Annotated in this window: 54 protein-coding genes, 1 tRNA gene, 2 pseudogenes and 2 other annotated features (2 of these 59 only partly in view); of the genes and pseudogenes, 22 read left to right on the top strand and 35 right to left on the bottom strand. The window is 70.1% G+C overall.

Annotation, left to right across the window (positions count from 1 at the left end; translation table 11 throughout):
- Positions 1-872 carry the 5' portion of a DMT family transporter gene (locus tag DA075_RS07700; protein WP_099952701.1) on the bottom strand. 76 nt of this gene lie to the left of the window's left edge, so the window shows 872 of its 948 coding nt (coding positions 1-872); its start codon is at positions 870-872; its stop codon lies off the left edge, out of view.
- Between the two features lie 173 nt (positions 873-1,045).
- Between DA075_RS07700 and DA075_RS07695 the strand changes: the two genes are divergently transcribed.
- The 5 genes from DA075_RS07695 to DA075_RS07675 all read left to right on the top strand — a co-directional run bounded on the left by DA075_RS07695 (position 1,046) and on the right by DA075_RS07675 (position 5,361).
- The gene (locus tag DA075_RS07695) at positions 1,046-1,807 is read left to right on the top strand and encodes an N-formylglutamate amidohydrolase (protein ID WP_099952700.1); all 762 of its coding nucleotides are present in this window, start codon (positions 1,046-1,048) and stop codon (positions 1,805-1,807) included.
- A gap of 58 nt (positions 1,808-1,865) precedes the next feature.
- On the top strand, positions 1,866-2,171 hold the full coding sequence (locus DA075_RS07690; protein WP_099952699.1) for a DUF1244 domain-containing protein: 306 nt from the start codon (positions 1,866-1,868) through the stop codon (positions 2,169-2,171).
- Between the two features lie 367 nt (positions 2,172-2,538).
- Positions 2,539-2,796 (top strand): DUF2312 domain-containing protein, encoded by a 258-nt coding sequence (locus DA075_RS07685; RefSeq protein WP_236012505.1) that lies wholly within the window; start codon positions 2,539-2,541, stop codon positions 2,794-2,796.
- 198 nt (positions 2,797-2,994) lie between these two features.
- Positions 2,995-4,176, top strand: a complete 1,182-nt coding sequence (locus DA075_RS07680; protein ID WP_099952698.1) for a DUF3095 domain-containing protein — start codon at positions 2,995-2,997, stop codon at positions 4,174-4,176.
- A gap of 177 nt (positions 4,177-4,353) precedes the next feature.
- Positions 4,354-5,361 (top strand): hypothetical protein, encoded by a 1,008-nt coding sequence (locus tag DA075_RS07675; RefSeq protein ID WP_099952697.1) that lies wholly within the window; start codon positions 4,354-4,356, stop codon positions 5,359-5,361.
- A 30-nt stretch (positions 5,362-5,391) separates the two neighbouring features.
- Here DA075_RS07675 and DA075_RS07670 read toward each other — a convergent pair whose 3' ends face one another.
- Positions 5,392-6,444, bottom strand: coding sequence for a YncE family protein (locus DA075_RS07670; RefSeq protein WP_099952696.1), 1,053 nt, complete (start codon positions 6,442-6,444; stop codon positions 5,392-5,394).
- A 174-nt stretch (positions 6,445-6,618) separates the two neighbouring features.
- Here DA075_RS07670 and DA075_RS07665 point away from each other — a divergent pair, with 174 nt between their 5' ends.
- A complete protein-coding gene (locus DA075_RS07665) occupies positions 6,619-7,905 on the top strand; it encodes an OprO/OprP family phosphate-selective porin (protein ID WP_099952695.1) in 1,287 nt (428 codons plus the stop codon).
- 102 nt (positions 7,906-8,007) lie between these two features.
- On the top strand, positions 8,008-8,985 hold the full coding sequence (locus DA075_RS07660; protein WP_099956480.1) for a phosphoribosylaminoimidazolesuccinocarboxamide synthase: 978 nt from the start codon (positions 8,008-8,010) through the stop codon (positions 8,983-8,985).
- A gap of 443 nt (positions 8,986-9,428) precedes the next feature.
- Here DA075_RS07660 and DA075_RS07655 read toward each other — a convergent pair whose 3' ends face one another.
- From DA075_RS07655 to DA075_RS07645, 3 genes are all read right to left on the bottom strand, one after another.
- Complete coding sequence (locus DA075_RS07655; RefSeq protein WP_244936530.1) at positions 9,429-9,755, bottom strand: phage holin family protein; 327 nt, start codon at positions 9,753-9,755, stop codon at positions 9,429-9,431.
- Positions 9,756-9,916: 161 nt separating this feature from the next.
- Positions 9,917-10,396: a nuclear transport factor 2 family protein gene (locus DA075_RS07650; RefSeq protein WP_099952694.1), complete on the bottom strand. Its 480-nt coding sequence runs from the start codon at positions 10,394-10,396 to the stop codon at positions 9,917-9,919.
- A 148-nt stretch (positions 10,397-10,544) separates the two neighbouring features.
- Complete coding sequence (locus DA075_RS07645) at positions 10,545-10,841, bottom strand: hypothetical protein (RefSeq protein ID WP_099952693.1); 297 nt, start codon at positions 10,839-10,841, stop codon at positions 10,545-10,547.
- Positions 10,842-11,055: 214 nt separating this feature from the next.
- Here DA075_RS07645 and DA075_RS07640 point away from each other — a divergent pair, with 214 nt between their 5' ends.
- A complete protein-coding gene (locus tag DA075_RS07640) occupies positions 11,056-11,679 on the top strand; it encodes an acyl-homoserine-lactone synthase (RefSeq protein ID WP_099952692.1) in 624 nt (207 codons plus the stop codon).
- Between the two features lie 67 nt (positions 11,680-11,746).
- Entirely contained in the window at positions 11,747-12,097 is a 351-nt protein-coding gene (locus tag DA075_RS07635; protein WP_099952691.1) for a hypothetical protein, read from the top strand.
- 3 nt (positions 12,098-12,100) lie between these two features.
- On the opposite strand, the gene DA075_RS07630 is transcribed toward DA075_RS07635, so the two are convergent.
- A complete protein-coding gene (locus tag DA075_RS07630; protein WP_099952690.1) occupies positions 12,101-12,838 on the bottom strand; it encodes an ArsR/SmtB family transcription factor in 738 nt (245 codons plus the stop codon).
- Positions 12,839-13,563: 725 nt separating this feature from the next.
- On the opposite strand from DA075_RS07630, the gene DA075_RS07625 reads away from it, so the two are divergent.
- Positions 13,564-14,280, top strand: coding sequence for a cell wall hydrolase (locus tag DA075_RS07625; protein ID WP_099952689.1), 717 nt, complete (start codon positions 13,564-13,566; stop codon positions 14,278-14,280).
- Between the two features lie 40 nt (positions 14,281-14,320).
- Here the strand turns inward: DA075_RS07625 and DA075_RS07620 are convergent, their stop codons facing one another.
- A complete protein-coding gene (locus DA075_RS07620; protein WP_099952688.1) occupies positions 14,321-15,121 on the bottom strand; it encodes an ABC transporter permease in 801 nt (266 codons plus the stop codon).
- Positions 15,122-15,131: 10 nt separating this feature from the next.
- Entirely contained in the window at positions 15,132-15,722 is a 591-nt protein-coding gene (locus DA075_RS07615; protein WP_099952687.1) for an ABC transporter ATP-binding protein, read from the bottom strand.
- Positions 15,723-15,896: 174 nt separating this feature from the next.
- Here DA075_RS07615 and DA075_RS07610 point away from each other — a divergent pair, with 174 nt between their 5' ends.
- Positions 15,897-17,288 (top strand): MFS transporter, encoded by a 1,392-nt coding sequence (locus tag DA075_RS07610; protein ID WP_099956478.1) that lies wholly within the window; start codon positions 15,897-15,899, stop codon positions 17,286-17,288.
- Between the two features lie 238 nt (positions 17,289-17,526).
- Here DA075_RS07610 and DA075_RS07605 read toward each other — a convergent pair whose 3' ends face one another.
- The gene (locus tag DA075_RS07605; RefSeq protein WP_099952686.1) at positions 17,527-18,012 is read right to left on the bottom strand and encodes a hypothetical protein; all 486 of its coding nucleotides are present in this window, start codon (positions 18,010-18,012) and stop codon (positions 17,527-17,529) included.
- Positions 18,013-18,251: 239 nt separating this feature from the next.
- Here DA075_RS07605 and DA075_RS07600 point away from each other — a divergent pair, with 239 nt between their 5' ends.
- Complete coding sequence (locus DA075_RS07600) at positions 18,252-19,166, top strand: manganese catalase family protein (RefSeq protein ID WP_099952685.1); 915 nt, start codon at positions 18,252-18,254, stop codon at positions 19,164-19,166.
- Between the two features lie 18 nt (positions 19,167-19,184).
- Here the strand turns inward: DA075_RS07600 and DA075_RS07595 are convergent, their stop codons facing one another.
- The 9 genes from DA075_RS07595 to DA075_RS36470 all read right to left on the bottom strand — a co-directional run bounded on the left by DA075_RS07595 (position 19,185) and on the right by DA075_RS36470 (position 25,839).
- On the bottom strand, positions 19,185-20,564 hold the full coding sequence (locus DA075_RS07595) for a leucine-rich repeat-containing protein kinase family protein (protein ID WP_099952684.1): 1,380 nt from the start codon (positions 20,562-20,564) through the stop codon (positions 19,185-19,187).
- Positions 20,565-20,719: 155 nt separating this feature from the next.
- Entirely contained in the window at positions 20,720-20,989 is a 270-nt protein-coding gene (locus tag DA075_RS07590) for a hypothetical protein (RefSeq protein WP_099956477.1), read from the bottom strand.
- 117 nt (positions 20,990-21,106) lie between these two features.
- Positions 21,107-21,283: a hypothetical protein gene (locus DA075_RS36475; RefSeq protein ID WP_164712242.1), complete on the bottom strand. Its 177-nt coding sequence runs from the start codon at positions 21,281-21,283 to the stop codon at positions 21,107-21,109.
- Between the two features lie 351 nt (positions 21,284-21,634).
- Complete coding sequence (locus tag DA075_RS07585) at positions 21,635-21,925, bottom strand: recombinase family protein (RefSeq protein ID WP_244936529.1); 291 nt, start codon at positions 21,923-21,925, stop codon at positions 21,635-21,637.
- 481 nt (positions 21,926-22,406) lie between these two features.
- The gene (locus DA075_RS07580) at positions 22,407-22,805 is read right to left on the bottom strand and encodes a (R)-mandelonitrile lyase (RefSeq protein ID WP_099952683.1); all 399 of its coding nucleotides are present in this window, start codon (positions 22,803-22,805) and stop codon (positions 22,407-22,409) included.
- A 33-nt stretch (positions 22,806-22,838) separates the two neighbouring features.
- On the bottom strand, positions 22,839-23,594 hold the full coding sequence (locus DA075_RS07575) for a glucose 1-dehydrogenase (protein ID WP_099956476.1): 756 nt from the start codon (positions 23,592-23,594) through the stop codon (positions 22,839-22,841).
- Between the two features lie 136 nt (positions 23,595-23,730).
- Positions 23,731-24,645, bottom strand: coding sequence for a LysR family transcriptional regulator (locus DA075_RS07570; RefSeq protein ID WP_099952682.1), 915 nt, complete (start codon positions 24,643-24,645; stop codon positions 23,731-23,733).
- 394 nt (positions 24,646-25,039) lie between these two features.
- The gene (locus DA075_RS07565) at positions 25,040-25,300 is read right to left on the bottom strand and encodes a hypothetical protein (protein ID WP_099952681.1); all 261 of its coding nucleotides are present in this window, start codon (positions 25,298-25,300) and stop codon (positions 25,040-25,042) included.
- Positions 25,301-25,698: 398 nt separating this feature from the next.
- Positions 25,699-25,839, bottom strand: a complete 141-nt coding sequence (locus DA075_RS36470) for a hypothetical protein (RefSeq protein ID WP_164712241.1) — start codon at positions 25,837-25,839, stop codon at positions 25,699-25,701.
- Positions 25,840-26,190: 351 nt separating this feature from the next.
- Between DA075_RS36470 and DA075_RS36465 the strand changes: the two genes are divergently transcribed.
- Positions 26,191-26,331 (top strand): hypothetical protein, encoded by a 141-nt coding sequence (locus DA075_RS36465; RefSeq protein ID WP_164712240.1) that lies wholly within the window; start codon positions 26,191-26,193, stop codon positions 26,329-26,331.
- A 173-nt stretch (positions 26,332-26,504) separates the two neighbouring features.
- Here DA075_RS36465 and DA075_RS07550 read toward each other — a convergent pair.
- The 3 genes and pseudogenes from DA075_RS07550 to DA075_RS07535 form a co-directional block, all read right to left on the bottom strand.
- Positions 26,505-27,733 (bottom strand): IS3 family transposase gene (locus DA075_RS07550; protein ID WP_099952597.1). Its coding sequence is split into 2 segments (ribosomal slippage): positions 26,505-27,439 and positions 27,439-27,733, totalling 1,230 coding nucleotides; the frame shifts between segments, so codons are not numbered across the junction.
- Positions 27,336-27,452, bottom strand: a sequence feature (AL1L pseudoknot). (Overlaps the previous gene by 117 nt.)
- A 47-nt stretch (positions 27,734-27,780) precedes the next feature.
- Positions 27,781-28,002 (bottom strand): DUF6894 family protein, encoded by a 222-nt coding sequence (locus tag DA075_RS07545; protein ID WP_244936528.1) that lies wholly within the window; start codon positions 28,000-28,002, stop codon positions 27,781-27,783.
- A 1,128-nt stretch (positions 28,003-29,130) separates the two neighbouring features.
- Positions 29,131-30,051, bottom strand: a pseudogene (locus DA075_RS07535) (ABC transporter substrate-binding protein); the annotation flags it as partial.
- Between the two features lie 49 nt (positions 30,052-30,100).
- Here DA075_RS07535 and DA075_RS07530 point away from each other — a divergent pair.
- From DA075_RS07530 to istB, 4 genes and pseudogenes are all read left to right on the top strand, one after another.
- Positions 30,101-31,329, top strand: a protein-coding gene (locus DA075_RS07530) for an IS3 family transposase (RefSeq protein WP_099952597.1) whose coding sequence is annotated in 2 segments (ribosomal slippage) — positions 30,101-30,395 and positions 30,395-31,329 — 1,230 coding nt in all. Because the reading frame shifts where the segments join, the coding sequence is not laid out codon by codon here.
- Positions 30,382-30,498, top strand: a sequence feature (AL1L pseudoknot). It overlaps the preceding gene by 117 nt.
- Positions 31,330-31,408: 79 nt before the next feature.
- Positions 31,409-31,723, top strand: a pseudogene (locus DA075_RS07525) (transposase); the annotation flags it as partial.
- 335 nt (positions 31,724-32,058) lie between these two features.
- Complete coding sequence (gene istA, locus DA075_RS07520; RefSeq protein WP_003602196.1) at positions 32,059-33,324, top strand: IS21-like element ISMex13 family transposase; 1,266 nt, start codon at positions 32,059-32,061, stop codon at positions 33,322-33,324.
- Positions 33,321-34,187 (top strand): IS21-like element ISMex13 family helper ATPase IstB, encoded by an 867-nt coding sequence (istB, locus tag DA075_RS07515; protein ID WP_043766344.1) that lies wholly within the window; start codon positions 33,321-33,323, stop codon positions 34,185-34,187. The genes istA and istB overlap by 4 nt, the downstream gene beginning before the upstream one ends.
- On the opposite strand, the gene DA075_RS07510 is transcribed toward istB, so the two are convergent.
- The gene (locus tag DA075_RS07510; RefSeq protein WP_099952679.1) at positions 34,172-35,263 is read right to left on the bottom strand and encodes a zinc-dependent alcohol dehydrogenase family protein; all 1,092 of its coding nucleotides are present in this window, start codon (positions 35,261-35,263) and stop codon (positions 34,172-34,174) included. The genes istB and DA075_RS07510 overlap by 16 nt on opposite strands.
- A 101-nt stretch (positions 35,264-35,364) precedes the next feature.
- Here DA075_RS07510 and DA075_RS07505 point away from each other — a divergent pair, with 101 nt between their 5' ends.
- Positions 35,365-36,219, top strand: a complete 855-nt coding sequence (locus tag DA075_RS07505) for a LysR family transcriptional regulator (protein ID WP_099952678.1) — start codon at positions 35,365-35,367, stop codon at positions 36,217-36,219.
- A gap of 296 nt (positions 36,220-36,515) precedes the next feature.
- Here DA075_RS07505 and DA075_RS07500 read toward each other — a convergent pair.
- The 5 genes from DA075_RS07500 to DA075_RS07470 form a co-directional block, all read right to left on the bottom strand.
- Positions 36,516-36,593, bottom strand: a tRNA-Pro gene (locus DA075_RS07500).
- A 1,367-nt stretch (positions 36,594-37,960) separates the two neighbouring features.
- Positions 37,961-39,373, bottom strand: coding sequence for a pyruvate kinase (gene pyk / locus DA075_RS07485; RefSeq protein WP_099952675.1), 1,413 nt, complete (start codon positions 39,371-39,373; stop codon positions 37,961-37,963).
- 52 nt (positions 39,374-39,425) lie between these two features.
- Complete coding sequence (locus DA075_RS07480; protein ID WP_099952674.1) at positions 39,426-40,685, bottom strand: glycerate kinase type-2 family protein; 1,260 nt, start codon at positions 40,683-40,685, stop codon at positions 39,426-39,428.
- Positions 40,686-40,695: 10 nt separating this feature from the next.
- Positions 40,696-41,775, bottom strand: coding sequence for a tartrate dehydrogenase (locus DA075_RS07475; protein WP_099952673.1), 1,080 nt, complete (start codon positions 41,773-41,775; stop codon positions 40,696-40,698).
- A gap of 41 nt (positions 41,776-41,816) precedes the next feature.
- Complete coding sequence (locus DA075_RS07470) at positions 41,817-43,115, bottom strand: MFS transporter (RefSeq protein WP_099952672.1); 1,299 nt, start codon at positions 43,113-43,115, stop codon at positions 41,817-41,819.
- Positions 43,116-43,280: 165 nt separating this feature from the next.
- On the opposite strand from DA075_RS07470, the gene DA075_RS07465 reads away from it, so the two are divergent.
- Positions 43,281-43,985 (top strand): GntR family transcriptional regulator, encoded by a 705-nt coding sequence (locus tag DA075_RS07465; protein WP_099952671.1) that lies wholly within the window; start codon positions 43,281-43,283, stop codon positions 43,983-43,985.
- Positions 43,986-44,699: 714 nt separating this feature from the next.
- Positions 44,700-46,217, top strand: a complete 1,518-nt coding sequence (locus DA075_RS07460) for a sensor domain-containing diguanylate cyclase (RefSeq protein ID WP_099952670.1) — start codon at positions 44,700-44,702, stop codon at positions 46,215-46,217.
- 91 nt (positions 46,218-46,308) lie between these two features.
- On the opposite strand, the gene DA075_RS07455 is transcribed toward DA075_RS07460, so the two are convergent.
- The 5 genes from DA075_RS07455 to DA075_RS07430 all read right to left on the bottom strand — a co-directional run bounded on the left by DA075_RS07455 (position 46,309) and on the right by DA075_RS07430 (position 51,511).
- Positions 46,309-46,629 (bottom strand): DMT family transporter, encoded by a 321-nt coding sequence (locus tag DA075_RS07455; RefSeq protein ID WP_099956474.1) that lies wholly within the window; start codon positions 46,627-46,629, stop codon positions 46,309-46,311.
- A 636-nt stretch (positions 46,630-47,265) separates the two neighbouring features.
- On the bottom strand, positions 47,266-47,886 hold the full coding sequence (locus DA075_RS07445; protein ID WP_232386072.1) for a TPM domain-containing protein: 621 nt from the start codon (positions 47,884-47,886) through the stop codon (positions 47,266-47,268).
- Positions 47,887-47,921: 35 nt separating this feature from the next.
- Positions 47,922-48,737, bottom strand: a complete 816-nt coding sequence (locus DA075_RS07440; RefSeq protein WP_099952667.1) for a TPM domain-containing protein — start codon at positions 48,735-48,737, stop codon at positions 47,922-47,924.
- Between the two features lie 4 nt (positions 48,738-48,741).
- Positions 48,742-49,347, bottom strand: coding sequence for a LemA family protein (locus DA075_RS07435; protein ID WP_099952666.1), 606 nt, complete (start codon positions 49,345-49,347; stop codon positions 48,742-48,744).
- A gap of 166 nt (positions 49,348-49,513) precedes the next feature.
- On the bottom strand, positions 49,514-51,511 hold the full coding sequence (locus DA075_RS07430; RefSeq protein WP_099952665.1) for a methyl-accepting chemotaxis protein: 1,998 nt from the start codon (positions 51,509-51,511) through the stop codon (positions 49,514-49,516).
- Between the two features lie 429 nt (positions 51,512-51,940).
- Between DA075_RS07430 and DA075_RS07425 the strand changes: the two genes are divergently transcribed.
- Positions 51,941-52,894, top strand: coding sequence for a hypothetical protein (locus tag DA075_RS07425; protein ID WP_244936527.1), 954 nt, complete (start codon positions 51,941-51,943; stop codon positions 52,892-52,894).
- 37 nt (positions 52,895-52,931) lie between these two features.
- On the opposite strand, the gene DA075_RS07420 is transcribed toward DA075_RS07425, so the two are convergent.
- The 3 genes from DA075_RS07420 to DA075_RS36460 form a co-directional block, all read right to left on the bottom strand.
- Positions 52,932-53,216 (bottom strand): hypothetical protein, encoded by a 285-nt coding sequence (locus DA075_RS07420; protein WP_099952664.1) that lies wholly within the window; start codon positions 53,214-53,216, stop codon positions 52,932-52,934.
- A 185-nt stretch (positions 53,217-53,401) separates the two neighbouring features.
- A complete protein-coding gene (locus DA075_RS07415) occupies positions 53,402-53,899 on the bottom strand; it encodes a peptide deformylase (protein WP_099952663.1) in 498 nt (165 codons plus the stop codon).
- A gap of 131 nt (positions 53,900-54,030) precedes the next feature.
- Positions 54,031-54,201 (bottom strand): hypothetical protein, encoded by a 171-nt coding sequence (locus tag DA075_RS36460; RefSeq protein WP_164712239.1) that lies wholly within the window; start codon positions 54,199-54,201, stop codon positions 54,031-54,033.
- A 229-nt stretch (positions 54,202-54,430) separates the two neighbouring features.
- On the opposite strand from DA075_RS36460, the gene DA075_RS07410 reads away from it, so the two are divergent.
- Positions 54,431-54,997, top strand: the 5' end (the start) of a protein-coding gene (locus DA075_RS07410) for a Do family serine endopeptidase (RefSeq protein WP_099952662.1). The gene runs 975 nt beyond the window's last position; 567 of the gene's 1,542 nt are visible here — the first part of the coding sequence; it begins with the start codon at positions 54,431-54,433; the stop codon falls past the right edge of the window.

Genomic DNA, 54,997 nt, shown 5'->3' with positions numbered 1-54,997 from the left:
AGGGGGCCGAGGGCCTCGCCGAGGAGGATCCAGGCCAGGATCGCGGCGGCCACGGCCTCCAGGAAGATCACCAGGGAGGAGAAGCCGGCGGGCAGGCGCCCGAGCGCCACCGCGAGCAGGCCCTGGCCGCCGGCATGGCTGACGAGGGCGAGGCCCAGGAGGCCGAGGGCGGCGCTGAGCGAGTGCGGCAGCACCGGGCGGGTCTCGAGCCATGCGACGGCGCCGAGCAGCACGACGGCCGTGATGCAGGAGGCCACGAAGGTGACGCGGGCGGCGCCCAGGCCTAACGCCCGGGCGCGCTCGACGGTCAGGAAGTAGAGCGCGAAGAAGATCGCGGTGACGACCCCGTCCCGGTCGCCGGCGAGGCGGGCCGGATCGACCTGGACCGACTGCCCGACCAGGGTGGCGCCGCCGACGAGGCAGACGAGGAGGCCGAGAAGCGTGCGCCCGGCGGGCCGGCGGCGCAGGCCGATCCAGGCGAACAGCACCACGAAGACCGGCGCCGTGGTGGCGAAGAAGGTGGCGTTGGCTACCGTGGTCCCCAGGATGGCGAGGTGCCAGAACAGCAGGTCGCCCGCGAAGACGAGACCGGCGAGGAGCACCGAGGGCGCGAGGGCGCGGCGCAGATGCGGCGCCCGGGCCTCCTCCCACCGCATCCAGCCGTAGAGCGCCGGCAGCGCCAGGGCGACGCGCCAGAACGCGCTGGCGAAGGGGCCGACCTCGGGGCTGACGAACCGCACCAGGACCGGCGACAGCCCCATCGCCAGGGCGCCGGCGACGAGGGCGGCAATGGCGGAACCGAGACTGGCCGGGCCGAGATCGGCTGCGGGACCGGCGGAGGCGACGAGGCCGGGCAGGGGGGTGCGGGACATCGAGGAGCCTTCGGGGCGGAGTGCGTCCGGTGCGGGGACTTCCCGGGAATCCCACTATGGCAAGTCGCGCCCGGCGTCACCGTGCGGAGCGGATGGAGCCGGCCCCGCCATTTGGGTATGGGGGAGGAAGCCGACGCGACCGCATCCCGACACTCAGCCTCACAAGACCCCCGATGACCGCCGTCCCCTCTCCCCACCCGCCCCAGCCCGTCGAGACGATCCCCGGCGATCCGGCCTGCGGATTGCTGCTCCTCTGCGACCACGCCTCGAACGCGGTGCCGCCGGACCTCGACAACCTCGGGGTCGCGGCGCCGCATTTCGAGCGGCACATCGCCTACGACATCGGGGCGGCGGCGGTGACGCGCGCGCTCGCCCGCCGGCTCGGGGCGCCGGCGCTGCTGACCACCTTCTCGCGCCTCATCATCGATCCCAATCGCGGCCGCACCGACCCGACCCTGGTGATGCGCCTCTCGGACGGGGCGATCGTGCCGGGCAATGCCCGGATCGGGCCGGAGGGGATCGCGGAGCGGCTGGCGCGCTTCTACGATCCCTACGACCAGGCGATCGACGCAGGCGTGGACGCCGCGTTTGCCGCAGGCGCGCCGCCCGCCATCGTGACCGTGCACAGCTTCACCCCGGCCTGGCGCGGGGTGGCGCGGCCCTGGCAGGTCGGCATCCTGTGGGACCGGGACGACCGCCTCGCCCGTCCGCTGATCGAAGGCCTGCGGGCGGATCCTGCCGGCTTCACCGTCGGCGACAACCAGCCCTATGGCGGCGGCCTGCCCGGCGACACGATCGACCGCCACGCCATGGCGCGGGGGCTGCCCAACGCCCTGATCGAGATCCGCCAGGACCTGATCGGCGATGCGGCCGGGGCGGAGGAGTGGGCCGCGCGATTCGCCGCGCTGCTGGGTCCGTTGGTCGCCCGCGCTTGACCGGGCGGACGACCGCTCCCCACCTCACGGTTCAGGATTTTTTGTAAGGGGATTCCCGATGGACGGCATCGACGAGACCACCCGCACCGAGCTCGAGGCCGCGGTCTTCCGCCGCCTGGTGTCGCACCTCCAGGGGCGCACCGACGTGCAGAACATAGACCTGATGAACCTCGCCGGCTTCTGCCGCAACTGCCTGTCGAACTGGCTCAAGGACGCGGCCGACCAGCGCGGCTTAGCCCTCACCAAGGACCAGAGCCGCGAGCACGTCTACGGCATGCCCTACGACGAGTGGAAGGCGCGCCACCAGAGCGAGGCGACCCCCGAGCAGGCGTCCGCCTTCGCGGCGCAGGCGGAGAAGCACTGAAGGACCGCCCGCGCGACCGCAGGCGGAGAAGCACTGAAGGACCGCCCGCGCGACCGCAGGCGGAGAAGCACTGAAGGACCGCCCGCGCGACCGCAGGCGGAGAGGCACTGAAGGACCGCCCGCGCGACCGTGGGCGGAGAAGCATTGAGGGATCCGCCTGCATCGACGGACGGCGAAGCGCTGACGGATCGCGGCGCCCCGAATCCGGCGGCGCAAGGACTCGGTAAGGTTGCGCATCTATCAAGATCCGGGAGGGCGAGCCGCGAAGGCCGCCATCCGTCAGTGGGTTGGGGTGCCTGATGGCCGCGTCCGCCCGCGGCGGCACGACAACCCATCGGCCAGGAGACCGTGAATGAACGCGCACAGCATGCCGGACGCCGACGTCGCCTCGTCGGGCGTCGCCGCCGAGGAGCTCAAGCAGTTCATCGAGCGCATCGAGCGCCTGGAGGAGGAGAAGGCCGGCCTCCAGGGCGACATCAAGGACGTGATGCTGGAGCTCAAGGGCCGCGGCTTCGACGTCAAGGCGGTGCGCACCATCCTGCGCCTGCGCAAGAAGGACCATTCGGAGCGCCAGGAGGAAGAGGCGATCCTGGAGCTGTACATGCAGGCGCTGGGGATGGCGTAGGACCGACACCGCTTCACCTCGTCGAACGAGGCGCGAGATCCCGTCTCCAGGCGATCCCGGGCAAGCCTGGGATCGATGCAAGGTGAAGGAGAGGGGACCGCGCTCTTCGTTCCGACGGACTGCCAGCACCCACCCGCCTCACCCCGCCACGCCTGAGCTCCGAGGAACCGGCACCGCATCGCCGAACGTTTGGGACGGATGGAGACGATCACCCCCGCGGAGCCCCCCGGCTTCCGCTACGCGGACCTGACCCCGGCGACCGACTTCCTCAGCATCCTCGACGACGCGCTCTACCGCGCCGTTCCGGAGGGGTGGTGGGTGGCGGTGACCGACGTGGTCGATTCGACGGGCGCCATCGCGGCGGGGCGCTACCGGGCGGTGAACTTCGTCGGCGCCGCGGTGATCGCGGCCCTGCGCAATGCCCTCGGGCGGCGCGACCTGCCCTTCGTGTTCGGGGGCGACGGGGCGAGCGTGCTGGTGGCGCCCGACGAGGAAGAGGCGGCGCGGGACGCCCTCGCCGCGACGGTGACGTGGTCCCGCGACGCGATGGGGCTCGCCTTGCGCGCCGCCCTGGTGCCGGTGGCGGCGATCCGTGCGGCCGGCCACGCGGTCGAGGTGGCCCGCTACGCGCCCTCGCCGGACGTCGCCTACGCGATGTTCATGGGCGGCGGCCTCGCCTTCGCGGAGCGCGCCCTCAAGCAGGGGCTCTACGCCGTCGCAGCGGCGCCCGCGGGCACGCAGCCGGACCTCACCGGGCTGACCTGCCGGTTCGAGCCGGCGAAGGCGCGCCACGGCCTGATCCTGTCGATCCTGGTGGTCGCGGCCGAGGGCGCCGACCGGGACGCCGCGCGGGCGGCGATCGCCGACGTGGTGCGGCTCGCCGCCGAGGCGCCGGCCCGCGGGCATCCCCTGCCGCCCGGCGGACCGGCCCTGCATTGGCCGCCGCCGGGCTTCGCCCACGAGGTCCGGGCGCGCGGTCCCCTGTGGGGCTCCCTCACTCTGCGCCGCCTTCACGTCCTCGGGGCGACGCTCGTCGCCCACCTGATCTTCCGCTTGCGGTTGCGCGTCGGCGGCTTCTCGCCGCCCCGCTACCTCGACGAGCTGGTGGCGAACGCCGATTTCCGGAAATACGACGACGGCCTGCGCATGACCGTCGATTGCGGGCCCGACCTCGCGGCACGGATCGAGGCGCGGCTGGAGGCGGCCGAGGCGGCGGGGCTGGTGCGGTTCGGCCTGCACCGCCAGGCCGCGGCGCTCACCACCTGCATCACCCCGGTCGCGGCGTTGCGCGACCACGTCCACTTCGTCGACGGCGAGGATGGGGGCTATGCCCGCGCCGCGCAGGCGATGAAGGCCAAGGACGCGGCGCGGCGCGGCTGAGGCGAATCCGGGCCCCGAATCGGCCCGCGCGCCGGTTTGAGGCGAGAGCGTGGCCTTGTACGGCGCGGGCAGGCGATCGGTCGCAGCCCACCCCTGCGTCAAGAGAAGGGACTTGGTGACCAGACTCACCGTATATCCCGCCTTTCCGAATCGACCTGGAACAGAGCCCCTTTGGAAATGAACGACGCGGTGTGGACGGCGGAGGCGACCGAGAAGGCGGTCGCGCTGTGGATCGAGGGACGTGACCCGGCGGAGATCGCCGGCGAGATCGGCACGACGGTCGCCGATGTGATCGGCCGCGTGGCGCAGGCCGCCCTGGCGCGGCAGCAGGCCAAGGCGGCGGAGAAGGCCGCGAAGCCTGCCGCCCCCGCCAAGGTCGAGCCGGTCGCCCGGGTCGAGCCCGCGAGGGCCGAACCGGCGCAGGTCGTTGCCAAGGTCGAGCCGGCCAAGATTGAGCCGGCCAAGGTCGAGGCGCCGAAGGCGCCGGCCCCCAGGATCCTGCCTTCCCGGATCCTGACCGCGGAGACCGCTCCCGTCGCCGCCAAGCCCGCTCCCGTGAAGGTGGCAACCAAGGCGGTTCCGGCCAAGCCCGCGCCCGCCAAGCCGGACCCCGCGCCGGTCGCCAGGATGGCCGAGAAGCCGGCCGAGAAGCCGGTCGCCAGGCCAGTGGTCGCGTCGCCCGCACCCCGCGCCGAGGCGCCGGTGATGAGCGCGCGCGCCCTCGAGGAGGCCACCCGGGCGTTCCTGGCCGCCAACTCGGCGCCGTCCCGCAAGGCGGCCCCCGCCGCGAAGGCCGCTCCGGCGGCCCGGCCGGCGGCACTTCAGCCCGCGGCGGCGCGGGCCGTCGAGGCGCCCGCCCGTCCGGTCGCCCCGATTGTCCAGGCGGTGGCGGTTCCCGAGCCGGAGATGTCCGTCCCCGCGCCGGTCGAGGCGGCCGAGGGCAGCGTCGTCGCGCTGCCGATGTCCCGCCGGGTGCCGGCGGCCGCGGCCGATGGCGGCGACGGGGTGCTGTTCCTGAAGGCCGGCCTGCTCGACTGCACCTTCCCGCTCTGGGCCGACGGCGACGGCACGGGGATCGAGTCGAAGCGCGTCTGCGGCTGCCGGGTGCTCACCGGCAAGCGCTGGTGCCGCACCCACTATGCCACGGTGTTCGAGCCGCCGAAGCGGCCGATGCGGGCGGCCTGATCCCGATCGGGGGCCTCCCGGCCCCCGGTGTCACCCGGGCAGCAGCACCATCACGTCCGGCTCGCGCCCGGTGGCGAGAGTGCCCTGGACGCGTCGCCCGTCGAGGTCGACGACCGCGATCCGGTCGTCCTCCAGGGCCGCGAAGGCGAGCGGACTCGACGGATGGCGGACGAGCGCCACCGGCGCGGCCCCGAGCGGGACGGTCGCCGTCTCCTTGAGCGCGGGATCGAGGAGCGACAGGCTCTTCTCGCCGTAGTTCGCCAGGATCAGGTCGCCCTCCGGCCCGCAATCGACCCGCACCACGTCGCCCCGGGTCGGGATGGTGCGGGTCACCGTCATCGCCTCGGTGGCGAGCGCCGTGAGGGTCGCGCTGCGGCGGTTGGCGACGTAGAGGGTCGCCTCGTCGGGGGAGAGCGCGTTGCCCTCCGGCCACAGCCCGGTCGCGGCGATGCGGGGCGACTCGGCCGGCGCGAAGGGCCTGACCCGGCTCACGGTGTTCGACAGGATGTTGGCGACGTACGCCGTCTCGCCGTCCCGCGACAGGGAGAAGAGGTGGCCCTTGATGCCACCGGTCCCCATTGCCCGGTCCGGCCGTTCGGCCCGCTCCGGCGCGTCGAAGCCGAGGAGCACGTCGCGATCCTCGCTCAGCACGAACAGCCGGTCCCTGGCGTCCAGGCGCAGCCCGTGCAGGCGCCGGAACGGCGCGCAGGCGATGGTGCGGGCGAGGCTCCGCGCGGCCAGATCGACGACGTAGACCGCATCGCCTCCCGGACCCGGCGTGGTCGAGGACTTGGCGCCGTAGAGGGCGACGTAGGCGCGGGCCCCGGCCCGGTCGACGGCGAATTCGTGCGGGTACTCTCCCGGCAGCTCGACCCGGCCGGTGCGCCGGCCGCTGGCGAGTTCGTAGAAGCTCAGTGCGTGGTCGCCCTTCTCCATCACCAGGAGGGTGTCGGAGCGGCCGGCTTGAGCGGTCCGGGCTTGGCTGTTCTGGGCTTGACCGGACTGGGCCTTGGCGACATGCGTCGTCAGCGCGAAGGCGGCGAGGCCGGACAGGCAGGTGCGGCGGTCGATGGCGGGGGGCATGCAGGGTCCTCGGTCGTCCCCGACACAACCCGGAGGTGACGCGACGGTTCGACATCGCGTCAGCGTGGCGGCGACGTCACACCGACCGGTGAACGGGGCCGGCCCTGCCAAAGGTCGCAGCATCGTCATGGAATAACAGGCAGCGTCGCGCGCCGCTGCCGCGAGGACCCGGACATGTCGCACCGCACCTGCACGCCTTCGCGCTCATCCTGGCCGCTCGCCGCCCTCCTGCTCGCATCCGTCAGCCTGCCCGCCGCCGCGATCGAGGGGCCGCCGGGCCCCTTCGGCGAACGCCTGACCATCGACGAGAAGGGCATCACCCTGAAGTTTCCCGACGATGCCGCGACCCTGCGGATCGGCGGGCGCCTGCAGCTCGATTTCGGCACCGGGCGGGTGCAGCAGCGCGGCTTCGGCACGGTGTTCGATACGCCGATCGCCGTGCGCCGCTCCTGGATCGAGAGCTACCTGACGCTGGGCAAGGAACTCGAACTCGCCTTCCAGTACGATTTCGCCGATCCGAGCCGGCCCATCCAGGACGCGGTCGTCGCCTACAAGGGCTTCAAGGACGTCATCGTCGCCATCGGCAACATGAAGGAGCCGTTCAGCCTCAACCAGCTGATCTCGGACAACAACACCCTGTTCACCGAGCGCTCGCTCGCCGACGCCTTCGCGCCGGCGCGCAATGTCGGCCTCGCCATCGGCACCCACGGCGAAAACTGGACCGCGGTGACGAGCGTGTTCGGCGGCAACATCAACAACGCCGCCATCGGCGACCAGGGCATCGCCTCGACCACCCGGGTCACCTACGCACCCTACCTGAGCAAGGACGGGTACGACGTCCTGCATGTCGGGCTCGCCGGCAGCTACCGCTCGCTGCCGAACGACGGCAGCGCGCTCACCCTGTCGAACCGCTCCGAGGCGTTCCTGTTCGCGCGGCAATTCGTCAATACCGGCAGCATCCGCGACGCGGCGAGCATCGGCCGCGTCGGCCTGGAGGCGGCCTGGCAGACCGGGCCGTTCCGGCTCCAGGCGGAGTACATCCTGACCGAGATCGGCCGCTTCGGCGGCGCGCCGTCCTTGAGCTTCCAGGGCGGCTACGTCCAGGCCGGCCTCCTCCTCAACGGCAAGGGCCGGCGCTACGTGATCGCGCCGAACTACGCCACCGAATACGCGGTGTTCGGCGGGGTGCAGGTCGAGGAGGCGCAGCGGGTCAGCCGCGGCGGCACCGGCGTGTTCGAACTGGGCCTGCGCTACAGCGCCATCGATCTCGAGGACCGCAGCATCCGCGGCGGCATCGAGCAGGACTTCACCGCCGGCATCAACTGGTACCCGGACCGCAACATCCGCTTCGTGTTCGACTACGTCCGCTCCCACACCTCGCCCTCGCCGGCGAGCCTGAACTTCAACCGCCGGACGATCGACGCGGATGCGTTCATCGGGCGGGCGCAGCTCTACTGGTAGAGGACCGCCCGCGCGCCGGCGGCTTGATCGCGGCCCGGCACCGGCGATAGGCAGGAGCGCAGCGCGCGAGGGTCCCAAGGGCGCGGATAGCGGAGTGTGATCATGCAGGCGGCCGAGCTCGCGCCCTTTTCCGACTACGTCCTGCCGGAGGCGACCCTGCCGGAACTGCCCGGGCATTACCGCGGCAAGGTGCGGGACAATTATGACCTCCCCGACGGCCGGCGCATCCTGATCACCAGCGACCGCTTAAGCGCCTTCGACCGGGAGCTGGCGGCGATCCCGCTCAAGGGCCAGGTCCTGACCCAGACCGCGCGCTACTGGTTCGAGAAGACGCGGGACATCTGCGACAACCACGTGCTCGCCTATCCCGACCCGAACGTGGTGGTGGGCCGGCGGCTCGCCATCCTGCCGGTCGAGATCGTGGTGCGCGGCTACCTCGCCGGCAGCACCGGGACCTCGATCCTGACCCTCTACAAGGCCGGCCAGCGCGAGATGTACGGCCACCGCCTGCCCGACGGGATGCGCCCGCACGAGGCACTGCCGCAACCGATCATCACCCCCACCACCAAGGCCGGCCACGGCGACCACGACGCGCCGCTCTCCGCGGCCGAGATTTTGGAGCGGGGGCTCCTGACGCAGGCGCAGTGGCGCACCCTGTCGGAGGCGGCCCTGGCGCTGTTCGCCCGCGGCCAGGCGATGGCGGCCGAGCGCGGCCTGATCCTCGCCGACACCAAGTACGAGTTCGGGACCGATGCCGACGGGCGGATCGTGCTCGCCGACGAGATCCACACCCCCGACAGCAGCCGCTACTGGTTCGCGCAGAACTATCCAGAGCATCTGGCGGCCGGCACCCTGCCGGAGAGCTTCGACAAGGACGTGGTCCGCAACTGGGTCGCGGCCCGCTGCGACCCCTACCGCGATCCCGTCCCGGAGATCCCGCCCGAGGTGGTCCTGCGCACCGCCGCCACCTATGTCAGCGCCTTCGAGACCATCACGGGCGAGCGTTTCGCCCTGCCGGACACGAGCGAGCCGCCGCTCGCCCGCATCCGCCGCAACATCGCGGCCTTCCTGGCGCAATAGGGCGACCTGCAAGACGGGGTGCGGCCGGGACATCCGTGCCGGCGCATCCCGACGCCCGGGCCCGCGGGACGCCGGCCCTGCCGGCGCGTCCCGCAAGATCGCGCCCTGCAAGATCGCGTCCTGCAAGATCGTTCCACTCGCCGCCGCATCGGCACGATTGTGCTTGTCGGACGCGGCGCGGCCCGGTATGACCCCGACCGAACAGAAAAAAGGCCGCCCTTGCGAGGCGGCCCGAAGTCTAGGGAGGAAACGCCCAAAGAGGGCTGCACCGCCGCGACGCCATCGCTGCGGTGCGAAAACGTTTTCTCATGCTGCACCGCACAGGGCAACCGGACGCCTCGCGTGACGGCCATGCTCGCCGCGCATGACCTCGGCTGGGTGCGCGATCCCCCTCTGGAAGGATGGATCCTGCCCTGCCGGCGGCCGCCGCGCCCCGCTTGAACCTACCGCCGCAGGTCCATCTTGCGCAGACCCCACAGCGTCAGCAGGACGGCCGCGAGCGCGAAGGGCGCCGCCCCGATCACCGCGGCGATCGCCTCCGAGCCGATCAGCGCCCCGAGGCCCTTCACCAGGGCCATCAGCAGCAGGAAGCCGCTGACGCAGGCGAGGAGCAGGATCGCGCCGCCCCACAGGGTCCAGCCCGAGACGACCCCGACGATCCGGTCGACCTCGTCGGAGAACAGCGTGATCTCCTTGACGGCCAGGCTGCTGGCGAGGCGGACGGCCTCGACCACCAGCCGGATCGTGCTCACCTGCCGGTCGGACCGCACCGCCCACGCTCCCGCTTCGCCGCAACCGAGGGTCGGTGCGGCGAGCGAAAACGCCCGAGCTTGGCCGTCGTTCCGGTTGATCTTGCCGGGCGATCTTGCCGGATGATCTTGCCGGATGATCTTGCCGGGCGGTCCCGGCCCCGGAGCCTCCCGTCCGGCGATCAGGCGGGCTTGAGCGGGCAGCTCTGCCGGGCGAGCAGCCGCCACTGTCCCCCGTCCTTGAGCCAGACCTGCATCACCGCGATGTAGGAGCGGCCGGTCTCGCCGCTGGGCAGGATGTCGGCGCCGTCCCAGACGTGGCGGACCATGGCGGTGTCGCCGACGACCTGGATCCACTGCTCGGAGAAGGTCAGCGACTTGTAGTTGGTCTTGCCGGCGAGGCTGGCGATGAACTGCGCCTTGGTCTCGATCTTGCGGCCGCTGGAATGGCCGTAGCTCATCTGCGGATGGGTGAGGGCGTCGAGCGCCTTGGCGTCGCCCTCCACGATCGCGACCCGCAGGGCCTCGAGCTGGCGGGCCACCGCCTCGCTCTCGTCCGCGGCCTGCGCCGTCCCCGTTCCGGCCGCCAGGGCCGGCATCGCCAGACCCGCCGTCAGGCCGGCCAGCAGGACCCGCCGCGAGCAATTCTCCGTCCCCACCATGAGCGTCCTCCCGTTCGCGCGGTCGACGGCAGGTTGATCCCGCCGGCGCCGCGCCGCCCGAGCTTAGCCCGGGGGCCGAAGCCTCGCTACCGATCCCTCGCCGGCGGGACGACCCGGACGAGGGCGCAGGATTCTGCCGAGAGCGGGATCAGCGGTACGACGGGGCGGCGTTGGATCCGCCCGCGGCGCCGCGGGCGGCATCGAGCTCTCCCTGGCAGGGTGGGCTGATGCTGGCATAGTTCCGGCGCAGGCAGGCCTCGATGCGCCGCGTGTTGGGCACGTCGCTCGCGCACAGCGTCATGGCGTCGGTCATGCAGGCCAGGCGCTGCCGCTCGGTCCCTTGCTGGCTCCCTTGGCCACTTCCTTGCGCACCCGCCCGCCCGACGGACCCCAGAAGCACGACGGCCGCCGCCAGGGCGACGGTGCGGGTCAACGGCATCGACATTCGACCTCTCCGGCTCTTTCCGGCGGGTCAACACAAAGCCTGGCCTTCCGGTTCGCGTAGCGACGGATTGCCGGGCCGGACGGGCGGCGGGCCGGCGCGGATCACGCCTCGTCGCGCCCCTTGCCCCGCCCAGGACGGCGTTCCTAGGGAATTCCCCAGTACGGTTGTGCTGTCAGAGCACGGAGAAAGGTTCCGAGACAAGGAGCCTGCGTCCATGATCCACGTCGTCACCGCCGCCAACCAGGATCGCTACGCCGCCGAGATGGAGGAGGTCTGGCGTCTGCGTCACCGGGTCTTCGTCGAGGAGAAGGGGTGGAATGCCCTGCGCCGCCCGGACGGGCGGGAGATCGACCAGTTCGACACCGCCCACGCCGCCCATTTCCTGGCGATCGAGAGCGGCCAGGTGATCGGCTACAGCCGGCTCCTGCCGACGACCCGGCCGCACCTGCTCTCGGACGTGCTGCCGGAATTGTGCGAGGGCGACCGGCCGTCCGGCCCGCAGATCTGGGAATGGACCCGCCAGGCGGTGGCGCCGAGCCACCGCACCCGGGGCAAGAACCACCCGGTCACCCTCGAGGTGATGACCGGCATCGTCGAGTGGGGCCTGGAGAACGGGGTGACGTGCTTCCTCGCCCAGATGCCGATCCTCTACCTGCTCCACGTCCTCCAGCTGCATTTCCGGGCGGTGCCGCTCGGCGTGCCGGCGGACATCGACGGGGAGCGGATCATCGCGGTGGAGGCCCGCTTCGACGGCCGCACCCTGCGCAAGCTGCAGGAGATCCGGGGCACCCGGGCCTCGGTCCTGGCCCCCACCGCGCCGACCTACCTGACGGCCTGACATGGCCGCCCCCGGAACAGCGCGCGACATCGCGCGAGAGACAGCACAAGAGACAGCGAGAGAGATCATGACCCACCGCACCCCGCCGACGATCGACGAGATGGCCGACATCCTGCCGCCCCTGGTCCGGGCGCTGACCGAGATCGTCGGCCTGATGGAGGGCCTGGTGGACGTGGCCTGCCACGCCACCAACGTCCAGGAGACCACCGCCGACACCCTGGCCGATCTCGGCGAGACCCTGACGGAATACGCGCACATCCTCATGCAGGAGGCGACGGAGCGCCGCCGCACCGGCCGCGGCAACGTTCCCCTCGACGGTCCCTTGGCGCCGCGGGGCGATCCCTCGGCGCCGCGGGGCGATCCCTCGGTGCCGCGGGACTCCCCTGCGGCGGCGGGCGAGGCCCTGCCGGCGGCGTGACGGTCACGCCGCGTCGTCGCAGGCGCAACCCTGCCCGTAGCCGAAGGCCTGCCGCAGGGCGAGGCGGCCGCCGGGCGTCACCGCGACAGCCCGGCTGCCCTCGCTCCGGCGCAGCCAGCCCCGGTCGAGACAGGTCGTCAGCAGGGCCGCCCCGAGGGCGCCGGCGATGTGGGGCCGGCGCTCGCTCCAGTCGAGGCAGGGGCGGCAGAACACCCGCCGGCGAGGGTGACGTGTCTGGGACGCCGCGGCGAGATCGACCCCGATCCCGCGCAGGAAAGTCTCGCCCGCCGGCGTGAGGGCGCCGCCATCCTCGCCGAGCTCGACCGCGCCGCGCGCCACGAGGGATTCCGCCATCGCGACGGCGAGGCGGCCGGCGAGGTGATCGTAGCAGGTCCGGGCCTCGCGCAGGGCGGCGTCCCGGGGGCCGACGGGGCGCACCGAGGGCGGCCGGGCAGGGGCCGTCGTGCCGGCCGCCACCACCATCACGCCCTCCAGCATCCGCGCCACCGCCGGGGAGGCGAGGCGGTGGTAGCGGTGGCGGCCCTGGCGCGCGACCGTCAGGAGGCCGGCCTCCGCGAGCTGCGCGAGGTGGCCGCTCGCGGTCTGCGGCGTGACGCCGGCAGCGCGGGCGAGTTCCGCCGCGGTGAGGGCGCGGCCGTCCATCAGCACCGTCAGCATGCCGGCACGGGCCGGATCGCCCACCAGGGCGGCGATGCGGGCAAAGGCGGCGACGGTCACCATAATGGCCTCCTTGGGTCGACTCCTTGGGCGGGCTCCTCCCGGCTCTCCCTTGTAGAGCACGGCGGGACCGGACGCTTCGGCCGCGGCCGAAGCATGGTGTCGGCCGCTTCGGCCGCGGCCGAAGCACGGGGCCCGGCCGGCGGGCGAGGATCGTTCCGTCCCCACCGGAACCGTCCGCCATGCTGCCGCTGATTCGCCGCCTCCTCGCTCTCGGCCGCCCAGGCGCCCCCGGGGGCGGCCCGCCCGGCGAGGGCCGCCTGGCGCGACACCTGCGTCAGCGCCGCGATCACGCGAGGTTGTCCGATCTCGACGACAGGTTGCTACGCGACATGGGATTGCGGCGCGAGGTGTCGCCGGCCGGTCTCGACTTCGTGCCCCTGTCGTCGGTAGATCCGGGCGGCCGGGCAAGGCCCGCGAGACCCGCACGGGACTGCGGGAGCCGGGGCGATTCCGCGCCCGCCTCGTCGTCTCGCCACGGCCGCGCTGCCCTCGACTGGCCATGATCGGGCCGTGATCGCGCCGCCGTTCCGGGGTCCGTGGCGCAGCGTTGCGACCGTGAGCCGGCGGTGTTTCCCGTTTGCATCACGTCGCTTGTATCTGACTGCCACGCTGGATGATTGGTTTACGAACCGTATCCGTGCCCCGCCTTCGCCACATTCCGCCCCGAGCTTGACCGCGAGCGCGGCCATACCGGCCGTGCCCGGCAATGCACGAGAGGGGCCTGCATGACGCGGAACCGGACTTTCCCCATCACCGCCGCGCTGGCGGTTCTCGCCACGGCGCCGCATCTCGGCGCCTGCAGCCTGATGCCGGCCGGGGTCGACACGACGGGAAGCCTTCCGGACCGCAAGCAGCTCGCCGCCGTCACCAGCGCCGACCGGGACTGCCTCGCCCGCGCCATGTACTTCGAGTCCAACCGCTCGAGCGAGGAGGGCCTGCTCGCGGTCGGCACCGTGGTGATGAACCGGCTGGAAGCCCCGGCCTACCCGAACTCGATCTGCGGCGTCGTCGGCCAGAAGCGCCAGTTCGCCGCCGGCGTCCTGCACAAGCCGATGCGCGACAAGGAACGCGACAAGGCCGAGCGGATCGCCGACGCGATCCTCGCCGGCGAGCGCCACGAGAAGGTCGGCGGCGCGATGTTCTTCCACACCGCCGGCTACACCTTCTCCTACCGCAACATGCATTACGTGGCTTTGGCCGGCGGCAACGCCTTCTACGAGAAGCGCCCCTGGTACGACCGCGAGGGCGCGACGCCGCGCCGGGCCCCGACCGCCGCGACCCAGCTCGCCCAGCTCCAGTCCGGCTCGGCCGGCAGCGCCCGCTGGACCTCGCACCCGGTCCGGGTCGCACGCAACACCCAGCAGACCCCGCTCGCCGAGCTCGGCCCCGCCCGCAACATCTGCCGCGTCGCCGCCGCCGAGACCGGCCGCAGCCCGGGCTGATACCGCCCCGCCGCGGGCCTGGAACACGACCGCCCGGCCCTCACGCCAGCCGGTCGAGCCGCAGGCGATGGCGCGCATCGGTGAGCCGGCGCGACGCGGCGAGGACCGCCCCCGTCACCCCGAGGCCGCTCGCTCCCGCCAGCAGGAACAGGATCAGGATCTGTGACGCGGCCGCCCCCTGCGGGTCCTGCCCGGCGAGGATCTGGCCGGTCATCATCCCCGGCAGGGTGATCAGCCCCGCCGCCGCCATCTGGTTGAGCACCGGGATCAGCCCGGCCCGGATCGCGCTGCGGGTGAGCGGCGCCAGCGCCTCGTCCCGCGTGGCGCCCAAAGCCAGGCGCGCCTCGAGTCCCCCCCGCTCGCGCCGCACCGCCCCGGTGAAGCCGTTGAGCCCGATCGCGATCCCGCTCATCACCGAACCCAGCACGATGCCGGCGAGCGGGATCAGCGCGTGCGGATCCCACCACGGATGCGGGCGCAAGGCCGCGAGGCCGACCATGACGGCGACCACCGTCGCCCCCGCGCCCACCGCGCCGCCGAGCGCATAGCGCCACGGGCCCCGCAAGGGCCGCTCCTGCCGGGCGCCGATCTCGTAGGCGGCGGCGAGCGCCATCACGGCGACCACCCCGACCACCGGCCCCGGTGCCCCGAGGCCGAACACCGTGCGCAACGCCAGCCCGACCAGGGTGAGCTGCGCCACCAGCCGGCAGGCCGCCACCAGGATCGTGCGGGCGAGCCCCAAGCCCAGGGCCGCCGACAAGGCGGCATTGACGAGGACGAAGCCGGCCCCGAGGGCGAGATCGAGAGGGCCAGGGATCAGGGGGCTGGGCGGCGGGATCATTCAGGTTTGATCATGCGGGGCGTCCGCCCGCCACGGCGAGCCGGCGGGTGGTCAGGCGCGCCACCTGGGCGGGATCGTGGGAGACGAGGACGACGATGAGCCCGGCGGCGCGGCGCGCCTCGATCACCGCCTCGGCGCCCCGCACGCTCTCGGGATCGAGGGAGGCGGTCGGCTCGTCGAGGAGCAGCACGCGCGGCCCGCCGGCGAGCGCCCGCAGCAAGGCGAGGCGCTGGCGCTCGCCGGTGGAGAGCCGCGCCACCGGCCAGCCAAACACCTCCGGCGGCAGGAGCAGGGCCGCCCGCTCCGGGGCGAGGCGGGCGGGCGCGTCGGCGGAAAAATGCTCGGCCACGCCCTCGGCCCACCATCCTGCTTCAGCGGCGAGGTAGGTCACCTGTCGGCGCCAGAGCGGCGCCGGCATCGCCTCCCGGTCGATCCCGTCGAGGCTGACCCGGCCCTCGGACGGGTCGAGATCGGCGATCATGCGCAGCAGCACGCTCTTGCCCGCCCCCGACGGGCCGGTGACCGCGCAGGCCTCGCCTGCGGCCAGCACGAGGTCGAAGGGCCCGAAACGGTCGCGGCGGAGGGACTCGATGCGGAGCATGGGCGGCGCGGCGGCGGATTCCCGTCGGTGTGCGGGAGGAGGGCGAGGAACGCAACGGCTCCGCTGCGGTTTGAGTGAGCCACGGACGAATCGGGAGCGTGAAACGTGGCAGCAGCAGCGGGAACGGCGCGGAAAGCCGGAACGGGCGTGGTGCGCAGCGACGTGCCGGCCCGGATGGACCGGCTGCCCTGGAGCCGCTTCCACCTGCTGCTCGTCGTCGCCCTCGGCATCACCTGGGTGCTCGACGGGCTCGAGGTCACCATCGTCGGGGCGATCGGCCCGGTGCTGCAGGACAAGCGGGCGCTCGGCCTCACGATCCAGCAGATCGGCGGGGCGGCCTCGTTCTACGTCGTCGGCGCCGTCGTCGGCGCCCTGATCTTCGGCTGGCTCACCGACCGGTTCGGGCGCCGTCTCGTCTTCTACGCCACGCTGATGATCTATGTCGGGGGCGTCATCGCCAGCGCGCTCGCCTGGGATTTCTGGAGCTTCGCGCTGTTCCGCCTCGTCACCGGGCTCGGCATCGGCGGCGAGTACGCGGCGATCAACTCGGCGATCGACGAGCTGATCCCCGCCAAGTATCGCGGCCGGGTCGACCTCATCGTCAACGGCAGCTTCTGGCTCGGCGCCGCGGCCGGCGCAGGCGCCTCGCTGCTGCTCCTCGATCCCAACCTGCTCGACCCGGATTTCGGCTGGCGCCTCGGCTTCGGCATCGGCGGCGTGCTCGGCCTCGGCATCCTCTTCCTGCGCCGCTACGTACCCGAGAGCCCGCGCTGGCTCGTCACCCACGGCCGCGAGGAGGAGGCCGAGCGCACGGTGGCGGAGATCGAGCGCACGGTCGAGGCCGAGACCGGCCAGACGCTCCCGAAGGCCGACGGCATCCTGGAGGTGCACCCCAAGAAGAGCTTCGGCTTCGGCGAGATCTTCGACGCGATGGTGCACAAGCACCGCGGCCGCAGCGTCCTGGCTCTGGTGCTGATGATCGCCCAGGCCTTCCTGTTCAACGCGGTGTTCTTCACCTACGGGCTGGTCCTGGCGAAGTTCTACGGCGTGCCGGAGAACCGGGCCGGCGTGTTCCTGGTGCCGCTCGCCGTCGGCAACTTTTTGGGTCCCGTGCTGCTCGGCCACTTCTTCGACACGATCGGCCGGCGCCGGATGATCGCCGGCACCTTCGGCTTGAGCGGCCTGCTGCTCACGGCGACCGCGATCGTGTTCGGCCTCGACCTGTTCACCGCCTGGACCCAGACCTTCGCCTGGATCGCGATCTTCTTCGTCGCCTCGGCGGCCGCGAGCTCGGCCTACCTCACGGCGAGCGAGATCTTCCCGCTCGAGACCCGGGCGCTCGCCATCGCGGTGTTCTACGCGCTCGGCACCGGCGCCGGCGGCGTGATGGCGCCGTGGCTCTTCACCCACCTGATCGAATCCGGCCAGCACTGGGCGCTGGCCGGGGGCTATGCGGGGGCGGCCCTGCTCCTGGTCCTCGCCGCGGTGACGGAGTGGAAGCTGGGGATCGATGCGGAGGGGAAGTCGCTGGAGAGTATCGCGGATCCGTTGTCGAAGGCGGGGTGAGGGGCGTCGGGACCAAGCGGATCTCGCGGCGGCGGTTGCCGGCTCTGCGAGGCCAATCTGCGACAGAACGAGAATTCAGGCGGACGACGCGTTGGCTTGCCAACGCAAGTCCGCCTGGACGACGCCGGCCCCGGCCCGCGTCATACCATCGCGCTGTCGTATCAGCGCCGGCGCCCGTTCGGGCCGAGCCAGCGCCTTCGAACGAGTCCGTCCGAAGGCGCTGCGGTAGTCAGTGCCGTCAGTGCAGGGCCGCCGGCCGTTCCGCCTCGGGCACCACCGCCGCCTCGTCGATGAGCGCCGCGCGGATGCGGCTGAGGCGCAGCTCCGCCGCCTCGCGGGCGGCCTCGGCCGCCGCAGCGGCCTCGCGGGCAGCGCGGGTGTCGGCCATCACCTCGGCCAGGCGCTCCTCCAGCCGCCGCAGCCGGGCCCGCTCGGCGGACAATCGGGCCTCGGCCGCGCCGGCCTGACCCTGCGCCTCAGCGGCGGCCTTGTGGGCCTCGGCCGCCTCCTGCCGGGCCTCTTGCGCCTCCTGCCGGGCCTCTTGCGCCTCCTCCGCGGCGGCCTGCAACGCCTCCTCGACCCGGCCGAGCAGGGCGCCGACCTCGCGGCTGAGCCGGTCGGCCCGGGCCTCGGCGGCGGCGGCGCGGGCGGTGGAGGCGCGCACCGTCTCGGTCGCGCGGCGCAGCAGGCTCAGGATGGTGCCGGTATCGATCGGGGTGGCCATAGGGTGCGGTTTCTGGGCGTCCGGGATTCGGGCGACGATTGCCCAGGGGCGCCCGCCGGGGCGCCGCGGTCAAGACCCATCGCAACGCTGCCCACACGCGCCGGACTCCTGAGGCGCGGATGCGCCACTCCGGGCGGCGTCCCCTGCGACCGATGCGCCCTCCCGGTGCGGATCGGCGGAACCCGGCAGGCATCAAATCGATACTCCAGGGGACTATCCCGAGCGAGAGGTGCCGTGCCATGTTCATGAGGATCGACCGCCTGCAGGCCGAGCTGCCGCAGCCCAAGAGGCCCGACCCGAATGCCGCCGCCGCCCTGCAGGAGCTGCTCGGCGGCAAGTACGGCGAGATGTCGACGCTCGGCAACTACATGTTCCAGAGCTTCAATTTTCGCGACAAGTCGAAGCTGCGGCCGTTCTACAGCCTGGTCTCGAGCATCTTCATGGAGGAGCTCGGCCATGTCGAGCTGGTCTCGACCGGCGTGGCGATGCTCAATAACGGCCCCGGCGATCCGACGCCGGACGTCGACGTGTCGAAGGCGCCGTTCCACGACATGCAGGACATCCGCCTCGCCGGCAGCTTCCTGAGCAACGGCGGCGGCGCGATGCCGATGAACTCGAACGCCGCGTCGTGGAACATGGACATGGTCACCACGACCGGGAACATCATCATCGACCTCCTGCACAACTTCCACCTCGAATGCGGCGCACGCATCCACAAGCTGCGCGTCTACGAGACCCTGAAGGACCCGACGGGGCGCGAGGTCTGCGGCTATCTCCTGGTGCGCGGCTCGGTGCACGCCCACGCCTACGCGCTGGCGCTGAAGAAGCTCACGGGCGTGGCGATCGAGCAGATGCTGCCGACCCCGAACATCAATCTCGACCGCATCCCCGAGTGCCAGAAATACCTGCAGGAGGGCAGCCACCGGCGGCTCTACCGCTTCAACTCGCCGGATTACCCGGAATCGGCCGGCGTGTGGTCGAACGACGAGGTGGCGCTGCCGGGCGACCCGCCGGGCAACCTCGAAGTGGTCGACGGCGCGCCCGAGGGCGGCAAGATCCCGGAGCTGGACGGCAATTACGGCGCCTTCGCGCCGAACTACAAGCCGGAAGAGATCTTCGAGATCGCGAGCAAGCTCTACAAGAAGAGCCGCTGAGGACGGGTTCGGGGCCGGTCAGGCCGGCCCCGTTTCCGCGATGATGGCGTCGAGGACGTCCAGCACCTCGGCCATGCCGGGCCGCGCCGCCGGATCGGGCCCGGTGCAGGCCGCCGCCAGGGCGTCGAGGGCCGGATGGGCGAGGGAGGCGAGCACCCGCAGCTCCCCGAGGAGGAGCCCGAAGGCCCGCACGTCGAGCCGTTCCAGGAACGCGCCCTCGCGGCCCGGCGGCAGGGCGGAGGCCGCGCCGAAATCGCTCAGCACCGCCTCGCCGCGGCTCCCGTCCCACAGGACGTTGTGGGCGTAGAGGTCGCCATGGCCGAAGCCGCGCGCGTGCAGGTGGGCGGCGCCCGACGCCACCCCGCGGGCGAGCCGCAGGGCGGCCGCTTGCGTCAGGCGCAGGCCCGGATCGTAGACGTCGCGGCTGCAGCTCTCCAGGCTCGGCGGACCGGCGAGGACCCGCCAGCCCTCCGGCAGCAGGGTCATCAGCAACCCGTGCGTGCCGTCCGGATGGTCGGCGAGGCGGCCGAGGCCGCCGGTGAGGTGCGGATGCGCGCCCGCCGCGAGGCAGGCCGCCATCTCGCGCTCGGGCAGGCCGTCGCTGGTCATCGCGCCCTTGAACAGCTTGAGGGCGACGGGCCGTCCCTCGCCTGGGCTCGCTTGATCTTGCCCTTGTTCCCGGCCGGCCGGCCGCCACGCCGCCCGCATCACCCGCCCGGAGGCACCCTCGCCGAGGAGCGGGCCGAGCGCGAGGTCGCGCCAGAAGACCGCGGGCGCCGCCGCGGCCGGGGACGACGCGGCCCGGTCCTCGAACGGGTTGCCGGCCCAGGACAGCCAGGCGAGGCGCGGCAGGGCGGTCAGGCAGGCGGGCAGCGCCTCGAACCCGTTGGAGGCGATGCGCAGGAGCTCGAGGTTCTGCGCTTGGCCCAGGCTCTCCGGCAGGGCCCGCAGGCGGTTGCCCGCCAGCATCAGCTTCTGCAGCAGGGGCCGGGCGCCCAGCGCCTCGGGCAGGGAGGCGATGCGGTTGTCGGTGAGGGTGAGCCAGCGCAGGGCCGGGGCCAAGGATTCGGCCGGCACCTCGGCGATGCCGGATCCGCGAAACCCCACCTGGCTCAAAGCGGCGCAATCGCCGAGGACCGGCGGCAGCCGGTCGAAGCGGTTGCCGGAGCAGAACAGCACCTTGAGCCGGCGCAGGCGGCCGAAATCGGCGGGCAGGGCGGTCAGGTCGTTCTGGCCGAGATCGAGGAACTCGAGCGTGTCGGCGAGGCCAAGGATCTCGGGCGGCACCTCGGAGAGGCGCCCCTCCGGCCCGCCGGGGAGCCGCAGCTCCCGGGCTCCGGCCAGGTCGCCGCGGCGCAGGGCGTCGAGGCGCGCACGGGTCGCCGGCGGCAGGATCATGCCCGGGCCTCCGGGGCGGGGAGGTCCGGGGCGGGGAAGTCCGGGGCGGGGAAGGGTGTCGGCATCGTCGTCTCCCGGCGGCGCGGCAGGCCCGCCGGGCGGTGGTCGCCGGGAAAGGCGGCCGGATCAAGGGGTCGCGCCGCCCGGTGGCCGCCTCAGTACGGGTAGCCATAATAGGCGGGCGGCGGCGCCGGGCGGTAGCCGTAACCGTAGCCGGCCGGCGGGCGGCCATAGGTGCGCAGATAGGGGTCGTAGCGCGGCTGGCGGTAATTGCCGTTGTTGATGCCGGCCGAGCGGTCGTTGCCGCTCAGCGCCGCGTAGGGCGAGAGCCCGCTGCCGGAATCGCTGTTGCGGGCGAGCGCCGCGCCCGCCGTCCCGAGGACGAGGGCCGCCGCGACGGACACCCGGACCGTGAGAGCGCGCATGGAAGGCCTCCTGATGGCGAAGATGAACCGGAACGGACCGCGGCCGGCCGAGGTTCCGGCGCCCGGGGCGCGGCCTTTCGGCGCCGCCATGGGAGCGCCGCCAGACGACCGGCGGCGTCAGCGTCCGGCCGGCAGCGTCGCGGTGCGGGGCTGCTGGGCCAGGATGCGGCCGGGATGACCGATCGCCCCCTCCTGCAGCCGGCGCAGGGCCTCGGGCTCCTCCGCCGCGTCGCGCCGCATCGAGACGTGGAATTCGACCCCGCCCATCCACGTGGCGCCGATCCGGTTCAGCACGAACGCGAAGCTCCTCGTCCTCGCGATCGAGGCGCGCCAGCTCGTCGCCGATCTCTGCCGTGCGATGGTCGAGCGTGACACGGGAGGTGACGTCGGCCTTGCCCCGCAAGGCGCGATCGACGGCCAGCCCGGTGCCGTGCCGCACCCGGGTTGGCAGGATGGCGGCGCGTTGGAGCTCGAGCTGGGCGAGGGCCAGGGCATCGATCTTGGCGGCCACGCCCGTCACCTCCGTGCGCACGAAGCTCTGGGTCGCCGGGATCGTCAGGCCGGTGGCCAGGTAGGCGCCCACCCGGGACCCGGCAATGCCGACGGCTGCGGCAGCCGTCGTGGCGTGGGTCATCCCCGCGTCGATCATCGTCGGGTCACGTCGCGTTCCGACTCCGCCATGCCGGCGAGGATCGCGAACAGGGTGCGGCCCATCGGGGTCGCGGTGTCGATCGGCTCGCTGACGGAGCGGATCACCACCCCGTGGCTCTCGGCGAGATCCGAGACCGTCGGGACGGCAAACCGGATCTCGCGGGCGAGGCGATCGAAGCGGGTGACCAGCAGCACCGTGAACGTGCGGGCCGCGGCCGGTTCCAGCAGGCGGGCAAAGCCGGATCGGTCGGCCGCACGGCGCCCGAGACGCCGGGATCGGCGCATTGTTTTCTTGCTTCAATCTGCCTGCCCGAATTGTGGCAGCCCGCCACAAGCTGTTACTCTTGACTCTGCGACATCGCGGTCCGCCGGACCGTCGGCGACGGGCCTCGACCGGCACCACACGCCCGTCCTGCCGTACCAGGCCGGGCCGGAATGGCCCGTGCGGCGCCGGCCCGGCCGAGGCCGCGAGGGCGGCCCGGGAGCGGGCCAGCAGCTCCAGCCCGCGGGCGGCGCGGCGCAGGTCGCCGACCAGGGCGTGCCTCTCGGCATGGAAGCGCGCGGGATTGCCATGGCAGGGCGCGAGGCGGTCGGCGACGGTGGCGAGCGGCTGCGCCTCCACGCGGGGATCGAGCAAGGCCGCCTCCGGAAGCGCGAAGCGCCCGCCAGGCGATCGGCCTGCGGGCGCCACGCTTCGAGCGTGGAGATCGTGGCGCGTTCACGGCGGCAGTGCAAGCCTGTCGACCGCCGGCCACTCCGGGATGGCTCACGCGCCGCGGTACTGCTCGTCCGTGACGGGCTCCAGCCACATCACGGCGGTGCCGTCCTGCCGCTCCTGGATCGCGATATGCGTCAGTGCCGTCGTCGCCGTCGCGCCGTGCCAGTGCTTTTCGCCCGGCTCGAACCAGACGACGTCGCCGGCGGAGATCTCCTCGATCGGGCCGCCCGCGCGCTGCACCAGGCCCCGGCCGAAGGTGACGATCAGCGTCTGGCCGAGCGGGTGGGTATGCCAGGCCGTCCGGGCGCCGGGCTCGAAGGTCACGTGCGCCCCGGCGACCCGCGCCGGGTCCGGCGCGGTGATGAGCGGGTCGACCCGCACGGTGCCGGTGAACCAGTCCGACGGCCCCTGGCCGGACGGCTGGGAACCGCTGCGCTTGATGTCCATACGCTCGTTCCTCCGTTGCGCTGCGTTCGGCCCTCAGAGGGACCAGCCGCCATCGACCGAGATCGCGGCACCGGTCACGAAGGCACCGAGGTCCGAACTCATCCACAGCACGGCCTCCGCGATCTCCTCGGGCTTGCCCAGGCGTCCGACCGGCTCCAGGTCGATCGCCTTCTGGATGTCGCCGCCGGTGAACCGGTCCATCATCGGCGTCTCGATGTTCCCGGGTAGGACGGCGTTCACCCGGATATTCGCCTTCGCATAGTCGAGGGCGGCGGACCGGGTGAGGCCGATGAGGGCGTGCTTGGATGCGGCGTAGCTCGCACCGCCCGCAACACCTCTGATGCCCGCGCCGGACGAGGTGTTGACGACGACCCCGCCGCCCTGCCGCAGCATCTGCGCGATCTCGTGCTTCATGCACACGAATGTCCCGCGCAGGTTGATGTCGAGGATCCGGTCCCACTCGTCGAGGGCGATCTCATGGACGGGCGCTGCCGTGTTCTCGACGCCGGCGTTGTTGAAGGCGCAATCGAGGCGGCCGAACCGCGCGACGGTGCGCGCCACCGCGGCTTCCACCTCGTCCGGCCGGGACACGTCGCAGCGGGCCGCCAGCACCTCGCCGCCGGCCGTCTCGATCTCGGCCCGCAGCCGGTCCAGCGGCGCCTCCGCCCGGTCCGTGACGGCGACGCGCGCGCCCTCGGCCGCGAAGGCGAGGGCGGCCGCGCGGCCGATGCCGCTGGCGGCACCGGTGACGAAGGCGACCTTTCCGCTGAACCGGGATGTTGGGGGCATGGTGATCGTCCGCCTGGGCTGGAGGCGAGTGGTCGGCTCGCCGGTCCGTCCGACGTAGCGGCTGCGCACCGTCCCGATCAGCCGTCCGGCTCTCAACGGAGCGATGAGCCCGGCTCATCGTCGGACGGGAGAGCCTCTACAGGCCGAGGGGCTGCACCTCGCGGATCAGGTCGATGAGCAGCCGCAGGCCGGTCGGCAGCTGGCGGCGTCCGGGATAGTAGAGGTAGAAGCCGGCGCCCATCGGCGCCCACTCCGCAAGCACGATCCGCAGCATCCCGGCGGCGACCAGCGGCGCGACGCAGGGTTCCGGGAGATAGGCCAGTCCTCCGCCCGCCGCCGCGAGGGCGAGCGCGAACTGCGTGTTGTCGAGCGTGACGGCGCCGGGCACGTCGAGCGCGAGCGGCTCGCCGGCCCGCTCGAACTCCCACCGGTAGAGGCTCTCGTCGCCGAGGCGAATGCGCAGGCACCGATGGGCCGACAGCGCCTGCGGATGGTCGGGCGTCCCGTGCCGTTCCAGGTAGGCGGGCGCGCCAACCACCACCCAGCGCAGGTCCGCCGACAGGCGTTGCGCGATCATGTCCTGAGGCACCGTGCCGCCGTACCGGATGCCGGCATCGGCCCCGGCCTCCACCACGTCGAGCAGGGCGTTGGACACCCGGATGTCGATCTCCACCCGCGGATGGCGGGTGTGGAAGACGGGGAGAACCGGGGCGAGCAGAAGCGTGCTGGCATGTTCGAGCACGTTGAGACGGATCCGCCCCGCGGCGTCCCCCGGGTCCCGGTGCCGGTTGAGCACGTCGAGCGCGGAGCCGATCGCCAGGAAGGGCGCGTCCAGCACGGCGAGGAGGTCCTCGCCGGCCGAGGTCAGGGTCACGCTTCGGCTGGTGCGGTTGATCAGGCGCACGCCGAAGCGGGCCTCCATCTGCCGGAGGGCGTGGCTCAGCGCGGAGGCGCTGACGCCGAGCTCCAAACCCGCGCGCCGGAAGCTGCGATGGCGCGCGATGGCGAGAAAGCTGGCGAGGTCGGTGAGGTCGGTCCGCGTGATCGGCATGAGGCACAGAGGTGCGGCGGCGGGCCAGGAAGGCAATCCGCGCCCTCCGGCATGGGCCGAGACGGCTTTCGTCCGGTCCCGGACCGGTGCCCCGGCGCCAATCCTGCGCCGCCCGCCCGTCGCCGCGGCCGAGTCCGTGGGCGATCCCGGCGACGTCCCGCCCCTCGGCCAGGACCCGGTGCAGGATCCGCGTTCCCACATGGCCGACCGCCTCGCGGAGCTTGTCCAGCCGCCCCTCGACCAGCCGCCCGTCCTCGATGGCGGGCAGGATCGCCAGCTCGTGCGCCATGGTGGGATCGACCCGGTTGCCGCCTTCCGGCGAGCCCGATCGGTGCGGCCCGGCCCGGCACTCGAACGCCTCCTGCAGCACGCGCCCCGGTCGGGCCGAGGGCGGTCAGTCGGCCTCCGTGGGGGCCGTCCGGATGAAGGTCAGCACCTCGTTCAGAGGCAGCGATCCGGGATAGTCGGGGAAGGCGAGGGCAACGGGTGCGCCGAGGGCGGCCATGATGTGCCGCAAGTCCTCGACCCAGGCATCGGCGTCAGCCTGGGTCGCGAAGCCGGTGCGGACCATCGTCTTGTCCGGCTCGATAGTCACCGTCACGGAAAATCGCCCGTCCGGCATGTCAAAGATCTGATAGGTCACGCGGCGGGCCATTCGGCAGCCCTAGCGCAAAAACTCAACTCTGAAAAGTCAATGTAACGGAGATTTACTTCGGGATAATCTGGCAAAAAGGGCTTGTTCCCGCGCTCGCGACGAGAGTGCACGCTTGGTCGTTCCTCGCGCCGTCACGCCGTTGCGTCCGTCCCCTATCGCCGCCTGCGGACGAGCGCGGCCTGCGCCTGCCGGTCTGCGGCCCACCGCTTCCAGGCCGGCCCTGCCGGTCATCGTGGTGGACCAGCCTCCGCTACACCACGCCCTGGGACACGATCCCGGCCGGGGCTGCTCGCCCGCACCGGGCCCGACATCGACGCCTGGCTGGCCTACGTGCCGGCGGCCCGCGCGCTTGCCGCGTCCTTGGCGGGCGGCCCCGCGCCGGGCGACCACGATCCTGGTCACGCCCCGGGCACGCCCTGGGCGAAGCGGCGCTTCCACGAGGCGTGGTCCGAGACGGCCGCTGCCGCCGGCATCACCGCGCTCCACTTCCACGACCTGCGCGGCACGGCGGTGACGATGCTGGCGGAGGCCGGCTGCACCGTGCCGGAGATCCGCGACGATCACCGGCCACTCGCAGGCCCACGCGCAACGCATCCTGGACCGCTACCTGGCCCGCACCCGGACGCTGGCCGAGTCGGCGATCGCGAAGCTGGACGAACACCGCCGGAACCAGCCGGAGCGGACGCCGACGCTCGGCCAGAGTCGATATTCGACCAGTCTGACCCTGTGATGGGCCGCTACCGACCCTCAACGGCCCCGTCCCGGCCGCTCGCTTCGATCCGCGCAAGATGGTCCTGATGCTGGCGCTGGAGGTCTTCAAAGAGGACCAGGAGCGCCTCCGCTTCGCTCGTTGGTAGATCCTCTCGCCGCAGGTGAACGATGAGGGCGCGTTGCTGCGCGATGTGCTGGGCACCTTCCTCGACGTGCCGCCTGACCATATCGAGCTCGGTTTCACCTTCACGCATTGGCGGATCACCGCAAGGCAAGGATCAAAATTTGATTCTCTTGCCCGCAAGAAGCCGCCCGCATGATGCAGTCGGACGATACTTGGCAATCATCGTCCCCAGACGGGCGGCGAGCACGCATCTTGCTTGAGTCCTTCATTTACGAAGGGCATGTTATCGCCCTGCCAGATGCCTGCAAACGTCATCATGGCCGTATAGACTGAACCGCTCCGGGTTTTTCGGAGGCTTGTTGGCTTGGGTCAGGCGGCCGAGGCCTGGTCGCCGACGTGAGCATAGTAGCGCGCTTCGGCCTCGGCGGGAGGGACGTTGCCGATTGGCGCGAGGAGGCGACGGTGGTTGTACCAGTCGACCCACTCCAGGGTGGCGTACTCGACGGCCTCGAAGGAGCGCCAGGGTCCGCGTCGGTGGATGACCTCTGCCTTGAACAGGCCGTTGATCGTCTCCGCCAAGGCATTGTCGTAGCTGTCGCCGACGCTGCCGACCGACGGCTCGATGCCTGCTCCAGCCAGGCGCTCGGTATAGCGTAGAGCCAAGTATTGCGAGCCGCGGTCCGAGTGATGCACCAGCCCGCTGCCCTGACCAGGGCGACGCTCGTGCAGCGCCTGTTCCAGAGCATCCAGGACGAAGCACGCGTGAGCGCTGCGTGAGGCCCGCCAACCGACGATGCGCCGGGCGAACACATCGATGACGAAGGCCACATAGACGAAGCCCGACCACGTCGGCACGTAGGTGAAGTCGCTGACCCACAAGGCATTCGGCCGGGGAGCCTTGAAGTGGCGGTTGACGCGGTCGAGAGCGCAGGCAGCGGCCGGGTCGGGGATCGTGGTGCGTACGGTCCTGCCACGCACCACCCCCGCCAAGCCCAATCGGCGCATCAGCCGCGCCACCGTGCATCGCGCGGTCACGATCCCCTCCCGGGCCAGTTGCCGCCAGACCTTCCTCACGCCGTAGACGCAGAAGTTGGCCTCGAACACGCGCTGGATCTCGATCATCAACGCGGCGTCGCTGCGCGCACGAACCGGCTGCTTCTCGGGATCGGCACGTCGGGCCGCATGCAGGTAGTAGGTCGACGGGGCGATCGGCAGCACCCTGCAGATCGGCTCGACCCCGTAGACCTCCCGGTGATCGTCGATGAAGCTGATCATGGCCGTGACCGGCGGTCGAGCTCCGCCATGGCGAAATACGCCGACGCTTTGCGCAGGATCTCGTTGGCCTGGCGCAGCTCGCGGTTCTCTCGCTCCAGCGCCTTGATCCGCTCGCGCTCGTCCGTCGTCTGCCCGGGTCGCACGCCCTGATCCCGCTCGGACTGGCGCACCCAGTTCCTCAGCGTCTCGCCCGAGCAGCCGATCTTGGCGGCAATCGACTGGATTGCCGACCACTGCGAGCCGTGCTCGCCCTCGTGCTCGCGCACCATCCGCACGGCACGTTCACGCACCTCAGGGGAAAACGGGGCTGTTCGTTTCGTCATGGCTCCATCCTCTCAGAAGTTGGAGCCTCCGAAAAACCCGGAGCAGTTCAGACAACAAGGTTGCCGGCATTGCGGACAGAAGCCGTCAACGCTTGTCGATCTGGATCCTCCGCATTGGCAAGCGGTGCGATCGCAATGTTATCCCGTGCGATCGCAGCGAGAGTTCGTGCGACTTCAGCCCTGATGGCATGCGTATCACCACAGTCGGTGCCAGCTTCATCTCGGAAGAAATGCCGACCATCGTCGAGGTCAAAAAAATAGCGTGGCATGCGGCTCTCCACCATCAAGAGCAAGAGCACACGTCTCTCCTAGCCATCGACGCCCGATATTCGTTGCCGACGATGCGTATTCTTACACCAGACGACGCTTGGCGACACCAACATGTGTGTGCTCCAGGAGAAGACTGGGCGCGTCGGCTCATCGATGGCTGAGGGCGAGCCAAGAGCAAGCCGGCACGGGCCCCGCCCCCGCCATCCCCGTACACGCCCTCGAACACCCGTCCTGAGCCCGCCGCGTGCCCAGCGAGGCCCCACCATGCCTGCTGCCAAGGGGGAGGGGTAGGTCTGAGCCTGGCTCGGAGGCGGCGGCTTCCCACCCCGAGCGGGTGTTCCGCTACCCGAGTGCGGCTGCAGTCAAAACGACGGTTGTTCAGGCACCTGAACCTGCGGATTATCGCCTGACGGGCAATCAATCGACGCGCTTGCGCGGTCAGCGCGCGTCGATCGAACCAGCATCGCAACAAGACGGCTTGCAGGGAGGGCCAGGACAAGCACGGCGCTAGGGGCGGCTCATGACCCCTGTCAGACATCTTGCCTTTCCCTCGTACTCCCGACAATTGCCCCTGAACGAGATCCCGGCCTTCAGCCGCACCCGCTGAAATTTGATCACAATCTCTGGAATACTTGAACGTATGCCTATATTGATTAAATAATAATATTCAAGCTTGTGCTTTTATTTGATACTTCCTTAAATTGATAATTCTCGTCCTGATGTGATCGCGAACGATAGCGCGCTGATCGGCGGACAAGCCCGCATTCTGCGTATCGGATGCTCGATCGTTCGACATTTCTCGGTCTCCTGTGACGCTCAAACGCATGAGCGCTGCCACTCGGACTGCTGTTTCCTCCCACTTTTTGCAACGCGGTATTCGAACTATCTCTCGCCGCCTCGCCTTGAGATAGGTCAAAATCTGCTAAGCGTAGCAGTCCCTGACGCACGAATTCATGCCATGGGGCAAGGCGCGCCGCGGCTGAGGGCCACCTCGCTTCTCTTCCTGGGCCGTCGCAGCGGCCAGCGCTTTGCACGTGCGGTTGCCGATCAGCCCCGCCTCGAGGTCGGCCACGGCCGCAATCTGCTGCAACAAACTCACCAGAGGGCACGAATCGGCGCCGGCTCCATTAGGTAGGTTGGTAAAAATCGACGTGTTTATCAAAAACGATCGTGCCGTTCTCATTTTTGACGACGTTGTACCCGTGAAGGCCGCCACCGTTCTTGTCGAAATTGTAGGTGCCATCGGCCCCCTGATAACCACGAACAGCAAGTCGCGCATCGCGGATCGCCTGCGGTTCGGTCTTACCGACCTTGTTGATCGCCATCGCCAGCACCTTCACGGCGCGATAATTCCAGGATGATTGACAGTCAGGTTGAATATTAGTTTTATTTCGATCGTTTTCGCTGTAGTCGACAGCGGCATCGCTCGAATTTTCAACGAAATCTGCAACGCCATAGGTGCCATATAGTGCGGGGCCACCTAATTTCATCGCTGTCAGAGTGACGATCGATGCCGATCCAACCCAGGGTAAGGTGACACCGAACTGACGCAGCTGCCGAGCGAAAATAGCCTAATCGTTCTCGAACGGGACATAGGAGCCGATCACCTCGGCGCCCGACTGGCGGATCGCCAGCACCACGGGTGTGAAGTCCTGGCTCTGATTCGCATAGCCCTGGTCGAGCGCGACCATGGCGCCGGCCTGGCCAAGAGCCTCGGCCAGCGCCTTGGCGCCGCTGGTACCGAAAGCGTCGGTGGAGTGCACCACCGCCCATTTGTTCTTCTGCAGCGTGGCGACGCCGAAATCGGCGATCACCCGAGCCGAGTCGCTGTCGTTCGGCCGGAAACGGAACATCCAGGTATTGCCCATATGGGTTAGAACCGGGCTCGTGCCGCCGAAGCAAACGGGCTTAGCCGTCTTGAGGATGTCGGGCGCCATGGCGTGGTTCAGGGTCGAGCGGATCGACCCGATGAACCCGACGAGGTCGTTCTGCGAGGCGAGCTTCGAAAAGGCCAGCACCGTGCCCGGGTTTGTGGTCTGATCGTCCTTGAACTGCTCCGGGTTTTTCGGAGGCTCCAACTTCTGAGAGGATGGAGCCATGACGAAACGAACAGCCCCGTTTTCCCCTGAGGTGCGTGAACGTGCCGTGCGGATGGTGCGCGAGCACGAGGGCGAGCACGGCTCGCAGTGGTCGGCAATCCAGTCGATTGCCGCCAAGATCGGCTGCTCGGGCGAGACGCTGAGGAACTGGGTGCGCCAGTCCGAGCGGGATCAGGGCGTGCGACCCGGGCAGACGACGGACGAGCGCGAGCGGATCAAGGCGCTGGAGCGAGAGAACCGCGAGCTGCGCCAGGCCAACGAGATCCTGCGCAAAGCGTCGGCGTATTTCGCCATGGCGGAGCTCGACCGCCGGTCACGGCCATGATCAGCTTCATCGACGATCACCGGGAGGTCTACGGGGTCGAGCCGATCTGCAGGGTGCTGCCGATCGCCCCGTCGACCTACTACCTGCATGCGGCCCGACGTGCCGATCCCGAGAAGCAGCCGGTTCGTGCGCGCAGCGACGCCGCGTTGATGATCGAGATCCAGCGCGTGTTCGAGGCCAACTTCTGCGTCTACGGCGTGAGGAAGGTCTGGCGGCAACTGGCCCGGGAGGGGATCGTGACCGCGCGATGCACGGTGGCGCGGCTGATGCGCCGATTGGGCTTGGCGGGGGTGGTGCGTGGCAGGACCGTACGCACCACGATCCCCGACCCGGCCGCTGCCTGCGCTCTCGACCGCGTCAACCGCCACTTCAAGGCTCCCCGGCCGAATGCCTTGTGGGTCAGCGACTTCACCTACGTGCCGACGTGGTCGGGCTTCGTCTATGTGGCCTTCGTCATCGATGTGTTCGCCCGGCGCATCGTCGGTTGGCGGGCCTCACGCAGCGCTCACGCGTGCTTCGTCCTGGATGCTCTGGAACAGGCGCTGCACGAGCGTCGCCCTGGTCAGGGCAGCGGGCTGGTGCATCACTCGGACCGCGGCTCGCAATACTTGGCTCTACGCTATACCGAGCGCCTGGCTGGAGCAGGCATCGAGCCGTCGGTCGGCAGCGTCGGCGACAGCTACGACAATGCCTTGGCGGAGACGATCAACGGCCTGTTCAAGGCAGAGGTCATCCACCGACGCGGACCCTGGCGCTCCTTCGAGGCCGTCGAGTACGCCACCCTGGAGTGGGTCGACTGGTACAACCACCGTCGCCTCCTCGCGCCAATCGGCAACGTCCCTCCCGCCGAGGCCGAAGCGCGCTACTATGCTCACGTCGGCGACCAGGCCTCGGCCGCCTGACCCAAGCCAACAAGCCTCCGAAAAACCCGGAGCGGTTCAGGCCGAGGATGACGCGATGGACCACTACCGTAACCCGGCGGCTTGCGCGGGCTGCACGCTCAAACCCCGCTGTACGCCTGCGAAGACAAGACGGGTCAAGCGCTGGGTGCACGAGGGCGTACTCGATGCGATGCAGCAGCGGCTTGATCGGATGCCGGAGGCGATGATGATACGTCGTCAGACCGTGGAGCATCCGTTCGGCACGCTGAAGGCCTGGATGGGGGCGACGCACTTCCTGACCCGCACACTGGTGAAGGTCAGAACCGAGATGAGCCTGCAGGTTCTGGCCTATAATATGAAGCGGATAATCCAGATGTTCAGGGTCGGAGCGCTGATCACGGCGATCCGGGCGTAAGCCCCCCACGCACGCGAGGTCGCTGCAAGGGCTCGCTCAGCTACCCAGCAACCCAAACCGCGTTTTCACACGACCTGGACCCTAAGCAGTCCGTGCTCGGCAGAACCTCAAATGTCCAATTGGGCTCTCTGCCTAGCGCAAACCATTTAAACAGAAATCGCTACCTATGCAGCTTCGCTTCCTGTCAGCGGGCGTTGAATACTCCCTGATTGTGGGCATCGAAAATTCCCTGGTCGGTGCCCTGGCCCGTAGGGTCGCGACGCCCCGCGCCCTCTCGGGCTTTTCCATCCTCAGCCACCATGCCTGCCGATACCGATCGGCTGGGAGCGACGAGGATGGTTCTGCTGGGAGAACTCGTCATGATCTTGGACCTGCACCGACAGGGCCTGTCCGTCTCCGCCATCGCCCGCCGGACCGGCCGCGATCCGAAGACGATCCGCAAGTACATCGAGCGCGGCCTCGAGCCGCCGGCCTACGGCCCGCGTCAGCCCGGCCGCCCGAGCAAGCTCGCGCCCTATCTCGATTATCTGCGCGAGCGGATCACCGCCTTCCCCGACCTGAGTGCCGTGCGCCTGACCCGCGAGTTGCGCGAGCGCGGCTACACCGGTGCCTACACCGCGGTGAAGCGGTTCGCCGCCGCGATCCGGCCGCCCGAGGCCAAGCCCTACGAGGTCCGCTTCGAGACCCCGGCCGGCCAGCAGGCGCAGGTCGACTTCGCCCGCTTCCTCGTCACCTTCACGGATGCGCCGGACACGACCTGCATCGTCTGGCTGTTCTCGCTGGTGCTCGGCCATTCCCGGCACATCGAGGCGCGCTTCGTCCTGCATCAGGACCTGCAAACGCTGCTGCGCTGTCACATGCAGGCCTTCACCGCGATCGGCGGCGTGCCGATCGAGATCCTCTACGATCGCATGAAGACGGCGGTCACCGGCGAGGATGCGGACGGCCACATCGTCTACAACCGATCCCTGCTGGCACTCGCCCAGCACTACGGATTCCTGCCGCGCGCCTGCCGCCCGTACCGGGCCAAGACCAAGGGGAAGGTCGAGCGACCGTTCTCCTACATCCGCCAGGACTTCTTCCTCGCACGTTCCTTCCGCGACCTCGACGACCTCAACCGCCAGCTTCGGAGCTGGCTCGATACCGTCGCCAACGTCCGCTTGCACGGCACCACGCAGCGGATCGTCTCGGAAGCCTTCGCCGCCGAGCGGCCCGAGTTGCAGCCCTTGCCGGCTCTGCCCTTCGACGCTCTGCTCACGCTGGAGCGGCGCGTCAGCCACGATGGCCTCGTCTCGATCGGTGGCAACTATTACAGCGTACCGGATCGGACCCGGCGCGTCGTCGAGGTGCATCAGTTGCCCGACACGATCCGCATCCTCGATGGTGGCCGGCTCGTCGCGAGCCATCCGATCCTGGAGGGACGACGGCAGTACCGCATCGACCCCGACCATCGGCAAGGCACGGCCGCTCGGGCCATGCGCCGCGGCCATCCCGACGGTCTGCCGATCGGCCGCCATGGCGATCACGTCGCCCGGCGCTCGCTGGCTGTCTACCAGGCAGTCGGCGAACGGCTCGCCGGCGGGATCGGAGGCCAGCGATGAGCCGCGCCGCCCCCTGTGTCGCCACGACCCTCGACAGCATCAAGCGCAGCTTGGTCGGCCTGCGCATGCCGCGCGCCCTGGAGGTGCTCGACGCGACGGTCCGGCGCATCGAGCAGGGCGAGATCGACGGCTTGGCCGCCCTCGACGTGATCCTGACCGAGGAACTGACGCTGCGCGAGAACCGCCGCGTGAAGACCGCCCTGCTGGTCGCGCGCCTGACCACGATCAAGACGCTGTCCGGGTTCGACTTTGCCTTCCAGCCCTCGCTCGACCGCGAGCGCGTCCTGGCGCTGGCGGAACTGACCTTCATCGACCGGGCCGAGGTCGTCCATCTGCTCGGACCACCCGGCACCGGCAAGAGCCATCTGGCGATCGCGCTCGCCGTCGAGGCGGTCAAGGCCGGGCGCAGCGTCGTGTTCTCGACGCTGGCCGACCTCGTGACCTCGCTGGCCAAGGCCGAGCGCGACGGCTCCCTGCGCGAGCGCATCCGCTATCTCTGCCGGGCCTCGCTGCTGGTCGTGGACGAGATCGGCTACCTCCCCGTCGTCCCCGGTGGCGGCAACCTGTTCTTCCAACTCGTCAACGCGCGCTACGAGCGCGGGGCGATGATCCTGACTTCGAACCGCGGCTTCGCCGAGTGGGGCGAAGTGTTCGGTGATCCGGTCGTGGCGACAGCCCTGCTCGACCGACTCCTCCACCATGCCGTGGTGATCCAGATCGAGGGGGCGAGCTACCGCCTGCGCCAGCACGCCGACCTCGTCCCCGAGCACGTCCGCTCCAAGGCCCTGATCGCTCCGCCGCCCGCACCCAGGCGTCGCGGTCGTCCACCCGGAAAGGCTGCCTCCGATCACACGGCCGGCTGATCACCGATCCGCACCGAACCCGCCGGCCAGGGAATTTTGAAAGCCCACAATTGCGGAGACTTCGGTGCCCGTTGACAGCTTCCCAAGCTAATCACGATCTTGCCTCGCGCGGAGCCGGTTTTAATGGCGTGATATGCCTGATCAACGGTGTCGAGGCCAAAGCTGCGCCTATCCAAATGGGGCGCCAGCTGGCCGGCCTCAACGAGTTGAGTCACCGCGCGCAAGATCTCACCGTGATGCGCTCGGCCTTCACCAGTCAGTAGCGGCAACAGCGTGAAGACGCCCGAGTAGGTACCTGCTCTGAACGAGAGCGGTGCCAGGGCGTGCGTTCCCCAGCCGAGCGCGCTCACCACGTGGCCGAAGCGCCGGACCGCCGCGAAGGATGCATCGAGGGTCGCGCCGCCCACAGTGTCGTATACCAGGTCGAAGCCACTTCCAGCCGTATGCCGCTCGACATAATCAGTCACCGTCTCGGCGTGGTAGTCGATGAACGTCGCCCCGCGCTGCGTAATCACGGCACAGCTCGCGGCAGATCCGGTTGCGAAAACCTGCGCCCCGAGAGCCCGGGCGATCTGGATCGCCACTTGTCCCACCCCGCCCGCGCCGCCCTGCACCAGAACGCGCTGGCCAGGGCCGACATGGGCACGGTCGACCAGACCTTCCCAGGCCGTGATAGCAACAAGCGGCAGGGAGGCGGCCTCGCGCATGCTCACATTTGTCGGCTTCGGGGCGAGTAGGTCCGCATCGGCCGCCTGATACTCCGCCAGCGAACCCTGGTTGCCGCCCACCCCACCGGTCATCCCGTAAACCTCATCCCCGATCCGCCACCCAGTCACGCCCGGACCGAGCGCCTCGACCGTGCCCGCGAGATCAAGACCGAGAATGGCTGGCACGGGATGACGCGCATGCGCAGCCGCACCCGCGTGGATTTTAAGGTCCAGCGGGTTCACACCACTTGCCGCGACACGCACCAGGACTTGGCCCGGGCTCGGCTCTGGCCGGCTGATCGTGGCGATGCGAAACGGTGCATCGTGTGTCTCAACGACGGCTGCCCTCATGGTAGCGGGTGCGTTCATGGCGATCTCCTGTAATGCGCTGACGATCGGGCATTCTCAGGCGTTGGGAAACGAACGATAGTGCACGTAGATCAAACGTTCCTGTATGGGCGATCGGTACCGTGATCGAATGGAGCGACTTACGCATCTTTCTCGCGATTGCCCGAGCCGGCACGCTCGGTGCCGCCGCCCGCGCTGTCGGAAGCACTCAGCCCACCATGGGCCGGCGCCTCCGGGCGCTGGAATCCGCTACAGGTCATGCCCTGTTCCAGCGTACGGCCGACGGGTTCGTGCTGACCGACGAGGGCGAAGTTCTGCTCGCTCACGCCGAACGCATGGAAGAGGAGGCGCTCGCCATCGAACGGCAGCTCGCCGGCCGTTCCGGGGCGCTCGCGGGTTCGCTCCGCCTGTCATCGTCGGATTGGTTTGGGAAGACCTTGCTGGCACCGGCCCTGGCCACGTTCGGGCACCGCCACCCGGATGTGGAGATCGAGTTGCTGACCGATGCGCGGCTTTACAGCCTGCCGCGGCGAGAGGCTGACCTTGTGTTCCGGATCACACCATTCGACGAGCCTGAGGTGATCTCGCGACGCCTGCTGACGGTCCGCTACGGGGTCTACGGCGCGCGCGGCACGACTCGGCCGGTTGCGGGTGATGGATCCGGTACGCGGACCATCACAATGGATGCCTCATTTGCCGAGATGCCTGACGCAGTTTGGCTCCGGCGGATGTTGCCAAATGCGCGAGTTGCATTCCGCAGCAACAACCGCGAGGTCCAGGCGCAACTGTGCCGGGACGGAGCGGGCGTTGCCGTTCTTCCGTGCCCTCTCGGGGACACCACTCCCGGTCTCGTCGCGCTCGACCTAGGCGAGCCACCACTGTGCCGCGATACGTTCGTGGGCTACCACCGCGATCTGAGGCGGCTCCGGCGGCTGCGAGCGCTGCTCGATCACCTGCTTGACCAGCTTGCCGGATGACAGCTCAAACGTCCGGGGCATCGACAATGGCCCGCGCACACCGTCCGCCGCACGCCATTTACTGACATCGCGCTGGTGCGGCCTGAACCACTGCATTCCACCCTCAGCAGCACTTCATACGGCTAAGCTGGTCGGGTTCAGGCACCGACATTGGAGCGCGTGGAGGGGAGAACTCAAAGGGCGAACACAAGGCCAAAAACAAAAAGCGCCCCGTTCGGGGCGCTGAACCTTGCAAACTGATTTGCAAACCGAGGGTCCGACCCCCTCAAGAACCAAGCCTAAGTTCTTGATTTTAATGGTCGGAGCGAGAGGATTCGAACCTCCGACCCCTAGTCCCCCAGACTAGTGCGCTAACCGGGCTGCGCTACGCTCCGACGCCCCGAAGGGCATGAGCGATCTAGCTTTTCGGCCCCGACCGCGCAACCCCCTTTTTCGCGGCTGGCGCAACGAACGGCGAACAGGAGCGGCTTTCAGAGCGCATGGTCCCACGGAAGTCCCACGCGATGGTCAGGGCCCGTTCCGTTGGGGCAGGGCCCCGCACGAAGGCCGCGGCGCGCCTACAGACGGGCATGGCATCTATACTCCACCCCACCGTCCTCACGTGGTCCCGCCTCACCCGGTCCCGCGGCCTCGCCAGCCTCTCGCCCAGCGCGCCGCCCTGTCCCGGCCAGCGCCCCGACGAATGGGCCGAGACGCACCGGCGTTGCGGGGCGTTCGTCGCGCGGTCAGGGGCACGCTGCGGGGTGGGACACGCTGAGGCTGTTCGGGGTGGCCCGGTCACCGGCACGGTCTGCGGCTGGACCCGACCGCCTGGGGCCGATGCACCCGTGCCCCTCGGAGCATACACATGTTGGTGTTGCCGTTCGTGACGTCGTCTACGGTGATTCATCGTCGGCGAATAATATCGAGCGTCGCCGGTTAGGAGAGACGTGTGCTCTTGCCCTTCATGGTGGAGAGACGCGTGTCACGCTATTTGTTGACCTCGACGATGGACAGCACCTGCTCCGAGATGAAGCCGGTACCGACTGTGGTGATTTGCATGTCGTCAGAACTAAAGTCGCACGAGGCACCATTGCGACAGAACTACTTGCAAATTACAGAGATTAATATCGTCATACACTGAAGATGTTTGTTGTAAAGATCGCTATACGTGTTATCTATACGGCAAAGGTGGTCTTTATCGGGATTTGGCACAATGAAGAAATGCTGCTCGTTACGGAGGGACTCAATCAAGATGGGCATCCACCGCGTATCTGGGGGGCGATCATGGCCATGTACCGTCTGCCAGTCACCATCCGGGCCGCCTCGTAGTGACCATCTGCTGCGGTGACGTGGTCGAGGCGGGTGGCGCGGTGGCTGGACGCGGGATAGGGCGATGAGTGAGTGGCAACCGATACAGACTGTTCCTGAGGGCGTGCACGTCCTTTTGTGGTTCCCAACCGGCGAACGAGGCAATGGCAACATTGAAGCCGCAACCGTTTACTGGGCAAATAAAGGCAAATCATCTTTCCTAGGAAGGCTACGGCTTGAGTATTGGAGCCATGGAGGCCCCATTTCAGGGAGAATCTGGCATCCCGACGAGGACGCCACGTTCTGGCGTCATCTGCCCGATGGTCCCGCAAGCCTAACGACGTGATGCGGCGAAGACGGCAATCCTGGCATCGACCATGGCGTCCTGCGGCAGGAACGCTACGCTGTGACCCGAATCGTCTGATCGCCCAGCCGCATATCTGATCTGCATTCAGATCTGCACCAGCCGAATATTGTTGGTGTTGCCGGTGGTATGGAAGGGGATGCCGGCCGCGATAACGATGTGGTCGTTGGGCTTCGCGAACTCCTCCGCTTGCGCGTGCTGCGCGGCCTTGGCGACCATCTCCTCGTAGCTGTCCACATCCTCAGTCTGCACGCTGTGCGCGCCCCAGAGCAGGCACAGCCGTCGCGCGGTCGCGAGGTTCGGCGTCAGCGCAAGGATCGGCGGCTCGGGCCGCTTGCGCGCTACCCGGGCCGCGGTGGTGCCGCTCGCCGTGTAGGTCACGATCGCCTTGGCGTGAAGCGCCTCGGCGAGCGTCGCGGTCGCGGTCGCCACCGCGTGGGGGGGCGTCTCCTCCTCGCCCGGGTCGGAGGCCGCTACGATCGAGCGGTAGAGCTTGTGCCCCTCCACCGAGCGGATGATCCGGTCCATCATCGACACGGCCTCGACCGGATACCGGCCGGTCGCCGACTCGGCCGAGAGCATCACCGCATCAGCGCCATCGTAGATCGCAGTCGCAACGTCCGAGGCCTCCGCTCGGGTCGGGGCCGGCGCGCCGACCATCGAGTCGAGCATTTGCGTCGCCACGATCACCGGCTTCACTGCCAGCCGGCAGGCGCGGATCAGCTCCTTCTGGCGGCCAGGCACATCCTCATGCGGGATCTCGACGCCGAGGTCGCCGCGGGCGACCATCACCGCGTCCGACAGGCGGATGATGTCCTCGATCCGCTCCAGCGCCTGCGGCTTCTCGATCTTCGCCAGAAGCCCGGCCCGGTCGCCGACCAGGGCGCGCGCCTCGACCATGTCGGACGGCTTCTGGACGAAGGACAGGGCGACCCAGTCGACGCCCAGCTCGAGGCCGAAGGCGAGATCGGCGCGGTCCTTTGCCGTCAACGGCGAGAGGTCGAGCAGAGTGCCGGGCAGGTTGACGCCTTTGCGGTTGGAGATGATCCCGCCGGTCACCACCTCGGCGGTGATGGAGTCGGCATCCAGGCCGGTGACGCGCACCCGCACGCGGCCGTCGTCGATCAGCAGCTCCTGCCCCGGCACGACGGCGGCGAAGATCTCCGGGTGGGGCAGCGGGAGAGCCTGCTTGTCGCCGTCGCGGCCTTCCCGCACGAAGCGCACGCTCTCGCCCGCCGCGAGATCGAGGCGGCCGTCCTCGACGGTGCCAATGCGGATCTTCGGGCCCTGGAGGTCCTGAAGGATCCCGATCGGGCGGCCGACCTCCGCCTCGAGCGCACGGATGGCGGCGTGGACCGCGGCGTGGTCGTCGTGCGTGCCGTGACTGAAGTTGAGACGGAAGGTGTCGACGCCGGCCAGGAACAGGGCTTTCAGCCGCCCGGGGGTGGAAGTCGCGGGACCCACGGTGGCGACGATCTTGGCGTGGCGGTGACGGCGCATGATGCATCCGGCCGCGCGGAACGGCCGCCTTCTGGTGTCGTGGGGAGGGAGGTCAGACGATCAGGATCGCCCGAAAGTCGTTGACGTTGGTGAGCGTCGGCCCGGTGACGACGCCGTCGCCCAGGGCTTCGAAGAAGCCGTGCCCGTCGTTGCAGTCGAGGCTCGCCGCGAGCGACAGGCCGAGCGTGACGGCGCGCGCCGGGGTGTCGGGCCCCAGCACGGCGCCTGCGATCTCCTCCACGCCGTCGACGCCGTCGGTGTCGCCGGCCACGGCGTGGATGCCGGGATGGCCGTCGAGCGCGGCCCCGAGCGCCAGCAGGAATTCCACGTTCCGCCCGCCGCGGCCGTCGCCGCGCACCGTCACGGTGGTCTCGCCGCCCGAGAGGAGCACGCAGGGTTTGGGCACCGGCAGGCCGTGGGCGGCAACGCTCCGGGCGATCCCGGCCATGACCTTGCCGACCTCGCGCGCCTCGCCCTCGAGCGCGTCGCCGAGGATCCAGGGGGTGATGCCCTCGCGCCGGGCGAGGTCCGCGGCGGCGTCAAGCGCCATCAGCGGGGTTGCGACCATCCGCAGGTCGGAGGGGCCGAGCCGCGGATCACCGGGCTTGACCGATTCACCCCGACCGGTGGCGAGGTGGAGGCGCACCGCCTCCGGGACCACGATCCGATGGCGCTCGAGGATCGCCAGCGCATCAGCACAGGTGGTGGGGTCCGCGACGGTCGGGCCGGAGGCGATGTCGAGGGGATCGTCGCCGGGCGTGTCGGAGATCAGCAGCGTCACCACCCGGGCCGGGTGGCAGGCGGCGGCGAGCCGCCCGCCCTTGATCGCCGAGAGGTGGCGACGCACGCAGTTCATCTCGCCGATGGCGGCACCGGATTTCAGCAGAGCGCGGTGGACCGCCTGCTTGTCGGCGAGGGTGAGCCCCGGCGCCGGCAGCGACAGCAGGGCCGAGCCGCCGCCGGAGATCAGGCACAGGACGAGGTCGTCGGGTCCAAGCCCGGCGACGAGGTCGAGGATCCGCCGAGAGGCAGCTTCGCCAGCCGCATCCGGTACCGGGTGGGACGCCTCGACCACCTCGATCCGGGTGGTCGGCGCGCCGTGACCGTAGCGGGTGACCACGAGTCCGGAGAGGTCTCCTGGCCACGCCGCCTCGACGGCGCGGGCCATCGACGCTGCGGCCTTCCCCGCCCCGACGACGATCGTGCGGCCGCGGGGCGGCTCGGGCAGGTGCCGGGCAAGGCTGACGGCGGGATCGGCCGCCGCCACGGCGGCCGCGAACAGCCGCCGCAGGAGATCTCCGGGCTCGGTCACGGCGTCCCCCTTACTCGTTGTCGCCCTGGATCGCCGCGATGACCGCGTCGGTGACCTGGCGGGTCGTCGCCTTGCCGCCGAGATCGGGGGTATGCAGGCGCGGATCGGCGGTCACCCGCTCCACCGCACGCATCAGCCGGTCAGCCGCAGGCTTCTCGCCGAGGTGCTCCAACATCTGGCAGGCGGTCCAGAACGTCGCGACCGGGTTGGCAATGCCCTTGCCGGCGATGTCGAAAGCCGAGCCGTGGATCGGCTCGAACATCGACGGGAACCTGCGCTCCGGGTTGATGTTCGCGGTCGGCGCGATGCCGAGCGAGCCGGCCAAGGCCGCAGCCAGGTCCGACAGGATGTCGGCGTGCAGGTTGGTGGCCACGATGGTGTCGAGGGTCTCGGGCTTGATCACCATGCGCATGGTCATCGCGTCGACCAGCATCTTGTCCCAGGTCACGTCCGGGAATTCCTGGGCGACTTCGGCGGCGATTTCGTCCCACATCACCATGGCGTGGCGCTGGGCGTTCGACTTCGTCACCACGGTGAGCAGCTTGCGCGGGCGGCCCTGCGCCAGCTTGAACGCATAGCGGATGATGCGGGTGACGCCGGTGCGCGTCATCATCGAGACGTCTGTCGCGACCTCCTCCGGATGACCCTGGTGCACGCGCCCGCCCACGCCCGCATACTCGCCCTCCGAGTTCTCGCGCACGATCACCCAGTCGAGCTCGGGGCCCGAGACGTGGCGCAGCGGGCTGGTGATGCCGGGCAGGATCCGGGTCGGGCGGACATTGGCGTACTGGTCGAAGGGCTGGCAGATCGCGAGCCGCAGGCCCCACAGGGTGATGTGGTCGGGCACGTCCGGGGCGCCCACGGCACCGAAGTAGATCGCGTCGTGGTTCTTGATCTGCTCGCGGCCGTCCGCCGGCATCATCATGCCGTGCTTCTTGTAGTAGTCGGAGCCCCAATCGAAGTGGTCGAACTGGAACTTGAACGTGCCGTTCTTCTCGGCCAGGGCGTCGAGCACCTCGATGCCAGCGGCGATCACCTCGATGCCGATGCCGTCGGCCGGGATCGCGGCGATCTTGTAGGTCTTGGTCATGACAGGTCTCCGTACGCGATGTGAGATGCGGAAAGAGGCGATCAGTGCGCGACGGCGTCGGCCGTCCCGCTGCGTCGCCCGGCGCGGGCGACGATCAAGGTGACGATCGCGGACAGGACGAGCAGCCCGGCGACGAAGATCAGGCCGCCGGTGAAGCTGCCGGTCCGGTCCTTGATCCAGCCGATCGCCCAGGGGCCGACGAAGCCGCCGAGATTGCCGATCGAGTTGATCGTGGCGATGCCCACCGCCGCGGCCTGGCCCGACAGGAACATCGTCGGCATCGCCCAGAGCGGGGGCTTGGCCGCGCTGATGCCGATGTTGACCAGGCTGAGCGCGGCGATCACCGCGATGGTCGAGGCCGCGCCGCCGGCGAGCAGCAGGCCGACTGAGGCGACGAGGCAGGCGATCACGACGTGCCAGGTACGCTCGCCGGTCTTGTCCGAGTGCCGTGCCCACAGGATCATCGCGATGATCGCCAGGGTCGGGGGCACGCCGTTGAGGAAACCGACCGCCATGTTGGAGAGGCCGAAGCTCTTGATGATCTGCGGCGCCCAGATGCCGAGCGTGTAGAGTCCGGCCGAGGTGCCGAAATAGACCAGAGCCAAGGCCAGGACGCGGAGGTCCGAGAGGCCCGCCACGATGCCGTGCTTGGCGCTCACAGTCTTGCGGGCGTGCTCCTCGTTCATCTCGGCGACGAGCCAGGCACGCTGGTCGTCAGTAAGCCACTTCGCCTTCTCCGGCCGATCGGTCATGTAGAACAGCACGACGACGCCGAGCACCACCGCCGGGATCGCCTCGATGAGGAACATCCACTGCCAGCCGCGCAGGCCGAGGATGCCCTCCATCGCCAGAAGCGCGCTCGACAGCGGCGAGCCGAGCACCACCGAGATCGGGGCCGCCGCCATGAACAGCGAGACGACGCCGGCGCGATAGCGGGTCGGAAACCAGTAGCTCAGGTAGAGGATGATGCCAGGGAAGAACCCGGCCTCCGCCGCGCCGAGCAGAAAGCGCAGGGCGTAGAAGCTGTACTCGCCCTTCACGAAGGCGAAGGCGCCCGAGATGATGCCCCAGGTGATCATCACCCGAGCGATCCACAGGCGTGCCCCGACCTTATCGAGGATGATGTTCGAGGGCACCTCGAACAGAAAGTATCCGAAAAAGAATATGCCGGCCCCGAAGCCGAAGACGGCCGAGGAGAAGCCGAGATCCTTGTTCATCGTCAGCGCGGCGAAGCCGATGTTGACCCGGTCGATAAAGGCGATGAAGTAGAGCAGGCAGATGAAAGGGACCAGGCGCCATGCGACGCGGCGCATGGTGACCTGCTCGAGCGAGCGGTCCATCGTTTCCTCCTATGGAATCGCCTGCACCGCGCGCCAGCTTTCGTGCCAACTTCCATGCAAGCTCGCATGGCCTATGCCATCGCACTAGGGGGCCGTCAACCGTTCCGTTGCAACTTGCATGGAAGCTGTTAAGCATGAGAGCGAGCTGTGTGATTGGGTAGCGAGATGGCGCGGGTGAAATCGGCACGGACTGACGACAGCGAGAAGCGTCCCTCGCTCGTCGACGACGCCTACGCCGCCATGAAGCTAGCGATCCGGAACTCGGACTTTGCTCCCGGCTATCAGGCCTCCGAGCAGGAGATCGCGCTGCGCCTCGGCATGAGCCGCACGCCCGTCCACGAGGCGGCGATCCGGCTGCAGGAGGATGGGCTGGTGCGCGTGCTGCCGCGTCGCGGCATCCTGATCTGCGCCATCGCACCGGAGGACATGCGCGAGATCTACGACGTGATCATCGCATTGGAAGGGCAGGCGGCGGAGCGGGTCGCCGGGCTGCCAGAAGCCGAGCGGCTGCGCGCCGCCGGCGAGCTCGCGGCGCACACGGATGCGATGGCATCGGCGCAGATCAGCGGCGACCTCCCGGCTTGGGGGACGGCGGATGAGGGCTTCCATCGGACACTCGTGGAGCAAGCCGGCAACGGACGTCTGATCCGGATCATGCAGACAATCAACGACCAGTCACACCGCGCCCGGATGCTGACGCTGAGGCTGCGCCAGGAACTCGACGCCTCCGTGACCGAGCACCGCCGCATCATCGAAGCCATCCGCGAGGCAGACGCGCCCGGCGCGCACCGGCACGCGCGCGAGCATCGCATCCGTGCGCGCGACAATCTGCTTCCGCTGCTGGAGAATTTCGGTCTCAGGCACCTATAGGCGAAAAGAATTATAAATTATTATCATAAATCCATATTCTTCAACAAGCCGATCCCGGCTCAAGATCTAGATCTTTTGGCTCTATATGTTGGCCTTATCCGAATGGGCGTGAAGGCTGCATCAGGACCGGCGATCTCGAGAGGTCCGGCGTTGGGTGACGGGCGGCTGTCCGGGCGAGTCGGATCGGAGGTTCGGAACTGGCGCGATCCTGACGCTCGACGCCCGACCTTCCAGCGGCCGCCTTCCGCTCCTTCCGGACATAGGCGAACAGCGCCGCGAATATCGTGTTGCGAGCTTTCTTGGATAGCCAAGTGGCAAGTAATACCGCAGCGCCTTCGAACGGACTCGTTCGAAGGCGCTGGCTGAGCCCGAACGGGCGCCGGCGCCGGCGCCGATGCGCCGGAGGCCTTCGCATCGACACGCCGATGCGAAGGCGCGATGGTATGAGAACGATTGCGCCCTGGGTGAGCAGGAGATCATCGCCGCTCCCGAGATCCGCGCCGGCCTCAAACGGAGGGCCCATCTGACCACGAAGCGTCGGCGACGAGGGCGAGGGGTCGATCGACGCCGCGATCGTCTGCAGATAAACCGACTCACCCCCTGGTTGCGAACACCATCTGGTTAGATCAATCGAAAGCTGCATCTCATCGAAGCATGTAACGCGATATAACTTAATCCGAAAGATCTACATCTGCTAGAATTACGATCTAATCTTTGCTGAATTATCATGCTGTCAACGATTACTCTGTCATCGCATATACGCATCGTTGGTTCGCCATCGTGCGCGACGTGACGTCGAGGTTCGTGAGACCTTCCGTGACAGCAAGACTTGCAGACTGCATCGTCGGCCTTCTCTCTTTCGCGCTCGCCGCTGGCACGATCCACCTGACGAGCGACGGACGCGATATCGCGGCGGCGTGGCCTGCCAACGCCGTGCTCCTCGCCGCCCTGCTCGACCGCGGCCCGGGAACGAGGGCGGGAGTGTTCATTGCCGGGTTCCTAGCCAACCTAGCCGCCAACGTGGCGATGCGGGGTCCCAGCGCCGGTCTCCTGCTCTACGGCCTCTGCAACCTTGTTGAGATCGGCATTGCGGCCCGCCTGCTCCGGCCTGTTCTCGTCGATGACGGGCTACTAGGGGCACCTTCTGTTGTCGGGCGGTTCATCATGATCTGCGGCCTTGTCGCCCCGGGGCTTAGTGGGGTCGGCGGCGCCGCCACCGCTTGGCTATTGTTCGGGCAGAATTTCTGGGGGTCATTCGTCACCTGGCTCCTCAGTGACGGCCTCGGCCTTCTGATCCTCACGCCGTTCTTCTCTGCCCTGCTGCGCGGCGATTATCTCCAGTGCTTTTCCGACAGGGACTGGTGGCAGCGCGCGGAAGTGGTCGGGCTCCAGGTTCTGACCGCGGCGATCGCCTACGGTGTGTTCTTCGTCGCCGGGCGACCACTGTTGTTCGTGCTGTTCGGCCCGTTGATGCTGGTGACGTTCCGGCTTGGGCGGCTCGGAACGACGCTGTCCGTGATGATCATCGCCGCGATTGGCATCGTTGCGACCCTGCACGGCCAGGGGCCGATCGCCATGATTGCGCCGGACCCGCGAGAGCAGGCCGTCCTGTTCCAGGTTTTCCTCGCAATCCTGTTGCTGACTTGCCTGCCAGTAGCGGCGGCCCTCACCGCGCGGGGCGCGCGCCTTGCCTCCCTGTCGCGGAACGCCGAAGCTCTCCGGGAGCGGGAGGTCGTGCTCGCCCGCCTCGCCGCCACCGACCCCCTGACTGGCGTGCTCAACCGCGCGGCCTTCAGCGACGCGGCCGCGGCCGCGATGGAGAATCCGGCTCACGCGCCACTTAGCCTGATCGCGCTCGACCTCGACCTGTTCAAGCAGGTCAACGACCGGCATGGTCACAGGGCCGGGGACCGGGCACTGGTACACCTCGTCTCGGTCCTGCGCGCCGACCTCCGCGAGCACGACCTGATCGGGCGGGTTGGCGGTGACGAGTTCCTCGTCCTTCTCCCCGGGACCGACCTTGACCAAACAGGCGCGATCGCGGCGCGCCTGCGACATGCGCTGCGGCGCAAGCCCATGACGCTTGACGACGGCACCACCATGCACCTCTCGATGTCCTGCGGCACAGCCTTGCATCGGACTGAAACGGGCTTCGAGGATTTCATGCACGCCGCCGACATGGCGCTGTACACCGCCAAGCGCGCCAGGCGAGGAGTGGTGCACCCAGGGTGAGCCCAGGGCATTTTCTCGACGAAAGGGGCGCAATCCTAACGCCCGCGCTCTGGCGCCAAATCGCCGCTTCCCCGCCTCGCAGACCCAGTCTCTAGGAGGCGCTCGCAAGCTTCATCAACACGAGGCCCGATACGATCAGTCCCGCCGCAGCTAGCCGGGTGAGGCTCGCCTCTTCGCCGAGTACCATGATGCCGACGATGAACGCGCCCACTGCGCCGACGCCGGTCCAGATGGTATAGGCCGTCCCGAGCGGCAGAGATCGCATTGCCAGCGCCAACAGACCGAAGCTGCCAGCCATCGTCACGGCCATGATCGCCGTTGGCCACAGGCGGGTGAAGCCGTGCGACTGCTTCATCGCGTAGGCCCACACGACCTCAAGGACGCCAGCGGTGACCAGATAAATCCAAGCCATGACGGCCCTCCACCTGAAGGGCCGGGCCGTCCCGGACTTGAGCACCCGCGAGCGGGAGGGAGGACGTGGCCTCGCACCGCACAGGTAGGCGTGTGGCCATTGCGCTTCAAGTCCGCTCACCACCTTCAGCAGCTCATCGTGCGGTCAAGCTTGTTGGGCTTATACCCTAGGCTCCCACGCCCCGAGGGCGGCCGGGGTGTTGGCGCCGCGCTCATCGCGGCGCAAGCCCCTTCCGCGTCGGTCGCTCACCGCGGCGCGGCGGTCACCCTCCGGGATGGCGAAGTCCGTGCCCTCGACGACGCCACCGCGCGCCCAGCGCCCGGGAGAAGCGCAGCCGGTCGCCGGAGCCGTCGGCGGGTCCGGCGCAGCGGAAGTGCAGGCTCGGGAACAGGGCCTGCCTGGCGCCGGTCGGGCCGTCGCGCTCGGACATGGTCCTTGGCCGCCATCAGCGGGTCGCGGGAGCGGGCGCCCTCGGTCAAGGTCTCGGCGAGGAGGGCGCCGCGGCAGGGTCGATCATCGGGGTGTCCTCCTGCCGCCGGGTGGGTGCAGGGCGGGATCGGACGCGCGGGCGGGGCGCCGGTCGAGGACCCCGCAGGTCGTCTTCGCCGGATGACCCGGGGAGCATCGGCGCCGCGCCTATTCGGTCACGATCACCCGGTTCGGCAACTCGTCGCTGTCGCCGGGCTGCGGCGGGGCGGCCTCGGCCAGGATCGCGCCGGCCGCCTCCACCGCCCGCACCAGACCCTCCGCGAGGGCGTCGCGGCGGAGCGCCGCCACGAGGTCGTCCAGCACCGGCCGCCAGGCCTCGGGGGACGCGCCGATTCCGGCATCGGTCACCACGTCGGCGTAGCGCTCGGCCAGGGCGACATAGATCAGCACCCCGGTGCGGCCGCGCGTGCGGGCGAGGCCGCGCGCCTGGAACTCGTGCCGGGCGGCGGCGCGGGCGCGGGCGCGGCGAAAGGCGCGGGGCAGGGCGCGGGGCAGGCGGGCGAGGCTCGGGGCCGCCGCGAGGCTCAGCAGGAGCGCCAGGGCGACGACGAGCTGGACCAGGAAGATCCGGGTGGCGGAGAGCCCGGTCAGCAGGATCAGCGGCCAGGGCACCAGGAGGGCGCCCGCCAGCGCCAGGGCCGGCGGCAGGCTGCGATAGGCGCCGGAGCGGGCCGCCACCATCACGACGATCTCGCCGGCCGTGCCGCGCTCGGCCGCCGTGATCGCCGCGGCGATGCGGGCGCGCTCCGCCTCGCTCAGGGTCGTCATCGGCTTCACCATTGCGGGCCTCACCCATCTCGGCATCACCAGTCCCCCGAGGCGCCGCCGCCGCCGGAGGAGCCGCCCCCGCCCGAGAAGCCGCCGCCGAACCCGCCGCCGCCGCCAAATCCCCCGCCATAGCCGCCGCCGAAGCCGCCGCTTCCGGGGCCGGGCACGACGATCCAGTTGCCGCCCTGGCGGCGATGCGGCCGGCCCGGCCCTCCGCCACCGCCCGTCAGGAGCCGGACCAGCACGAAGCCGATCACCACGAGCAGGATCAGCACCAGGACCGGATCGAGGGTGCTCCCCGAATCCTCGCGCACCTCCGCCCGGCGCTGCCACTCGGCGGCGTCGCCGGAGAGGATGCCGAGGATCCCGTCCACGCCCGCCCGGATGCCGCCGGGAAAATCCCCGGCCTTGAATTTCGGTGCCACCGCGCTCGCGATGATCACCTTGGAGAGGGCATCGGTCAGCGCCCCTTCGAGGCCGTAGCCGACCTCGATCCGCACCTTGCGCTCGGTGGGAGCGACGAGGAACAGCACGCCGTTGTTCCGCGCCTTGGTGCCGAGGCCCCAGGCGCGGAAAAGGCGGTTCGCAAAATCCTCGACCGGGATGCCCTGGAGCGAGGGCAATGTGGCGACCACGACCTGGTCGGTGGTCTTGTCCTCGTGCGCCTTGAGCTGATCGGCGAGCGCCGCCCGCTCCTCGGGCCGCAGCAGGCCGGCGCCGTCGACCACCCGGCCGGTGAGCGGCGGCAGGTCGAGGGCGGAGGCGGCCCCGGCCAGGAGGACCAGGAGGGGGACCAGGAGGAGGGGGGCCAGGAGGAGGGCGAGGAGGCCGGCGCCGGCCCGGACGCGCATCGGCCTAGAACTTCACGTTCGGCGGGCGGCTGGCGTCGGGCGTGGCGGTGAACGCCTCCATGGGCTTGGCCTCCGGGTAGAGGGTGGAGGCGATCCAGCGGCCCGGGATGGTGCGGATCTCGGTGTTGTAGGTCTGCACCGCCTGGATGTAGTCGCGCCGCGCCACGGCGATGCGGTTCTCGGTGCCTTCGAGCTGCGATTGCAGGGCGAGGAAGTTGGCGTTCGATTTCAGGTCGGGATAGCGCTCGACGGTGACGAGGAGCCGGCCGAGCGCCCCGGAGAGCTGGTTCTGGGCGTCCTGGAATTCGCGGAACTTCTGCGGGTCGCTCACCGTCGAGGCGTCGACCTTGACCGAGGTCGCCTTGGCGCGGGCCTCGGTGACTTGCACCAGCACGTCCTTCTCCTGCTGGGCGTAGCCCTTCACGGTCTCGACGAGGTTGGGGATCAGGTCGGCGCGGCGCTGGTACTGGTTCTGCACCTCGCCCCAGCGCGACTTGGCGGCCTCCTCCAGTGTCGGCACCCGGTTGATCGCGTCGCAGGCCGAAAGGGTGGTGGCGAGGCCGAGCGCCAGGACGACGAGGCGCAGGCGGCCGAGGAAGGAGGCGGTCATGGTGGCTCAAGGCTCCTGGTCCGGGGGCGGCGCCTCGCGGCGCCGCGAGCGTCGCCGTATCCAGATAGGCGGCATTCCGCCGCGGACCAGCAGCGTCCGGGAAACAGGGCGGCGCGGGCGCGGGCGCGCCGGGGCCGGGGCCGGGGCCGCCGCCGGAGGAGGGCGGTCAGGCCGCCCGGATCGCCGCCAGGAACCGGTCGACCTGGCCCTTCACGCTCAGCGACTGGGCCGTGAGGCTGCGGGCGGCGTCGAGCACCTGGGCGGCGGCGTGGCCGGTCTCGCTCGCCGAGGCCGTCACCTGGCCGATATTGCCCGAGACGTCCTGCGTGCCGCGGGCGGCCTCGCCGATGGTGCGGGAGATCTCGCTGGTGGTGGCGGCCTGCTCCGTCACCGTGGCGGCGATGATTCCGGAGATCTCGTTGACCGACACGATGGTCTCGCCGATCTGGCGGATCGCCCCGGTGGCGCTGCCGGACGCGGTCTGGATCCGGGCGATCTGGCTCGCGATGGCGTCGGTCGCCCGCGTCGTCTGGCCGGCGAGTTCCTTGACCTCGGCGGCGACGACCGCGAAGCCGCGGCCTGCATCGCCGGCCCGCGCCGCCTCGATCGTGGCGTTGAGCGCCAGCAGGTTGGTCTGGCTGGCGATGGCCGAGATCATGGTGACGGCGGTGCCGATCTCCTCGGCGGCGCGGGCGAGGTCGCCCATCGCGGTGCCGGTCGCCTCGGCCTCGCGGCGGGCGAGGCCCGCGATCTCGTTCGAGCGCAGCACCTGGCGCTCGATCTCCTGGAGCGAGGCCGCCAGCTCCTCGGCGGCGACCGCCACGGTCCGCACGTTGGCGGCGGTCTCCTCGGAGGCCGCGCTCACTGCGACGGCGCGCTGGTTGGTGCCCTCGGCCACTCCGGTCATCGCGTGGGCGGTGGCGTCGAGCTGCGAGGCGGCGGCCGCGACGACGTCGAGGGAGGCGACGATGTCGGCCTCGAAGCCGCGCACCAGGCGATCGACGGCGGCGACCCGCCGGTCGCGGTCCGACTGCTCGGCCAGCGCCCGCGCCTCCATCTCCTGGCGCGCCACCGCGTTGGCGCGGAAGACGTCGACGGCCTTGGCCATGTCGCCCATCTCGTCGACGGCGTCGCGGGACGGCACCTCGACCGCGAGGTCGCCCTCCGCCAGCCGGGTCATCGCCCCGGTCATGCCGCGGATCGGCCCGATGATGCCGCGGGCGAGCAGGGACGCGAAGGCGAGGCCCAGGGCGACCACCGCGGCGGCGAGCCCGATCAGGGTGATCCGCGCCGTCCCGGCGGCGGCGGCGGTCGCGGCCGAGATCTCGGTCACCGACTCCTCGATCGAGCTGCGCGCCTCGGTGCCGGCCGCGTCGATCGCCTCGAATTTCGGCCGCGCCGCCCGGTCGTAGAGCTCGGCCTCCGCCAGCATCGCCCGCGAGGTCGCCTCGAACTGCGTCCTGTAGAAGCTCAACGCCTCGCGGACCGCGGTGATCGAGCGGGCATGGGTCCCGGTCCCGTCGAGGTCGGCGAGGGCCTTCAGGGCCGCCTCGGCGTTGCGGGCGTTGGTCTGGAAGGTCGCCGGGCCGGCCGGGTCCTTGACCGCGAGGAAGCGCCAGTTCGCCACCCGGACCAGCAGCATCGCGCTCTCGACCGCGGCGGCCCGGGCCGCCTCGGTCGCGGTGCCGAGCGCCCGGACCTCGGCCAGGAGGGCGCCGGTCGCCCGGGTCAGGGCGTCGCCGCCGGTGAACAGGTTGCCCCGTCCCGCCTGGGCGGCGGCGCCGAGCTGGCCGAGCCGATCGAGATCGGCCTTGAGGCGCTGCACCGTCTCGGCGATCAGGGTGTAGCGGGCCTTGCGGGACGGGGTGTAGGCGGTCTCGGCGAGCTCGGCGCTCACGGCGTGGATGTGGTCCGCGGTCGCCCGCATCGCGGCGAGCCCGCCGGGCTCCGGTGCGGCGCGGTACTGCGCGGTCTGGCTCGCCAGCCGCGCGGTCTCGGAATTGATGGTGTAGACCTTCAGCGCCACCCGCTCGAGGCGGGCGCGATGCTCGTAGCTGCCGGTGAGCCCGTCGGTCGTGTGCACGGCGAAGCCGCCGATGCCCGCCGACAGCACCACCAGAATGCCGAAACCGCCGTAGAGGCGCGTGCGAATACCCGTCTTCACGAGTGATCTCCTCGAGCACGTCCCGCCGACACGGAGGCCAGCTCGGCGTCGGGACGTCCGGTGAAACGAACACGGCTGGATGAACATCCGGAGCGGCACCCGACCGCGACACGTTCAAGACGCCGCGCTCGAACCCGCAGCGAACCTATCGTTTATTTCTTTAATAAATCGCTAATATTCAGAAAAGTTTTCGCATTAAAAATGTCATGTGACATAGATTGGCAGAACAACTCCGATCAATCGGAGAAAAAATTGCTCGCGCGTCACCTCTTTGCGATTGAGCGCACCGATTTTCCGATGTCAGAGGTTGCATTCACGCGTCATGCCGGCCACGATCCCGTTGGACCCTAGGGCATCGTGTCGGTTGGTGCGGAGACGCTTCGCTGTTATGCCCTGGCACCGGCCGGTGCGGGCCGATTCGGAACCGGCATGGCGAAGCGAGCGTCCAGAACAGCCGAGGCCAGGACAGCCGAGGTGCAGGCGGCGGAGGAGGTCGGGCCGGCGGGACCGCCGTCCCCGGCGGCCCTGCCATGGCGCGAGGCGCGCAACGCCGCCGCCCGGGCCCGGCTGGAGAAATCCCTGCCCGCCGTGTTCCCGGCTCCGGTGCTGCACCACGCCCTGGCGCGGCCGCTGGTGCCGCCGACACCGCGCCTCGCCGTGGAGAGCTACTGGCGCCACCACATCCTACGGGCCGACCGGCTGGCGCGGGCGCTGGCGGCACGGTCGGGCCAGCCCGAGGGCTGGGCCTGGCGGCTCGCCGCCGGGGAGGGTCTGGCCGAGACAGGCTCGGGGGAGACCGGGTCAGCCGGGGAAGGTTTGGCCAGGAAGGGCTTGCCGTTCAGCTTCCGGATGCCGCCGGCGCCGTTCCGCGAGGCGCCGCACCATCGGGGCAAGGGGCATTGCTGCGTCTGCGGCCAGCCGGTCTACCGCTTCGGCTGGCACCGGGACCTGTGGGGGACCGGCGCGCCCAACCGCAATGCGTCCTGGCATGCCGCCTGCGTGGCCGCCTGGAAGCTCTGGATCGCCCCGAGCGACCACGTGAAGGAGCTGAAGCGCCGCCAGGGCCATCGCTGCGCCGAGTCCGGCAAGCGCCTGCTGCGCACCGCCGAGGTCGACCACCGCGTGCCGCTCTACCGGATCTGGCGCGAGGAGCGGGCGCGGCCCTGGCCCGAGCTCCTGGGCTATTGGGGCCTGCCGAACCTCCAGGTGGTCAACCGGGCGATCCACGCCGGCAAATGCGCCGCCGAGGCCGGCGAGCGGGCGCGCGTGCGGCGGGGGGCGGGCCGCGCAGAGGAGGCTTGTGGCGCGGAGGAGGCCTACGGCCTGGCGTCGCCCGACCTCGTTCAGGCGCGGGATCCCCGCTCCCATGCGGGAGAGGGGTGACGCGCTCTCCGTTCCGGGAGCAGCGCGCGCGCCGCGCTCACCGCGGAAAGATGTGCAGCCCGTCATCCGGCAGCAGGTTGCGCGCCGGGCCGCCGGTCTGCTGGCCGCCGCCCTGCTGGTAGGCGGGCAGCTCGGGGCGGCGGTCGTTGTCGCCGCCGGTATCGTACACCCAGGGCGCGGACCACGGGGCGCGGCCGCCGACGGTGCCGGTGGCATCGATGTCGCGCGGGCCGTAACGGTAGGCCGGGCCCGGCTGGGCGGACGCCGCGAGCGTGGTCGCCAGCAGGGCGGCCGGGATCAGGAGGGTGCGGAGATGGCGCATCGGCGTCCTCGTCGAAGGGGTGACCGCCGGAGCGGCCGGATTGCCACGGTAACGGCCGCGCCGGGCCGGCCGTTCCCGCGTCGGGATCAGGATCGGGCCGGCAGCCTGCCCGGGCGGGGCTTCCCGTCCGGTTAAGGCGGATCTGCTCCCGGAGGCCCGGCCGGGGAAGGAGCCCCCCGCGGGCCTCAGCCCCGCCGCAGCCTGGCGTAGCGCTTGAACACCCGCTCGCGCCGGAGGCGGGACAGGCGCTCGATCCAGAACAGGCCGTCGAGCTGGTCGATCTCGTGCTGGAGGCAGGCGGCGGAAAAGCCCTCCTCCTCGGCCTCGTGCGCCGTGCCGTCGAGGTCGCGCCAGCGCACCCGCACCCGGGCCGGCCGCTCGACCTCCTCGTCGACGCCCGGCATCGAGACGCTGCCCTCGCGGTGGCGGGCGGTCTCGGGCGAGGTGAAGACCAGCTCCGGGTTGACGTAGACCCGCGGCGCGAGGTCGAGCCCGGCCCGGATGATCGTCAGCCGCACCGGCGCGCCGACATGCGGGCCGGTGAGGCCCAGCGCCGAGACCGCGAGCAGCGTGTCGAGCAGGTCGCCCGCGATGGTGCGCAAGGCGTCGTCGAAGGCGGTGACCGGGGGCGCCGCCAGGCGCAGGCGCGGGTCGGGGTAGAGAACCAGGGGGAGGGCGGGCATCGGGTCCTTCTAAGCAGACTTGCGTTGGCAGGCCAACGCTTCGTCCGCTCAGAGTCTTGTTTTGTCGCGGATTTTTGCCGCAAACCGGCCACCGCTTTTGCGAGATCTGCTTAGCGGGCGGGAGACGCTTCCTAGCGGGTGTGGAACGATTCGGGCCACAGGCCGGCCCGCTCGATGCCGACGACCAGCACCACCACGGCGAGCGCCACCGCCAGCACGACCAGCAGGTTGCGGCCCGGCACGCCCCGGGCGATCAGCACGAGCACCAGCAGCAGGGAGATGACCGAGACGACGACGTCCATGGGAATCCTCGGGGTGCGGGGGCGTCCGGGAGGGACGGGGATCGGGGCGGGCCGTCCGTCAAGCCCGGATCGCGGCCCGGCGTTCCGACGCCGCGTGCCGCCGGCCCGGAGGGCCGGACGTGCCTGACCAAACCGTAATCTTCGGGCCACGGCGCGGTCAGGCCCGCCGACCATAATGGCCCCATCGACCGGCCGCGAGCGCGGCCCTCGCCAGACGGAGCCCTCCCCGATGCCCCAGAATACCGAGACCTCCCGCTTCCACCGCAAGGCCCTCGCCTCCGTGGCGGCCGTGACCCTTGTGGCCACCGGCGCGCTGGGCACCGCGTTCCTGCCGCCGAGCACCCCCGCCTACGCCCAGGCCCTGCCGCAGACCCCGATCACCACCGCCGAGCATCCGCCGGGCAGCTTCGCGCCGATCGTCAACCGGGTGAAGCCCGGCGTCGTCTCGGTGAAGGTGAAGCTCTCGGACGATGCCTCGGACGACGAGGAGGGCGGCGGCCGGCCGAACCTTCAGAACGTGCCGCCGCAGCTGCGCGAGTTCTTCCGCCGCTTCGGCGAGGGCGGTCCCAATGGCGGCATGGGAGGCGGCATGGGGCGCCCGCAGCGCCACGGCGGTGGCGCGGCGCAAGGCTCGGGCTTCTTCATCTCGGCCGACGGCTACGTGGTGACCAACAACCACGTGGTGAACAACGCCAAGACGGTCGAGGTCACCCTCGATGACGGCCGCACCCTGCCGGCCAAGATCATCGGCACCGACCCGAAGACCGACCTGGCGCTGCTCAAGGTCACCGACGGC

Source organism: Methylobacterium currus, from assembly GCF_003058325.1.
In the GTDB taxonomy this organism is placed as follows: Bacteria; Pseudomonadota; Alphaproteobacteria; order Rhizobiales; family Beijerinckiaceae; genus Methylobacterium; species Methylobacterium currus.
Note: the sequence above shows the minus strand (reverse complement) of the source record. Positions and strands in the feature narration are given on the sequence as shown.

Bases quoted from the DNA above. Each gene is read 5' to 3' on its own strand.
- DA075_RS07695 (WP_099952700.1), top strand. From the start codon at position 1,046: ATGACCGCCGTCCCCTCTCCCCACCCGCCCCAGCCCGTCGAGACGATC.
- DA075_RS07690 (WP_099952699.1), top strand. From the start codon at position 1,866: ATGGACGGCATCGACGAGACCACCCGCACCGAGCTCGAGGCCGCGGTC.
- DA075_RS07685 (WP_236012505.1), top strand. From the start codon at position 2,539: ATGCCGGACGCCGACGTCGCCTCGTCGGGCGTCGCCGCCGAGGAGCTC.
- DA075_RS07680 (WP_099952698.1), top strand. From the start codon at position 2,995: ATGGAGACGATCACCCCCGCGGAGCCCCCCGGCTTCCGCTACGCGGAC.
- DA075_RS07675 (WP_099952697.1), top strand. From the start codon at position 4,354: ATGAACGACGCGGTGTGGACGGCGGAGGCGACCGAGAAGGCGGTCGCG.
- DA075_RS07670 (WP_099952696.1), bottom strand. From the start codon at position 6,444: ATGCCCCCCGCCATCGACCGCCGCACCTGCCTGTCCGGCCTCGCCGCC.
- DA075_RS07665 (WP_099952695.1), top strand. From the start codon at position 6,619: ATGTCGCACCGCACCTGCACGCCTTCGCGCTCATCCTGGCCGCTCGCC.
- DA075_RS07660 (WP_099956480.1), top strand. From the start codon at position 8,008: ATGCAGGCGGCCGAGCTCGCGCCCTTTTCCGACTACGTCCTGCCGGAG.
- DA075_RS07650 (WP_099952694.1), bottom strand. From the start codon at position 10,396: ATGGTGGGGACGGAGAATTGCTCGCGGCGGGTCCTGCTGGCCGGCCTG.
- DA075_RS07645 (WP_099952693.1), bottom strand. From the start codon at position 10,841: ATGTCGATGCCGTTGACCCGCACCGTCGCCCTGGCGGCGGCCGTCGTG.
- DA075_RS07640 (WP_099952692.1), top strand. From the start codon at position 11,056: ATGATCCACGTCGTCACCGCCGCCAACCAGGATCGCTACGCCGCCGAG.
- DA075_RS07635 (WP_099952691.1), top strand. From the start codon at position 11,747: ATGACCCACCGCACCCCGCCGACGATCGACGAGATGGCCGACATCCTG.
- DA075_RS07630 (WP_099952690.1), bottom strand. From the start codon at position 12,838: ATGGTGACCGTCGCCGCCTTTGCCCGCATCGCCGCCCTGGTGGGCGAT.
- DA075_RS07625 (WP_099952689.1), top strand. From the start codon at position 13,564: ATGACGCGGAACCGGACTTTCCCCATCACCGCCGCGCTGGCGGTTCTC.
- DA075_RS07620 (WP_099952688.1), bottom strand. From the start codon at position 15,121: ATGATCCCGCCGCCCAGCCCCCTGATCCCTGGCCCTCTCGATCTCGCC.
- DA075_RS07615 (WP_099952687.1), bottom strand. From the start codon at position 15,722: ATGCTCCGCATCGAGTCCCTCCGCCGCGACCGTTTCGGGCCCTTCGAC.
- DA075_RS07610 (WP_099956478.1), top strand. From the start codon at position 15,897: ATGGACCGGCTGCCCTGGAGCCGCTTCCACCTGCTGCTCGTCGTCGCC.
- DA075_RS07605 (WP_099952686.1), bottom strand. From the start codon at position 18,012: ATGGCCACCCCGATCGATACCGGCACCATCCTGAGCCTGCTGCGCCGC.
- DA075_RS07600 (WP_099952685.1), top strand. From the start codon at position 18,252: ATGTTCATGAGGATCGACCGCCTGCAGGCCGAGCTGCCGCAGCCCAAG.
- DA075_RS07595 (WP_099952684.1), bottom strand. From the start codon at position 20,564: ATGATCCTGCCGCCGGCGACCCGTGCGCGCCTCGACGCCCTGCGCCGC.
- DA075_RS07590 (WP_099956477.1), bottom strand. From the start codon at position 20,989: ATGCGCGCTCTCACGGTCCGGGTGTCCGTCGCGGCGGCCCTCGTCCTC.
- DA075_RS07585 (WP_244936529.1), bottom strand. From the start codon at position 21,925: ATGCGCCGATCCCGGCGTCTCGGGCGCCGTGCGGCCGACCGATCCGGC.
- DA075_RS07580 (WP_099952683.1), bottom strand. From the start codon at position 22,805: ATGGACATCAAGCGCAGCGGTTCCCAGCCGTCCGGCCAGGGGCCGTCG.
- DA075_RS07575 (WP_099956476.1), bottom strand. From the start codon at position 23,594: ATGCCCCCAACATCCCGGTTCAGCGGAAAGGTCGCCTTCGTCACCGGT.
- DA075_RS07570 (WP_099952682.1), bottom strand. From the start codon at position 24,645: ATGCCGATCACGCGGACCGACCTCACCGACCTCGCCAGCTTTCTCGCC.
- DA075_RS07565 (WP_099952681.1), bottom strand. From the start codon at position 25,300: ATGGCCCGCCGCGTGACCTATCAGATCTTTGACATGCCGGACGGGCGA.
- DA075_RS07545 (WP_244936528.1), bottom strand. From the start codon at position 28,002: ATGCCACGCTATTTTTTTGACCTCGACGATGGTCGGCATTTCTTCCGA.
- istA (WP_003602196.1), top strand. From the start codon at position 32,059: ATGGTTCTGCTGGGAGAACTCGTCATGATCTTGGACCTGCACCGACAG.
- istB (WP_043766344.1), top strand. From the start codon at position 33,321: ATGAGCCGCGCCGCCCCCTGTGTCGCCACGACCCTCGACAGCATCAAG.
- DA075_RS07510 (WP_099952679.1), bottom strand. From the start codon at position 35,263: ATGAACGCACCCGCTACCATGAGGGCAGCCGTCGTTGAGACACACGAT.
- pyk (WP_099952675.1), bottom strand. From the start codon at position 39,373: ATGCGCCGTCACCGCCACGCCAAGATCGTCGCCACCGTGGGTCCCGCG.
- DA075_RS07475 (WP_099952673.1), bottom strand. From the start codon at position 41,775: ATGACCAAGACCTACAAGATCGCCGCGATCCCGGCCGACGGCATCGGC.
- DA075_RS07470 (WP_099952672.1), bottom strand. From the start codon at position 43,115: ATGGACCGCTCGCTCGAGCAGGTCACCATGCGCCGCGTCGCATGGCGC.
- DA075_RS07465 (WP_099952671.1), top strand. From the start codon at position 43,281: ATGGCGCGGGTGAAATCGGCACGGACTGACGACAGCGAGAAGCGTCCC.
- DA075_RS07455 (WP_099956474.1), bottom strand. From the start codon at position 46,629: ATGGCTTGGATTTATCTGGTCACCGCTGGCGTCCTTGAGGTCGTGTGG.
- DA075_RS07445 (WP_232386072.1), bottom strand. From the start codon at position 47,886: ATGACGACCCTGAGCGAGGCGGAGCGCGCCCGCATCGCCGCGGCGATC.
- DA075_RS07440 (WP_099952667.1), bottom strand. From the start codon at position 48,737: ATGCGCGTCCGGGCCGGCGCCGGCCTCCTCGCCCTCCTCCTGGCCCCC.
- DA075_RS07435 (WP_099952666.1), bottom strand. From the start codon at position 49,347: ATGACCGCCTCCTTCCTCGGCCGCCTGCGCCTCGTCGTCCTGGCGCTC.
- DA075_RS07425 (WP_244936527.1), top strand. From the start codon at position 51,941: ATGGCGAAGCGAGCGTCCAGAACAGCCGAGGCCAGGACAGCCGAGGTG.
- DA075_RS07420 (WP_099952664.1), bottom strand. From the start codon at position 53,216: ATGCGCCATCTCCGCACCCTCCTGATCCCGGCCGCCCTGCTGGCGACC.
- DA075_RS07415 (WP_099952663.1), bottom strand. From the start codon at position 53,899: ATGCCCGCCCTCCCCCTGGTTCTCTACCCCGACCCGCGCCTGCGCCTG.
- DA075_RS36460 (WP_164712239.1), bottom strand. From the start codon at position 54,201: ATGGACGTCGTCGTCTCGGTCATCTCCCTGCTGCTGGTGCTCGTGCTG.